General features: G+C 74.0%; 51 protein-coding genes, 1 tRNA gene, 2 rRNA genes, 2 pseudogenes and 1 other annotated feature (1 of these 57 running past the window's edge). Of the genes and pseudogenes, 43 read left to right on the plus strand and 13 right to left on the minus strand.

From position 1 onward, the window contains the following. The 4 genes from ACGBYP_RS10290 to ACGBYP_RS10305 form a co-directional block, all read left to right on the plus strand. Positions 1–107: ribosomal RNA gene (locus tag ACGBYP_RS10290) — 23S ribosomal RNA — on the plus strand; the annotation flags it as partial. Positions 108–238: 131 nt separating this feature from the next. Continuing rightward, positions 239–355: ribosomal RNA gene (gene rrf, locus ACGBYP_RS10295) — 5S ribosomal RNA — on the plus strand. A gap of 1,515 nt (positions 356–1,870) precedes the next feature. Beyond that, positions 1,871–2,806: a hypothetical protein gene (locus tag ACGBYP_RS10300; RefSeq protein ID WP_411583718.1), complete on the plus strand. Its 936-nt coding sequence runs from the start codon at positions 1,871–1,873 to the stop codon at positions 2,804–2,806. 85 nt (positions 2,807–2,891) lie between these two features. Continuing rightward, a complete protein-coding gene (locus ACGBYP_RS10305) occupies positions 2,892–3,251 on the plus strand; it encodes a single-stranded DNA-binding protein (protein ID WP_411583720.1) in 360 nt (119 codons plus the stop codon). A gap of 4 nt (positions 3,252–3,255) precedes the next feature. Here the strand turns inward: ACGBYP_RS10305 and ACGBYP_RS10310 are convergent, their stop codons facing one another. After that, on the minus strand, positions 3,256–4,566 hold the full coding sequence (locus tag ACGBYP_RS10310; RefSeq protein ID WP_411583722.1) for a DUF1015 domain-containing protein: 1,311 nt from the start codon (positions 4,564–4,566) through the stop codon (positions 3,256–3,258). A 90-nt stretch (positions 4,567–4,656) separates the two neighbouring features. On the opposite strand from ACGBYP_RS10310, the gene ACGBYP_RS10315 reads away from it, so the two are divergent. Both ACGBYP_RS10315 and ACGBYP_RS10320 read left to right on the plus strand, forming a co-directional pair. After that, on the plus strand, positions 4,657–5,058 hold the full coding sequence (locus tag ACGBYP_RS10315) for a tetratricopeptide repeat protein (protein WP_411583724.1): 402 nt from the start codon (positions 4,657–4,659) through the stop codon (positions 5,056–5,058). 40 nt (positions 5,059–5,098) lie between these two features. Next, complete coding sequence (locus tag ACGBYP_RS10320; RefSeq protein WP_411583726.1) at positions 5,099–6,172, plus strand: HAD-IIA family hydrolase; 1,074 nt, start codon at positions 5,099–5,101, stop codon at positions 6,170–6,172. Between the two features lie 59 nt (positions 6,173–6,231). On the opposite strand, the gene ACGBYP_RS10325 is transcribed toward ACGBYP_RS10320, so the two are convergent. Next, positions 6,232–6,549, minus strand: coding sequence for a sterol-binding protein (locus tag ACGBYP_RS10325; protein ID WP_411583728.1), 318 nt, complete (start codon positions 6,547–6,549; stop codon positions 6,232–6,234). 305 nt (positions 6,550–6,854) lie between these two features. Here ACGBYP_RS10325 and ACGBYP_RS10330 point away from each other — a divergent pair, with 305 nt between their 5' ends. The 4 genes from ACGBYP_RS10330 to recN are packed head-to-tail and all read left to right on the plus strand — an operon-like array spanning position 6,855 to position 10,891. After that, a complete protein-coding gene (locus ACGBYP_RS10330) occupies positions 6,855–7,253 on the plus strand; it encodes a hypothetical protein (protein ID WP_411583729.1) in 399 nt (132 codons plus the stop codon). Then, positions 7,253–8,050, plus strand: a complete 798-nt coding sequence (locus ACGBYP_RS10335; protein WP_411583731.1) for a TlyA family RNA methyltransferase — start codon at positions 7,253–7,255, stop codon at positions 8,048–8,050. Before ACGBYP_RS10330 ends, ACGBYP_RS10335 begins: the two co-directional genes overlap by 1 nt. Further along, entirely contained in the window at positions 8,047–9,102 is a 1,056-nt protein-coding gene (locus tag ACGBYP_RS10340) for an NAD kinase (protein WP_411583733.1), read from the plus strand. Before ACGBYP_RS10335 ends, ACGBYP_RS10340 begins: the two co-directional genes overlap by 4 nt. After that, on the plus strand, positions 9,077–10,891 hold the full coding sequence (gene recN, locus ACGBYP_RS10345) for a DNA repair protein RecN (RefSeq protein WP_411583735.1): 1,815 nt from the start codon (positions 9,077–9,079) through the stop codon (positions 10,889–10,891). Before ACGBYP_RS10340 ends, recN begins: the two co-directional genes overlap by 26 nt. A gap of 218 nt (positions 10,892–11,109) precedes the next feature. On the opposite strand, the gene ACGBYP_RS10350 is transcribed toward recN, so the two are convergent. Further along, positions 11,110–11,967, minus strand: a complete 858-nt coding sequence (locus ACGBYP_RS10350) for a helix-turn-helix domain-containing protein (RefSeq protein WP_411583737.1) — start codon at positions 11,965–11,967, stop codon at positions 11,110–11,112. Between the two features lie 288 nt (positions 11,968–12,255). Here ACGBYP_RS10350 and steA point away from each other — a divergent pair, with 288 nt between their 5' ends. From steA to ACGBYP_RS10385, 7 genes are read left to right on the plus strand one after another with little or no spacing between them, the layout of a single operon-like run. Beyond that, positions 12,256–13,440 (plus strand): putative cytokinetic ring protein SteA, encoded by a 1,185-nt coding sequence (gene steA, locus ACGBYP_RS10355; protein WP_411583739.1) that lies wholly within the window; start codon positions 12,256–12,258, stop codon positions 13,438–13,440. After that, a complete protein-coding gene (locus ACGBYP_RS10360; RefSeq protein ID WP_411583741.1) occupies positions 13,437–14,384 on the plus strand; it encodes a copper transporter in 948 nt (315 codons plus the stop codon). Before steA ends, ACGBYP_RS10360 begins: the two co-directional genes overlap by 4 nt. Then, positions 14,381–15,193 (plus strand): hypothetical protein, encoded by an 813-nt coding sequence (locus ACGBYP_RS10365; protein ID WP_411583743.1) that lies wholly within the window; start codon positions 14,381–14,383, stop codon positions 15,191–15,193. The genes ACGBYP_RS10360 and ACGBYP_RS10365 overlap by 4 nt, the downstream gene beginning before the upstream one ends. After that, positions 15,190–16,821: a murein biosynthesis integral membrane protein MurJ gene (gene murJ, locus ACGBYP_RS10370; protein ID WP_411583745.1), complete on the plus strand. Its 1,632-nt coding sequence runs from the start codon at positions 15,190–15,192 to the stop codon at positions 16,819–16,821. The genes ACGBYP_RS10365 and murJ overlap by 4 nt, the downstream gene beginning before the upstream one ends. Continuing rightward, positions 16,814–17,908: a glycosyltransferase family 4 protein gene (locus ACGBYP_RS10375; protein WP_411583747.1), complete on the plus strand. Its 1,095-nt coding sequence runs from the start codon at positions 16,814–16,816 to the stop codon at positions 17,906–17,908. The genes murJ and ACGBYP_RS10375 overlap by 8 nt, the downstream gene beginning before the upstream one ends. A gap of 35 nt (positions 17,909–17,943) precedes the next feature. Then, positions 17,944–19,659, plus strand: coding sequence for a CTP synthase (locus ACGBYP_RS10380; RefSeq protein WP_411583749.1), 1,716 nt, complete (start codon positions 17,944–17,946; stop codon positions 19,657–19,659). Continuing rightward, positions 19,659–20,243: an NUDIX domain-containing protein gene (locus ACGBYP_RS10385; RefSeq protein ID WP_411583750.1), complete on the plus strand. Its 585-nt coding sequence runs from the start codon at positions 19,659–19,661 to the stop codon at positions 20,241–20,243. Before ACGBYP_RS10380 ends, ACGBYP_RS10385 begins: the two co-directional genes overlap by 1 nt. A 166-nt stretch (positions 20,244–20,409) precedes the next feature. Here the strand turns inward: ACGBYP_RS10385 and ACGBYP_RS10390 are convergent, their stop codons facing one another. After that, positions 20,410–21,045: a hypothetical protein gene (locus tag ACGBYP_RS10390; protein WP_411583752.1), complete on the minus strand. Its 636-nt coding sequence runs from the start codon at positions 21,043–21,045 to the stop codon at positions 20,410–20,412. A gap of 124 nt (positions 21,046–21,169) precedes the next feature. On the opposite strand from ACGBYP_RS10390, the gene ACGBYP_RS10395 reads away from it, so the two are divergent. The 9 genes from ACGBYP_RS10395 to ACGBYP_RS10435 all read left to right on the plus strand — a co-directional run bounded on the left by ACGBYP_RS10395 (position 21,170) and on the right by ACGBYP_RS10435 (position 29,249). Further along, a complete protein-coding gene (locus ACGBYP_RS10395) occupies positions 21,170–22,102 on the plus strand; it encodes a helix-turn-helix domain-containing protein (RefSeq protein ID WP_411583754.1) in 933 nt (310 codons plus the stop codon). Continuing rightward, complete coding sequence (locus ACGBYP_RS10400; RefSeq protein ID WP_411583756.1) at positions 22,099–22,626, plus strand: dihydrofolate reductase family protein; 528 nt, start codon at positions 22,099–22,101, stop codon at positions 22,624–22,626. Before ACGBYP_RS10395 ends, ACGBYP_RS10400 begins: the two co-directional genes overlap by 4 nt. A 221-nt stretch (positions 22,627–22,847) precedes the next feature. Next, positions 22,848–23,963: an alanine dehydrogenase gene (ald, locus tag ACGBYP_RS10405; protein WP_411583758.1), complete on the plus strand. Its 1,116-nt coding sequence runs from the start codon at positions 22,848–22,850 to the stop codon at positions 23,961–23,963. Positions 23,964–23,974: 11 nt separating this feature from the next. Further along, entirely contained in the window at positions 23,975–24,940 is a 966-nt protein-coding gene (xerD, locus tag ACGBYP_RS10410) for a site-specific tyrosine recombinase XerD (RefSeq protein ID WP_411583760.1), read from the plus strand. A 258-nt stretch (positions 24,941–25,198) separates the two neighbouring features. After that, positions 25,199–26,044, plus strand: a complete 846-nt coding sequence (locus ACGBYP_RS10415; protein WP_411583762.1) for a ParA family protein — start codon at positions 25,199–25,201, stop codon at positions 26,042–26,044. Next, positions 26,041–26,544 carry a hypothetical protein gene (locus ACGBYP_RS10420; RefSeq protein ID WP_411583764.1) on the plus strand — a complete coding sequence of 168 codons (504 nt, stop codon included), beginning with the start codon at positions 26,041–26,043 and terminating at the stop codon, positions 26,542–26,544. Before ACGBYP_RS10415 ends, ACGBYP_RS10420 begins: the two co-directional genes overlap by 4 nt. Before the next feature lie 111 nt (positions 26,545–26,655). After that, positions 26,656–27,492, plus strand: coding sequence for a segregation and condensation protein A (locus tag ACGBYP_RS10425; RefSeq protein WP_411583765.1), 837 nt, complete (start codon positions 26,656–26,658; stop codon positions 27,490–27,492). Beyond that, a complete protein-coding gene (scpB, locus tag ACGBYP_RS10430; protein WP_411583767.1) occupies positions 27,489–28,355 on the plus strand; it encodes an SMC-Scp complex subunit ScpB in 867 nt (288 codons plus the stop codon). The genes ACGBYP_RS10425 and scpB overlap by 4 nt, the downstream gene beginning before the upstream one ends. 51 nt (positions 28,356–28,406) lie before the next feature. Further along, positions 28,407–29,249, plus strand: coding sequence for a pseudouridine synthase (locus ACGBYP_RS10435; protein WP_411583769.1), 843 nt, complete (start codon positions 28,407–28,409; stop codon positions 29,247–29,249). Between the two features lie 122 nt (positions 29,250–29,371). On the opposite strand, the gene ACGBYP_RS10440 is transcribed toward ACGBYP_RS10435, so the two are convergent. Beyond that, positions 29,372–31,753: a glycoside hydrolase family 3 N-terminal domain-containing protein gene (locus ACGBYP_RS10440; protein ID WP_411583771.1), complete on the minus strand. Its 2,382-nt coding sequence runs from the start codon at positions 31,751–31,753 to the stop codon at positions 29,372–29,374. Positions 31,754–31,859: 106 nt separating this feature from the next. Next, the gene (locus ACGBYP_RS10445; protein ID WP_411583773.1) at positions 31,860–32,858 is read right to left on the minus strand and encodes a LacI family DNA-binding transcriptional regulator; all 999 of its coding nucleotides are present in this window, start codon (positions 32,856–32,858) and stop codon (positions 31,860–31,862) included. A 306-nt stretch (positions 32,859–33,164) separates the two neighbouring features. On the opposite strand from ACGBYP_RS10445, the gene ACGBYP_RS10450 reads away from it, so the two are divergent. From ACGBYP_RS10450 to ACGBYP_RS10500, 11 genes are all read left to right on the plus strand, one after another. After that, positions 33,165–34,490: an ABC transporter substrate-binding protein gene (locus ACGBYP_RS10450; protein WP_411583775.1), complete on the plus strand. Its 1,326-nt coding sequence runs from the start codon at positions 33,165–33,167 to the stop codon at positions 34,488–34,490. A gap of 84 nt (positions 34,491–34,574) precedes the next feature. Continuing rightward, positions 34,575–35,414 (plus strand): carbohydrate ABC transporter permease, encoded by an 840-nt coding sequence (locus tag ACGBYP_RS10455; protein ID WP_411583777.1) that lies wholly within the window; start codon positions 34,575–34,577, stop codon positions 35,412–35,414. Further along, on the plus strand, positions 35,411–36,322 hold the full coding sequence (locus ACGBYP_RS10460) for a carbohydrate ABC transporter permease (RefSeq protein ID WP_411583779.1): 912 nt from the start codon (positions 35,411–35,413) through the stop codon (positions 36,320–36,322). The genes ACGBYP_RS10455 and ACGBYP_RS10460 overlap by 4 nt, the downstream gene beginning before the upstream one ends. A 55-nt stretch (positions 36,323–36,377) precedes the next feature. Next, on the plus strand, positions 36,378–37,565 hold the full coding sequence (gene xylA / locus ACGBYP_RS10465) for a xylose isomerase (protein WP_411583781.1): 1,188 nt from the start codon (positions 36,378–36,380) through the stop codon (positions 37,563–37,565). A gap of 32 nt (positions 37,566–37,597) precedes the next feature. Further along, a complete protein-coding gene (gene xylB / locus ACGBYP_RS10470; RefSeq protein ID WP_411583783.1) occupies positions 37,598–39,028 on the plus strand; it encodes a xylulokinase in 1,431 nt (476 codons plus the stop codon). Between the two features lie 105 nt (positions 39,029–39,133). Then, the gene (locus ACGBYP_RS10475; protein ID WP_411583785.1) at positions 39,134–40,207 is read left to right on the plus strand and encodes an ABC transporter ATP-binding protein; all 1,074 of its coding nucleotides are present in this window, start codon (positions 39,134–39,136) and stop codon (positions 40,205–40,207) included. Continuing rightward, the gene (locus tag ACGBYP_RS10480; protein WP_411583787.1) at positions 40,204–41,121 is read left to right on the plus strand and encodes an aldose 1-epimerase family protein; all 918 of its coding nucleotides are present in this window, start codon (positions 40,204–40,206) and stop codon (positions 41,119–41,121) included. The genes ACGBYP_RS10475 and ACGBYP_RS10480 overlap by 4 nt, the downstream gene beginning before the upstream one ends. Positions 41,122–41,337: 216 nt before the next feature. After that, positions 41,338–41,700 carry a chorismate mutase gene (gene aroH / locus ACGBYP_RS10485; RefSeq protein ID WP_411583789.1) on the plus strand — a complete coding sequence of 121 codons (363 nt, stop codon included), beginning with the start codon at positions 41,338–41,340 and terminating at the stop codon, positions 41,698–41,700. A gap of 86 nt (positions 41,701–41,786) precedes the next feature. Then, the gene (cmk, locus tag ACGBYP_RS10490; RefSeq protein ID WP_411583791.1) at positions 41,787–42,476 is read left to right on the plus strand and encodes a (d)CMP kinase; all 690 of its coding nucleotides are present in this window, start codon (positions 41,787–41,789) and stop codon (positions 42,474–42,476) included. Further along, a complete protein-coding gene (der, locus tag ACGBYP_RS10495; protein WP_411583793.1) occupies positions 42,473–43,837 on the plus strand; it encodes a ribosome biogenesis GTPase Der in 1,365 nt (454 codons plus the stop codon). The genes cmk and der overlap by 4 nt, the downstream gene beginning before the upstream one ends. 90 nt (positions 43,838–43,927) lie before the next feature. Next, positions 43,928–44,001, plus strand: a tRNA-Pro gene (locus tag ACGBYP_RS10500). Between the two features lie 145 nt (positions 44,002–44,146). Here ACGBYP_RS10500 and ACGBYP_RS10505 read toward each other — a convergent pair. The 4 genes from ACGBYP_RS10505 to ACGBYP_RS10520 all read right to left on the minus strand — a co-directional run bounded on the left by ACGBYP_RS10505 (position 44,147) and on the right by ACGBYP_RS10520 (position 47,664). Beyond that, positions 44,147–44,749 carry an NYN domain-containing protein gene (locus ACGBYP_RS10505; protein ID WP_411583795.1) on the minus strand — a complete coding sequence of 201 codons (603 nt, stop codon included), beginning with the start codon at positions 44,747–44,749 and terminating at the stop codon, positions 44,147–44,149. A gap of 163 nt (positions 44,750–44,912) precedes the next feature. Beyond that, positions 44,913–46,046: a tyrosine-type recombinase/integrase gene (locus ACGBYP_RS10510; protein WP_411583797.1), complete on the minus strand. Its 1,134-nt coding sequence runs from the start codon at positions 46,044–46,046 to the stop codon at positions 44,913–44,915. A 174-nt stretch (positions 46,047–46,220) separates the two neighbouring features. Continuing rightward, a complete protein-coding gene (locus tag ACGBYP_RS10515) occupies positions 46,221–46,511 on the minus strand; it encodes a helix-turn-helix domain-containing protein (RefSeq protein WP_411583799.1) in 291 nt (96 codons plus the stop codon). A 943-nt stretch (positions 46,512–47,454) separates the two neighbouring features. Continuing rightward, positions 47,455–47,664 (minus strand): hypothetical protein, encoded by a 210-nt coding sequence (locus ACGBYP_RS10520; protein ID WP_411583801.1) that lies wholly within the window; start codon positions 47,662–47,664, stop codon positions 47,455–47,457. A gap of 501 nt (positions 47,665–48,165) precedes the next feature. Between ACGBYP_RS10520 and ACGBYP_RS10525 the strand changes: the two are divergent. Both ACGBYP_RS10525 and ACGBYP_RS10530 read left to right on the plus strand, forming a co-directional pair. Beyond that, positions 48,166–49,115 (plus strand): annotated as a pseudogene (locus tag ACGBYP_RS10525) (IS3 family transposase); the annotation flags it as partial. After that, positions 48,447–48,578 (plus strand) — a sequence feature (AL1L pseudoknot). Its footprint overlaps the pseudogene before it by 132 nt. A gap of 244 nt (positions 49,116–49,359) precedes the next feature. After that, positions 49,360–49,857 (plus strand): annotated as a pseudogene (locus ACGBYP_RS10530) (transposase); the annotation flags it as partial. Positions 49,858–50,540: 683 nt separating this feature from the next. Here the strand turns inward: ACGBYP_RS10530 and ACGBYP_RS10535 are convergent. Both ACGBYP_RS10535 and ACGBYP_RS10540 read right to left on the minus strand, forming a co-directional pair. After that, the gene (locus tag ACGBYP_RS10535) at positions 50,541–50,951 is read right to left on the minus strand and encodes a nuclear transport factor 2 family protein (RefSeq protein WP_411583803.1); all 411 of its coding nucleotides are present in this window, start codon (positions 50,949–50,951) and stop codon (positions 50,541–50,543) included. Between the two features lie 240 nt (positions 50,952–51,191). Then, positions 51,192–51,869 carry a DsbA family protein gene (locus tag ACGBYP_RS10540; protein WP_411583804.1) on the minus strand — a complete coding sequence of 226 codons (678 nt, stop codon included), beginning with the start codon at positions 51,867–51,869 and terminating at the stop codon, positions 51,192–51,194. Between the two features lie 195 nt (positions 51,870–52,064). On the opposite strand from ACGBYP_RS10540, the gene ACGBYP_RS10545 reads away from it, so the two are divergent. Then, positions 52,065–53,063: an FUSC family protein gene (locus ACGBYP_RS10545; RefSeq protein WP_411583806.1), complete on the plus strand. Its 999-nt coding sequence runs from the start codon at positions 52,065–52,067 to the stop codon at positions 53,061–53,063. 159 nt (positions 53,064–53,222) lie between these two features. Here the strand turns inward: ACGBYP_RS10545 and ACGBYP_RS10550 are convergent, their stop codons facing one another. Then, entirely contained in the window at positions 53,223–54,194 is a 972-nt protein-coding gene (locus ACGBYP_RS10550; protein ID WP_411585210.1) for a TIGR03557 family F420-dependent LLM class oxidoreductase, read from the minus strand. A 247-nt stretch (positions 54,195–54,441) separates the two neighbouring features. Here ACGBYP_RS10550 and ACGBYP_RS10555 point away from each other — a divergent pair, with 247 nt between their 5' ends. The 3 genes from ACGBYP_RS10555 to ACGBYP_RS10565 form a co-directional block, all read left to right on the plus strand. Next, complete coding sequence (locus ACGBYP_RS10555) at positions 54,442–55,284, plus strand: SDR family oxidoreductase (RefSeq protein WP_411583808.1); 843 nt, start codon at positions 54,442–54,444, stop codon at positions 55,282–55,284. Further along, on the plus strand, positions 55,281–56,339 hold the full coding sequence (locus ACGBYP_RS10560; RefSeq protein WP_411583810.1) for a class I mannose-6-phosphate isomerase: 1,059 nt from the start codon (positions 55,281–55,283) through the stop codon (positions 56,337–56,339). The genes ACGBYP_RS10555 and ACGBYP_RS10560 overlap by 4 nt, the downstream gene beginning before the upstream one ends. Before the next feature lie 170 nt (positions 56,340–56,509). Further along, positions 56,510–57,299 carry the 5' portion of an SDR family oxidoreductase gene (locus ACGBYP_RS10565; RefSeq protein ID WP_411583812.1) on the plus strand. 110 nt of this gene lie beyond the right edge of the window, so only the first 790 of its 900 coding nucleotides appear in the window; the start codon lies at positions 56,510–56,512; its stop codon lies beyond the right edge, outside the window.

The following is a 57,299-nucleotide window of genomic DNA, read 5'->3' on the forward strand; positions in this document are numbered from 1 at the left end:
GTCAACCGGGTAAGGCCCCCGCCCAGACCAGCGGGTTGATAGGCCGGAGGTGGAAGCGGCGCAAGTCGTGGAGCTGACCGGTACTAATAGGCCGAGGGCTTGACCATCACAACACCCAGCCTTTTGAGATGTCTCGCGTCCACTGTGTGGTTCTGAACGTACGGAACCCACCCCACGTCCACCCCCACGCTTGCGTGGGTGGTGAGTGCGCGGGGTGGGCCCGACAAGTTCACAGCGTTACGGCGGTCATGGCGAAAGGGAAACGCCCGGTCTCATTCCGAACCCGGAAGCTAAGCCTTTCAGCGCCGATGGTACTGCCCCGGGGACGGGGTGGGAGAGTAGGACGCCGCCGGACACAACTCAACGAAACGGGGGTCGGAGCTCATTGCTCCGGCTCCCGTTTCGTGCGTTTGTCCGCTCTCGTCGACAGGCCAGGCTCCCCGCAGCGCGGTGAGGAGCTGGTTGCGATGCCGTTCAGGTGCCCCCGCTGGGCGTGCGCCGTTCATCAGTGAGGTACGCAGACACCATGACTTCTCCGCGACGGGGGCCGGCAGGCTCCGATCGAGGCCGAGGCGACAACGGCGGCGGCGGTGGCGCACCGCGTCAAGGCGGCGCCGGCCGGCCCGCACGTCCGGCCGGTCACCGAGGCAGCCGACCGACCGGGTACGGCGCAGGCGCTGGTGGCTCCTCGGGATCGTCACGTGACGATGCCTATCGCGCTCGGGGCGGTGCAGCCGGCGGTGAGTGGGGTGCCCGTCCTTCCGGTGGACGGCCGCAGCGGGGTCGTCCCCAGGCTGACGGCGCCCCCCGCGGTGATGCGCAGGCGCGCGGTCCCCGGGCCGACGGGCCGGCTCGCGGTGGCCGCCCCTCCGGTGACCGCCCCTCGTGGCAGGACCGGCGCCCCGGTGGGGACCGTCCCAGCGGTGGCGGCCGGCCCTCGGGTGGCGGGCGTCCGTCCGGCGACCGTGGCGGCGCCGGGCGGCCGAACGGTGACCGCACTGGTGGCGGCCGCCCCTCCGGTGACCGCCCGTCGTGGCAGGACCGTCGTCCCGGTGGCGACCGCCCCACGAGCGGTGGCCGCCCCTCCGGTGACCGCCCGTCGTGGCAGGACCGTCGTCCCGGTGGCGACCGCCCCACGAGCGGTGGCCGCCCCTCCGGTGACCGCCCCTCGTGGCAGGACCGCGCGCCCCGTGGCGACCGACCGCAGGGCGGTGGCCGGCCTGCTGCTGGTGGCCGTCCGCAGGGTGACCGCCCGTCGTGGCAGGACCGCCGCCCGGGTGGAGACCGTCCGACCGGTGGTGGCCGTCCGCAGGGTGACCGCCCGTCGTGGCAAGACCGCGCACCGCGAGGTGGCCGTCCGCAGGGTGACCGCCCGTCGTGGCAGGACCGTCGTCCGGGGCAGGACAGCCGCCCCGGTCAGGACCGTTCCGGCGGAGGGCGCCCCTCGGGGGACCGTCCCGCGTGGCAGGACCGTCGTCCTGGTGGGGACCGGCCTGCCGGTGGCCGCCCGTCAGGTGACCGGCCGGCGTGGCAGGACCGCCGTCCCGGTGGGGACCGTCCGTCCTCGGGTGGGCGTCCCTCGGGTGAAGGGCCGGCGTGGCAGGACCGTCGCCCCGGTGGCGACCGACCGGCCGGTGGGGACCGACCGGCCTGGCAGGACCGTCGTCCGGGTGGGGACCGGCCCGCAGCGCAGGAGCGCCGTCCGGGTGGGGACCGCCCGTCCTCGGGTGGGCGTTCCTCGGGTGACCTGCCGGCGTGGCAGGACCGCCGTCCCGAGCGCCGCTCGGACGCCGGGGACGAGCAGGGTGGCAGCCGCCCCTCCGGTCCGCCGATCCCGGAGTGGGCCGACCCCCGTGAGCTGGACCCTGCGGTGCGCTCGGCGCTGCGTGGGCTGGACGCCCGCAACGCCGAGGTGGTGGCCAAGCACCTCGCCGCAGCGGGCGGCCTGGTCGACGACGAGCCCGAGCTCGCCCTGCAGCACGCCCGGGCTGCGCGCGATCGTGCCTCCCGCATCGGCCCGGTCCGCGAGGCCGTGGGCGTCGCCGCCTACCTCGCCGGTGACTTCGCCGAGGCGGCCCGCGAGCTGCGCGCCTACGCGCGGATGAGCGGCGACCAGAGCTACCGGGCGGTCCTCGCCGACTGCGAGCGCGCGCTCGGCCGCCCGGAGAACGCGCTGCGGCTCGTGGCGGAGGCCTTCGACGGGCAGCCGGACGACGAGGAGCTCGTCGAGCTGCAGCTGGTCGAGGCCGGTGCGCGGCAGGACCTGGGTGAGCTGCCCGCCGCCGCGCTCATCCTCGAGGCTGCGCTCGGTGGCCGGCCCACCCCGGCCGGTCTCGGCCGCCCCGGCCTGGGCCAGCTCCGGCTCGCCACCGCCTACGCCGACCTGCTCGCCGCGCGCGGTGAGGAGGAGCTGGCCATGGAGTGGTACGGCGCCATCGCTGCCGCCGACCCCGATGACCTCACCGGCGTCTCCGAGTACTTCATCGAGGACGACGACGAGCTGGAGGACGACGCGCTCGCCTCCGACGACGAGTTCGACGACGAGGACGACACCGAGGGCGAGGCACTGGTGGGGGCCGACGCCGACGGGTCCTCGGTCGAGGAGCCCACCGGTGCCCCGGCCACGGTCTTCGACGAGGACGAGGACGAGGACGACGTCGACGAGGACGCGCTCGACGACGTCGCCGATGACGACATCGAGGCCGAGGTCGCCGAGCTGCTGGGCGAGGTGCCCCCGCCGCCCGTGGAGCGGGACCACAGCCGGCTCTTCCAGCAGGCGACGGAGCAGCACCCCCCGACGGACTGACCCGCTCCGTCCACACCGGCCGGCGCCGTCCACAGACCGCGGACGGCGCTGGCCGGTGGGGGTGGCCGGCGGCGAGGCTCGTCCCATGAGCCTGACCGTCATCGACCGCAACGACGTCGTCCTCCGCGGACGGCTGAGCGCGCCCCCGGAGCTCCGCCCGATGCCCAGCGGGGACACCCTGCTGCTCTTCAAGCTCGTGGTGCGCCGGGACAGCCCGCGCCCGCGCGGGCCCAAGACCGATGTCATCACCTGCGTCAGCTACCTGCCGGCGCTCCAGCGGTACGCCGCGGCCTGGACCGCCGAGGACGTCGTCGAGGTCGAGGGCTCGCTGCAACGCCGGTTCTGGCGCACCCCCACCGGCACCGCCGTGGCCTACGAGGTCAACTGCCGCCGCGGCCGCAAGGTCAGCCGCGCCGGTCAGCGGACGTCGTCGCAGCCCGCCTGACCGGTCAGTCCTCGTGCGGTCGCAGCACCAGGCCCGTGCGGGGCTTGGGCACGAACAGCGTCGACTTGCGGGGCATGCGGGCACCGGCCCGGGCGACCGCCGCGACGTCCGACGGCGACGGCGAGCGCAGCAGCAGCGCCACACCGGCGCGCTCCTGGGCCGACCGCAGCGCCTCGGCGACGTCGTGAGCGATGAGCACCGAGGCCGGGTCGTCGGGCAGGCGCCACAGCCGGGACAGCACCGCGGCGTGGGCCAGGACGACGTCGAGGCCGCGCCAGGCCGCCGGCGCCTCCGCGGGCACGGCGGCGAGCATCTCCGGCGACGGGGACGACAGTTCGGCGACGCGCACCCCGTCGGTGACCAGGAACGCGGGCCCGCCGGGCTGCGCGGCCCAGCCGTCGACCCCCCGCCGGAGGTCGCCGTCGGCGGGGGAGAGGTCCCGCACCTGGAAGCCCGCCGCAGCCGCGGCCAGGGCGGCGTCGAGGCCCAGGTCGGGCACGACCCGGTGGATCGCCTGCAGCCGCAGACCGCCGGCGCCCATCGGGGTGAGCAGCGCCAGCACGCTGCCGTGCCCCCCGACGGCCTGCTGGTGGTCGCGGGCTGCGGCGAAACGGTGGTGCCCGTCGGCGATCACGGCCCGGGTGGCGGCCAGCGCCCTCGGCAGCCGGTCGAGCACCGCGGGGTCGGTCACCCGCCACAGCCGGTGCACGACGCCGTCGAGATCGGCGACCTCGAGGGTCGGCGGGGTCCCGGCCGCGACCTCGCGGGTCAGCGCGGCGACCTCGGCATCCGGGTCGTGCGCCAGCACGATGGGCTCCAGGTCGGTGTGCGTGGCGGCCAGCAGGGCCGTGCGCCCGGCGACGGCGGGGGCGAACGTGTCCTCGTGCGGGAGCACCGCCGTCGAGCCCGCCGGCGGCACGGTGACCGCCCCCAGCCACCCCGTCGTCGGCGCGCTGCCCGGTGCGCTCATCTCGTACCGCCAGAGCGCCGGGGCCTCGTCGCGCACGAGCACCCCCGCGTCCAGCCACGCGCCCAGGGTCCGGGCCGCGACCGTGGCCGAGGCGCGGTCCCGGCCGGCGCGGGTGCCCTCGGGGGCTCCGGCCGGGTCGACGTGCGGCAGGATCAGGCGGACGATGTTGTGCGGATCGGCCGCGGCCAGACGCTCGCGGCCCGCCGCGGTCACCAGGTCGTAGGCCGGCGAGCTCACCCGCGCCAGGTGTCCGGCAGCGTGGTCGCGGTACAGCAGGGCACGGAACGGCCGGACGTCGAGGCCCGCTTCGTCAGGAGGCGGGGCATCCGCCGACGTCGAGGGCACGTACTCGATCGTAGGAGCGCGTCGGCACCCGCCCCGCGGCGGCGTCGGCCGCGGCGGCACCCGCCGCCGGCGCGCCAGGGAGGAGCGGCGTTGGTCGACCCAGGACAGCCCGACGGCGGGGTCTACGAGTGGTACCAGCGGGGTCTGCAGCTGCTGGGCGACCGCAATCCGGCCGCGGCCGCCACCCTGCTCGAGCGGGCCGTCACCGCCGAGCCCACCTCCCGGAGTGCGCGCGAGGCGCTGGCCCGGGCACAGTACGACGCCGGCCGCTACCGCGACGCCATCGACAGCTTCACCCACCTCATCGCCGCCAACCCCACCGACGACTACGCCCAGTTCGGGCTCGGCCTGGCCGCCAGCCGGGCCGGCGAGCTGGAACTGGCCGCCGAGCACCTCGCCCTGGCCGTGGCCATGCGCCCCGACCTCGACCACTACGCCCGCGCGCTGCGCGGGGTCCGGGCCCGCCGCGGCCTGGCGGAGGAGCTCCCATGACCTGCACCCACCCGTCCACCGTCACCCCGGGGGTCCGGCGGTGACCGGCGACCGGCCGCCGCTCGCGGCCGGCAGCGCCGCGCCGCCCGCCACCACCCACGACGTGGCGTTGCTCGACCTCGACGGCGTCGTCTACGTCGGCCCGGCCGCCGTGCCCGGTGTGCCCGCGGCGCTCGCCGACGCCCGCACCACCGGCATGCGGCTGGGGTTCGTCACCAACAACGCCGCGCGCACGCCCGAGCAGGTCGCCACCCACCTCACCGAGCTCGGTGTCCCGGCGCAGCCCGCCGACGTCATCACCAGCTCCCAGGCGGCGGCGTCCGTGGTGGCCGACCTCGTCGGCCCGGGCGGGCGGGTGCTGGCGGTCGGGGGGCCCGGGGTCACTGCGGCACTGACCGCCGCCGGGCTGACCGTCGTCGAGCGCGCCGAGGAGTCCCCGGCCGCCGTCGTCCAGGGGTACGGGCCGGCGGTGAGCTGGGCGCAGCTGGCCGAGGCGGTCGTTGCCGTCCGGGGCGGGGCACGACACGTGGCGACCAACACCGACGCGACCATCCCGTCGCCGCGCGGGGTGCTGCCGGGCAACGGTGCGCTGGTCGGTGTGGTCAGCGCGGTCACCGGTCAGCAGCCGCTGGTCACCGGCAAACCCGACCCGGCGATGCACGCCGAGTGCGTCCGGCGCACCCGTGCCGCCCGGCCGCTGGTCGTCGGCGACCGGCTCGACACCGACATCGAGGGGGCGCGGCGCGCCGGCGCCGACAGCCTGCTGGTGCTCACCGGTGTCGCCACGCCCGCCGACCTGCTGGCCGCCGGACCCGTCCACCGGCCCGACCTGCTCGCCCCCGACGCCGCCGGGCTGCTCACCGATCACCCCGCGGTCACCCCGGTCGAGGGCGGCTGGAGCTGCCGCGGATGGCTGGCCACCGAGGCCGACGGGGTCCTGACCCTGCGCGGCAGCGGGGCGGACGGCGGACCGGCCGACGGTCTGGACGGTCTGCGGGCCCTGGCCGTCGCGCACTGGGCGCTGCATCCAGACGCGGGGGAGCCGGCCACGGTGCGCAGCGGGGACGCCGCGGCCGCCGAGGCGCTGCGCGGCTGGCGGCTGGGCGCCGACTGACCGGCCGGGCGGGTCCGGCCCTCGGCCGGGCTCGTCGGGTCGGCCGGCGGCCGGGCGGGTCAGAGCAGCGAGCGCAGCCGCAGCATGTCGCGCAGACCGGCCTCGAGCTTCACCCGGCCGGTGGCCCAGGCGGGGGCGAAGGCCAGCTCACCGGAGGTCAGCGCGAGCAGGTCGTCGCTGCTCATGGTCAGCCGGATGTCGGCCTTGGGCACCGCGGGGGAGTCCGGCACCGCGGTCATGTCGTGCACCGACCCCAGGGCGAGCCGGCCGGCCACCACCTGGCCGAGGTCGGTCAGCCGGCAGGACACCGTGCGGTCGAGGTCGCGGGCGCCCTCGGCTGCGGCCAGCTTCCCGACGAAGCCGTCCAGGGCGGTCATGCACTGCTCCAGCGTGGCCACGTGCGGTGTTCCTCCTCGAGCAGGGGACCGGGTCGGCCCGGCCGGAGGGTCCGGCGGTGCCGCCACGGCCGGGAGTCCGGCCGCATGGTCCGGGGCGGGACGCTACCGGCGCCGCCTGCACACCGCGGAGGTCGGGAGGTCGGCGGGGAGTTGTGTCCACCGTCCCGGTCGCCCACCGCCGCCCGTCGGTCCCGGCCGGTAACCTCGGGGCGCGCCGCCCCCGGCGGCCGTGCCCGCCCGACCGCGGTGGGCCGTCTGCGCAACGACGAGCAGAGGAGGACCGCGTGAGCCAGCCCGACCAGCGCCGCCCGGTCCCCGGCCCGGTCGCCGCAGTGCCCCAAGCCTCGGTGCCCCAGGCCTCGGTGCCCCAGGCCTCGGTGCCCCAGGCCTCGGTGCCCCAGGCCTCGGTGCCCCAGGCCTCGGTGCCCCAGGCCTCGGTGCCCCAGGCCTCGGTGCCCCAGGCCCCGGTGCCCCAGACCCCGGTGCCCACAGCCCCGGTGCCCACCGCCGCGCGCCCGGCCGCGGTCCCGGGTGCTCCCGCCGTCCCGGGTGCTCCCGCCGTGTCGGCCGGCGCCTCGGCGTTCGCCGGGCTGGCGCAGCGGCCGGTGTCCGAGCACGTCGCGGTGTTCGAGGCCGAGCACGACCGGCTGCAGCGCGAGCTGGCCACCATCGACCAGCTCTGATGGCCCGCCGCAGTCGGCTCGACGCCGAACTCGTCCGCCGCGGACTGGCCCGCTCCCGCGAGCACGCCGTCACCCTGATCGCCGAGGGCCGGGTCACCGTGGGCGGGCAGGCCGCGACCAAGCCCGCCACCGGCGTGGAGGCCGGCGCCCCCGTCGTCGTCCGGACCGACCCCGACCAGCCCAGCTGGGTGTCCCGGGGTGCGCACAAGCTGCTCGGCGCCCTGGAGGCCTTCCCGGTCGCGGTCGAGGGCCGGCGGGCGCTGGACGCCGGCGCGTCCACCGGCGGGTTCACCGAGGTGCTGCTCAGCCGCGGCGCCGGTGAGGTCGTCGCCGTCGACGTCGGCTACGGCGAGCTCGCCTGGTCGCTGCGCACCGACGAGCGGGTCGCGGTGCACGAGCGCACCAACGTCCGCGAGCTGACCCCCGACGCCATCGGCGGGCCGGTCGACCTGGTGGTCGCCGACCTGTCCTTCATCTCGCTGCGGTTGGTGCTGCCCGCCCTCACCGGCTGCGCGCGCCCGGACGCCGACCTCCTGCCCATGGTCAAGCCCCAGTTCGAGGTGGGGCGCGAGCGGATCGGCGCCGGCGGCGTCGTCCGCGACCTCGGGCACCGGGCCGACGCGGTGCTGACCGTGGCGCGCGCCGCCGCCGACCTCGGCTGGGGCACCGCCGGTGTCGTGGCCAGCCCGCTGCCGGGCCCCGCCGGCAACGTGGAGTTCTTCCTCTGGCTGCGCCGCGACGCACCGCCACCGGAGCAGGCCGACATCGACCGAGCAGTTCAGGAAGGACCACCGTGACCCAGAGCACCGTCGCTCCGGCCGGTCAGACCACCCGCCGCGTCCTGCTGGCCGTGCACACCGGACGGGCCGACATCGTCGACCTCGCCCGGTCCGCCGCGGCCCGGCTGACCCGGGCGGGCATCGTCGTCCGGCTGCTGGAGGACGAGGCCGAGGACCTGGACGTCGCCGGTGCGGAGGTCTGCCCGTTCGGGCCCGGCGCGGCCCAGGACGTCGAGCTGGTGCTGGTCCTCGGCGGTGACGGCACCTTCCTGCGCGCCGCGGAGATGGCCCACGGCAGCGATGCCGCCATCACCGGGGTCAACCTGGGCCGGGTCGGCTTCCTCGCCGAGACCGAGCCCGACGGCGTCGACGAGATGATCGGCGCCGTCGAGCGCCGCGAGTACCAGGTGGAGGAGCGACTCACCCTCGACGCCGCCGTGTTCGACGCCGACGGCCGGCAGGTCGGCGACACCTGGGCGATGAACGAGGTCTCGATCGAGAAGGTCGAGCGCACCCGGGTGCTCGACGTCGTCCTGGAGGTCGACGGCCGCCCGCTGACCAGCTTCGGCTGCGACGGCATCCTCTGCGCCACCCCCACCGGCTCCACCGCCTACGCGTTCTCCGCCGGCGGTCCGGTCGTGTGGCCCGACGTCGACGCCCTGCTCGTGGTGCCCACCAACGCCCACGCCCTCTTCGCCCGGCCGCTGGTCGCCTCGCCGTCCTCGGTGCTCACCGTCGCCGTCCCGGCCGACGGCAACCGGGCCCGGGTGTCGGCCGACAGCCGCCGCGTCGTCGACGTGCCCGACGGCGGCCGGGTCGAGGTCCGCCGGTCCGCCCGTCCCGTGCGCATCGCCCGGGTCAACCCGACCACCTTCAGCGACAAGCTGGTGGCCAAGTTCGGGCTGCCGGTGCGCGGCTTCCGCGACGCCCGCTCGCACGGCCCCGGCCACGAGGCCCCGGTCTTCACCCACAACGTGCTCACCCGCGGCATCGCCACCGCCGGCACCCCTGCCGACGGCGATGCCCCGACCCAGGAGGCAGACGGTGGCCACCCGCACCGCACGGCCTGAGCGGACCCCGGCCCGGACGGCGCCGGCCCCGGCCGCCCCACTCACCGACCGTGCGCCCCGCAACGGGGCCCTGTCCGAGCTGCACCTGCACGGGCTCGGCTCGATCGACGACGTCACCCTGGAGCTGGGCCCGGGCCTGACCGTGGTCACCGGGGAGACCGGCGCCGGCAAGACCATGGTGGTCACCGGCCTGACCCTGCTCTTCGGTGGACGCGCCGACCAGGGCCGGGTCCGCGCCGGGGTGCGGGCCGGGGTCGAGGGGCGGTTGGTGCTGCCCAGCGACTCGCCGGTGTGGGCGCGCGCGGCCGAGGCCGGTGCCGAGCCCGACGAGGACGGCAGCCTCATCCTGGCCCGCACGTTCAGCGCCGAGGGCAGGTCGCGCGCCCACCTGGGCGGGCGCAGCGTCCCGGTCGGCGTGGTGTCCGAGCTGGCCGAGCAGCTGGTGGCCGTGCACGGGCAGACCGACCAGCTACGGCTGACCCGGCCGGCCGAGCAGCGCCGCGCACTCGACCGCTACGCCGGAGCCGCCCACCTGGCCCTGCTCGAGCAGCACCGCACCGCGTACGCCGCGTGGCGGGCGCTGGCCGAGGACCTCGACCACCGCCGCAGCCAGGCCCGGGAGCTGGCCCAGACCGCCGACGTCCTGCGGCACGGCCTGGAGGAGATCGCCGCGGTGGCGCCCGAGGAGGGCGAGGACGACGCGCTGGACGCCCAGGCCCGCCGGCTCGGCGACGCCGACGCGCTGCGGTCGGCCGCCGACGCGGCCCGCTTCGCGCTGGTCGGCGACGTCACCGGTGACCTGGGTGGCGGGGACGCCGAGGCCGACGCGTCCACCGCGCTCGCCGTCGCCGAGCGGGCGCTGGCCGGCTCCGACGACCCGGCGCTGGTCCTGCTGGCCCGCGACCTCGCCGACGCCGTCGCCGTGGTCAGCGACGTCGCCGTCCAGCTCGCCGGGTACGTGGCCGACCTGGACGCCGACCCCGCGCGGCTGGCCGAGGTGCTCGACCGCCGGGCGGCGATCACCGCGCTGGTGCGCAAGTACGCCGACCCCGGCGAGGGGCTGGCCGGGGTGCTGGCGTGGGCGGCGGACGCGGAGTCCCGGCTCTCGCAGCTCGACGTCTCCGACGAGGCGCTCGAGGCCCTGCAGGTCCAGCGGGACGCCGCCCGGGCCGAGCTCGACGCCCTGTCGGTACAGGTCACCGCCGGCCGGCAGGCCGCGGCCGCCGGGTTCGCCGCCGAGGTAGGCGCCGAGCTCGCCGGGCTCGCGATGAAGAACGCGCAGGTGTCCTTCCAGATCGACAGCGACCCCGAGCACCCCGGCCCCGAGGGGGTCGACGAGGTGGTGCTGCTGATGTCGCCGCACCCCGGCGCGCCGACCCGCCCGGTGCACAAGGGCGCCTCCGGCGGTGAGCTCTCCCGGGTGATGCTGGCCATCGAGGTGGTCTTCGCCGGCGCCGACCCGGTGCCGGTCATGGTCTTCGACGAGGTGGACGCCGGGGTCGGTGGCTCCGCGGCCGGGGAGATCGGCCGGCGGCTGGCCCGGCTGGCCGCCGAGCACCAGGTCGTGGTGGTCACCCACCTGGCGCAGGTCGCCGCCTTCGCCGACACCCACCTGGTGGTCGACAAGTCCCCGGACACCGCGCAGGGCGTGACCGCCACCGACATCCGGGCCGTGCGCGGGGAGGACCGGGTGCGCGAGCTGGCCCGGATGCTCTCCGGCCTGGCCGACAGCGACACCGGGCAGGCGCACGCCCGCGAGCTGCTCGCCGTCGCCGCCGAGCGCCCGTAGCCCGCCCCCCGGGGACCCGGTGCCGGCCGGGTCGAGCCGGGGTCGAGCCGGGGACGGCCGGGCCGAACCTCATAGGCACGCGGTTCGACCCAGCGGAGCGGCTTGGCCGCAGGTCCGGCGAGCCCGCCGGTCGTGGTGCTGCGGGGGGGGGGGCGTCGGCCGACCCCTCGCCCGGCCCACACGCCGAGTTCGCGAGGCGAGCGGCGAGGGGTCTCCCGCTAGCGGCGCTTGGCGTAGCCGGCGAGGCCGAACTGCAGCAGCGCGAGCCCGCGCTGGCCACGGGTGCGCAGCTCGGACACCAGCGCCGGCCCGGACGCCCCGGCGAGCACCCGGTCGCGGGCCAGCTCCAGCAGCGAGGAGTACAGCCCCAGTACCGCGTTGGCCGCCAGCCACGGCTCGAGCTCGCCCGGGGCCGCCCTCGTCTCCAGGGTGATCTGCTCGGCCAGCGCGTCGGTCAGCGCGCCGATGATCTCCCGCTCCCGCCCCTGCAGGGTGCGGCTGCCGCGGATGACCCGGGTCATCTCGGCCATGCCCTCGGCAGCGGCGGGGGAGCCCAGCTGGCTCACCGCGGCGACGACGAAGCCACCGGCGGCCGCGGCGACGGACTCCCCGGCCGGGCGGCGGCGGACGGCGTCGAGCAGCGCGGCGCGCATCGGCGGGTCGGTCTCGAAGACCAGCCCCTCCTTGACCGGGAAGTGGTTGAAGACCGTCTTCTCCACAACCCCGGCGCGCTGGGCGATCTCGCTGACGCTGACCGCGTCGAAGCCGCGCTCGACGAACAGCTCGGCCGCCGCGTCGACGATGGCCTCGCGGGTGCGCTGACGGCGCTGCTCGCGCAGGTTCGGGCCGCGCCGCTCCCGGCGTCGGGCCCGGCGTCCGGGTCCTGGGGCGTCGGCGGGCGCGGCGTCCGAGGGCAGGGCGTCGGCGGACGCGGGGTCGACGTCCACGCCCACGTCGGCCGGGTCGGTCGGGGCAGCGACGTCGTCCGGCTGCGGGGCCGTGGTGTTCGGCTCGACGGCCTGCTCTGCGACGCCCGCGGGGTCGGGGACCGGCGGGCGGGAGCGCAGCTCGACCACCGCCGCGGCGGTCCCGGTGGCCTCCGTGGGCGCCGGGGCGGGCGGCGCCGCGCCGTCCGGTGCCTCGGCAGGGCCCTCGAACTCGACAGTCGCTGTACTCCGGCGCGCGGAAGCCCCTGCAGTCACACGAGTCACGCTAGTGACGGGACGGTCCGGTCCCGCGGACGCCGCGCGGACCCAGATCACGGGCGTGTCGCGGTCCTGCCGGTGTCGTCACCGTGTGTGGTCGATCCGTTGCTGGATGCGCGCCGGAATCATGCTCCGCGGCGCCCGTGGGAGCATCCCGACATGCGCATCGGCACCCTGCGGCGCGGACGAGTGCCCGACCCGGCGCCGGGCGTGACCGGTCCGGCGCGCCTGGACCGACGGACGAAGAACCTCACCAAGCGCCTGCGCCCCGGCGACATCGCGGTCATCGACCACGTCGACGTCGACCGGGTGGCCGCCGACGCCCTGGTCACCTGCCAGGTCGCCGCCGTCGTCAACGCCGCGCCCAGCACCTCCGGTCGCTACCCGAACCTGGGCCCCGGCGTCCTGGTCGACGCGGGCATCCCGCTGATCGACGGCGTGGGCAAGGAGGTCTTCACCCGCGTCAAGGAGGGGACCCGGCTGCGGGTCGAGGGCGACCAGGTGTTCGCCGGCGACGCGCTGGTGGCCCAGGGCGTCGAGCAGACCCCCGAGCGGGTCGCCGAGGCGATGGTCGAGGCGCGCGCCGGGCTATCGGCGCAGCTGGAGGCCTTCGCGGCCAACACCATGGAGTACATGAAGCGCGAGCGCGCGCTGCTCCTGGACGGCGTGGGGGTGCCCGACGTCACCACCCGGATCGACGGCCGGCACGTGCTGGTGGTCGTGCGCGGCTACGACTACCGCGAGGACCTGCAGGCGCTGCGGCCCTACATCCGTGACTACCGGCCGGTGCTCATCGGTGTCGACGGCGGGGCCGACGCGCTCAAGGAGGCCGGCTACCAGCCGGACATGATCATCGGCGACATGGACTCGGTGAGCGACGCGGTGCTGCGCTGCGGGGCCGAGGTGGTCGTGCACGCCTACCCCGACGGGCGGGCGCCGGGGCTGCAGCGGGTCACCGACCTCGGCGTCCCGGCCATCACCTTCCCGGCCGCGGCCACCAGCGAGGACATCGCCATGCTGCTGGCCGACGACAAGGGCGCCTCGCTCATCGTCGCGGTCGGCACGCACGCCACGCTGGTGGAGTTCCTGGACAAGGGCCGCGGCGGGATGGCCTCGACGTTCCTCACCCGGCTGCGGCTGGGCGGCAAGCTCGTCGACGCCAAGGGCGTGAGCCGGCTCTACCGCAGCCGTATCTCCACCCTCGCGCTGGTGTTCCTGGTGGTGGCCGCGCTGCTGTCGATCACCGCCGCCCTCGCCGTGTCCACCGCCGGCCGGGTCTACTTCGACCTGCTGATCGACCAATGGGACAGCTTCGTGTTCTGGCTGGAGAACCTCTTCACGTGATCGACTTCCGCTACCACCTGGTCTCGCTGATCGCGGTCTTCCTGGCCGTGGCGCTCGGGATCGTCATCGGCACCACCCAGCTCAACGGGCCGGTGCTGACGAACCTGCAGGGCCAGGTCAGCGCGCTCCAGACGGACAAGCGGGCGCTGGAGGACCAGAACCGGGAGCTGCAGGCCGAGCTGGACGACGTCGGCAGCTTCGACGAGGCGGTCGGCCCGGCGCTGGTCGAGGGCACCCTGGCCGAGCGCAGCGTCGTGCTGGTGGTCGGCTCCGACGACGTCGCCCCCGACGTGCTGGAGGGGCTGACCGCCCTGCTGGGCAGCGCGGGCGCCACCGTCACCGGCACCATCCGGCTCACCCCGGGCTACGGCGACCCGGCCAACGACGCCGCCGTGGAGGCCTACGTCACCGGCCCCGCCCGGCCGGCCGGCCTGGCCCCGGCCGCGGGCACCGACCCGGCGGTCCTCACCGCCGCCCTGCTGGCCGAGGTGCTGATGGTGCCCCCGGCCGACGCCGGCACCGCCGGTCCGGTCCCGCCGGCGGCCACCTCCTCGGTGCTGGCCGGGCTCGAGGAGCTCGGCGTGCTCAGCCGGGACACCTCCTCGGTCAGCCCGGCCGACTACGCCGTGCTGCTCACCGCCGGGGTGCTCACCGACGAGACCGCGCTGCCCCGCACCACCGCCCTCACCGAGCTGGTCACCGCCCTGGACCGGCGCGGCTCCGGCGCCGTCGCCGCCGGTGACCAGACCGCCACCGAGGACGGCGGCCTGATCGCGGCGCTGCGCGCGGACAGCTCCGTCACCGCGGTGGTCTCCACCGTCGACAACGTGGGCGTGCCGGCGGGGCGGATCAGCACCGTGCTGGCGCTGGCCGCCGAGAGCCGGGGCACCACGGGTGCCTACGGGACCGGCGAGGACACCCAGCCCGTCCCGCCGGCGTCGTGACCGGCTCCCGTCGCCTGCGCGCTGCCGCGGCCGGGCTGCTGGCCGCCCGGGCCGGGCTGGCGGTGGCCGGCCGGGTCCCGGCCGCGCGCTGGCAGCGCACCAACTTCGCGGGCCGGCCGGTGACCCTGCTCGGGGGCCCGGTGCTGGCCGCCGCGGCCACCGGCAGCGCGGTGCTCGGCGGCCCACCCGGGCAGCGGGCGGCCGCCGCCGTGGTCGGCACGGTCGCCGGGCTCGTGGGCGGCTACGACGACCTGGCCGGCGCCCGCCCGGAGCAGGTCCGGGACAAGGGGCTGGCCGGCCACCTGGCCGCGCTGCGCGCCGGCCGGGTCTCCGCGGGCGTGGTCAAGGTCGTCGGGATCGGTGCGGCGGCCTCGGTGGCCGCGGTCCTCACCCGGCGCGGCAGCGCTGCCGACGCCGTCCTCACCGTCGGGCTGGTCGCCGGGACGGCGAACCTGGTCAACCTGCTGGACCTGCGCCCGGGCCGGGCCGGCAAGGCCGCCGTCCTGCTGGCCGGCGCCACCCTCGGCGGGCCCGCCGGCGGGCTGGCCGCGGGACCGCTGGGCGCCACCGCCGGGGTGCTGCCGGCCGACCTCGGCGAGCGGGTCATGCTCGGCGACTGCGGGGCCAACGCGCTGGGCGCACTGCTCGGGCTGCGGCTGGCGGCCCTGCCCGGGCGGGCGAGCCGGGCCGGCCTGCTCACGGTCGTCACCGCGCTCACCCTGGCCAGCGAGCGGGTCAGCTTCACCCGGGTCATCGAGGCGACCCCCGTCCTGCGCGAGCTCGACCAGCTCGGCCGCCGCCCCGCGTGACCACCTCTCCCCGGCGGGCCCTGCTGCAGGGGGCGGCCGGCGCGGCACTGCTGATCTCGGTGCTCACCGTGCTGGCCCGGCTGGCCGGCTTCGGCCGCACCGTGGTGTTCACCAACACCGTCGGCGCCGGCAGCACCGGCGACACCTACCTGGCCGCCAACACCGTCCCCAACGTCGTCTTCGAGGTCGTCGCCGGCGGTGCGCTGGCCGGCCTGGTGGTGCCGATGCTGGCCGGCGGGATCGCCGCCGGCGACCGGGAGCAGGTGCGGCGCACCGCCTCGGCGCTGCTGGGCTGGACGCTGCTGCTGCTCGTCCCGCTCGCGGCCGCCGTGGCGTTGCTGGCCCGGCCGATCGCGAGCGGGCTGCTGGGCACCGGCGACGCCGCGCAGGTCGACCTGGCGGCCCGGCTGCTGCTGGTCTTCGCCCCGCAGGTCGTGCTCTACGGCATCGGGATCGTGCTCACCGGCGTCCTGCAGGCCCACCGCCGCTTCGCCGGACCGGCGCTGGCCCCGCTGCTGTCCTCGGTCGTCGTCGCCGGCGCCTACCTGCTGTTCGCCGCGATCGGCGGCGGCCGGGACGTCGCCGGGCTCGGCACCGCCGCCGAGCTGGTGCTGGGCGTCGGGACGACGCTGGGCGTGGTCGCGCTGAGCCTGTCGCTGCTCGGCCCGCTGCGCGGACTGCGGCTGGGCCTGCGCCCGGCGCTGCGGTTCCCGGTGGGCGTGGCGCCCAGGGTGCGCCGGCTGGCGCTGGCCGGGGTGGTCACCCTGGCCGGGCAGCAGCTGGTCACCGTGGTGATGATCCGGCTGGCCAACGCCGGTGCCCCCGACGGCACGCAGGTGGTCGTGGTGGCCGCGATGACGCTGTTCCTGCTGCCGTGGGCGGCGCTGGCGGTCCCGCTGGCCACCTCGGTCTACCCGGCGCTCAGCGAGCGGGCCGCGGCCGGCGACGAGGCCGGGTACCGGCGGGCGCTGGCCCCGGCCACGGTGCTCACCGTGGTCAGCGCCGCGGTCGCCGCGGCCGGGCTGGTCGCGGTCGCCGGGCCGGTCGCCCGGGTGTTCCTCGCCTCGGCCGCCGACGCGGCCGCCGCGCCGGCGCTGCGGGACGCCGTCGTCGCCTTCGCCCCCGGGCTGGTGGGCTACGCGCTGGTGGCGCTGCTGTCCCGGGCGCTCTACGCCCGCGGGCTGTGGCGGGCCCCGGCGGTCTGCGTCACGGCCGGCTGGCTGGTCGCCGCGGTCGCCCAGCTCGTGCTCGCCGGCCTGCTGCCGGCCGCGGACCGCGCACTGGCCCTGGGCGCCGGGCACAGCATCGGGGTGACCGTGGCCGGGGCCGCGCTGCTGGCCGTCGTCGTCCGGGTCGCCGGGCCGGGCGCGCTCACCGGCGTGCTGCGCACCGGGCTGCCCGCCGTGGGAGCCGCGGTGCTCGCCGCCGCCGCCGGCCTGCTGACCGCCGCCGCCCTGGGGGCCGATCCGGTGCCCGGGGGCGGGGTCGGAGCCGCGGTCGGCACCGGGGTCGTCAGTGGGGGAGTCGTCCTGGCCGTCGCGGGCGCGGTGCTGCTGGCCACCGCCCGCCGGCCGCTGGCCGCAGCACTGCGCGGCCTGCGCGCACCGGAGGGGGAGACCCGTGGCTGAGCTGACCGGCGCGACGGTGACCGAGGTGCTGGCCACCAGCACCGGCGGCGTCGGCACCCACCTGCGGTCGGTGCTGCCCACGCTGGCCGCCGCGGGTGCGGACGTGCGGGTGTGCGGCCCGCGCGCCACCGAGGAGCTGTTCGGCTTCACCGCCACCGGCGCGGGGTTCGCCGAGGTCGGGATCTCCGCCGGGCTGGCGCCGGCCGCCGACCTGCGCGCGGTGCGGGCGCTGCGGCGGGCCACCGCGGGCAGCGACCTGGTGCACGCCCACGGGCTGCGCGCCGGGGGAGTCGCCGCGCTCGCCGGTCGCCGTCCGCTCGTGCTGACGCTGCACAACGCCGCGCCACCCGGGGGCGGGCTGCGGCGCCGGGTCCTCGACGCCGCCGAGCGGGCCACGGTCCGCGCGGCCGACGTCGTCCTGGCCGCCTCGGCCGACCTCGCCGCCAACGCCCGCCGGCTGGGCGCCCGCGACGTCCGGGTGGCCCCGGTGTCGGCGCCGCCGCTGCCGCCGCCGGGCCGCTCGCGGGGCGAGGTGCGGGCGGAGCTCGGCCTGGCCGGCGACCGGCCGCTGGTGCTCGCCGTGGGCCGGCTGCACCCGCAGAAGGGCTACGACGTGCTGCTGGACGCCCTGGTCCGCGGCGTGGACGGCGACCCGCTGGTGGCCGTCGCCGGCGACGGGCCGCTGCACGACGCGCTCGCCGCCCGGGTCACCGCCGGAGCGCTGCCGGTGACCCTGCTGGGACGCCGCACCGACGTCGCCGACCTGCTCGCCGCCGCCGACGTCGTCGTCCTGCCCTCGGTGTGGGAGGCCCGGTCGCTCACCGCCCAGGAGGCGCTGCGGGCCGGCGTCCCGCTCGTGGCGACCGCCGTGGGCGGCATCCCCGAGCTGGTCGGGGACGCCGCGGTGCTGGTGCCGGCCGGCGACGCGACGGCGCTGGCCGGTGCGCTGGGCGGGCTGCTCGCCGACCCCGGACGGCGGGCCGCGCTGGCCGCCGCCGGACAGCGCCAGGCCGCGGGCTGGCCCGACGAGACGGCCACCGCGGCGGGGCTGGTCGCCGTCTACCGGGAGCTGCTCGCCCGGCGCTGAGGACGACGGCGCCGGCCGTGTTAGCGTGGGCGTCCGTGGGTCGACTGGAAGAACACAGCAACCGCGCTCTCCCCAACTCGCAGCCGACGAAGTTCGTCTTCGTCACCGGCGGCGTCGTGTCGTCCCTGGGCAAGGGGCTGACCGCGAGCTCGCTGGGGGCGCTGCTCTCCAGCAGGGGACTGCGGGTCACCATGCAGAAGCTGGACCCGTACCTGAACGTGGACCCGGGCACGATGAACCCGTTCCAGCACGGCGAGGTCTTCGTGACCGAGGACGGCGCCGAGACCGACCTGGACATCGGCCACTACGAGCGGTTCCTCGACACCGACCTCACCGGCCGGGCCAACGTGACCACCGGCCAGGTCTACTCCGACGTGATCGCCCGCGAGCGGCGCGGTGAGTACCTCGGCGACACCGTGCAGGTCATCCCGCACATCACCAACGAGATCAAGGCCCGCATCCTGGCCGGCGCCGACTCCGCCGAGCGCGTCGACGTGGTCATCACCGAGATCGGCGGCACGGTCGGCGACATCGAGTCGCTGCCGTTCCTGGAGGCCGCCCGCCAGGTGCGCCACGAGATCGGCCGGGACAACTGCTTCTTCCTGCACATCTCGCTGATCCCCTACATCGCGCCCTCCGGTGAGCTCAAGACCAAGCCCACCCAGCACTCGGTGGCCGCGCTGCGCAGCATCGGCATCCAGCCCGACGCGATCGTCTGCCGCTCCGACCGGCCGATCAGCGAGGGCCTCAAGCGCAAGATCAGCCTGATGTGCGACACCGACGCCGAGGGCGTGGTGTCCTGCCCCGACGCCCCCTCGATCTACGACATCCCCAAGGTGCTGCACCGCGAGGGCCTGGACGCCTACGTCGTCCGCCGGCTGGGGCTGCCCTTCCGGGACGTCGACTGGACGGTGTGGGGCGACCTGCTCGACCGGGTGCACGACCCGAAGCAGACCGTGACCGTCGCGCTGGTCGGCAAGTACATCGACCTGCCCGACGCCTACCTGTCGGTGACCGAGGCGCTGCGGGCCGGCGGGTTCGCCCACCGCTCGCGGGTGCAGATCCGCTGGGTCCCCTCCGACGACTGCCAGACCCCCGAGGGCGCGGCCGCGGCGCTGGCCGGCGTCGACGGCGTGTGCATCCCCGGCGGGTTCGGCGTCCGCGGCATCGAGGGCAAGCTCGGCGCCATCCAGCACGCCCGGGTCAACGGCATCCCGACCCTGGGCCTGTGCCTGGGCCTGCAGTGCATGGTCATCGAGACCGCGCGCAACCTGGCCGGCATCCCCGGGGCCAACTCCACCGAGTTCGACCCGGAGACCCCCGACCCGGTCATCTCCACCATGGCCACCCAGCTCGACGTCGTCGCCGGGCGCGGCGACATGGGCGGCACGATGCGCCTGGGCAGCTACCCCGCGGCCCTGGCCAAGGGCTCGGTCGTGGCCGCGGCCTACGGGGCCACCGAGATCACCGAGCGGCACCGGCACCGCTACGAGGTCGCCAACGCCTACCGCGACCGGCTCACCGAGGCCGGCCTGGTCTTCTCCGGCACCTCGCCCGACGGCACGCTGGTCGAGTTCGCCGAGTTGCCCGCCGACGTCCACCCGTTCTTCGTCGGCACCCAGGCGCACCCGGAGCTCAAGAGCCGCCCGACCCGGCCGCACCCGCTGTTCGCCGCCTTCGTCGCCGCGGCGGCGAGCTACCAGGACGCCGCCCGGCTGCCGGTGCCCGCCGAGGAGCCGGTCGGCATCTGATGGCCCACGACTACGAGGTGCTCGGCACCGAGCAGGTCTACGACGGGCACGTCGTCTCGCTGCGGCTGGACACCGTGGCCATGCCCGGTGGGGGGACGAGCGTGCGTGAGGTCGTCCACCACGGCGGGGCCGTCGGCATCGTGGCGGTGGACGACGAGGACCGGGTGGTGATGCTGCGCCAGTACCGGCACCCGATCGGCGAGCACCTGTGGGAGGTGCCGGCCGGCCTGCTCGACGTCGACGGCGAGGCTCCCGTGGACGCCGCCCGCCGGGAGCTCGCCGAGGAGGTGCAGTTGTCGGCGGAGCGCTGGTCGCTGCTGACCACCCACCACCCCTCGCCGGGCTTCTGCGACGAGAAGGTGCTGCTGTACCTGGCCGAGGGGCTGTCGCCGGTCGACCGGCCCGCGGGCTTCGTCGTCGAGCACGAGGAGCTGGACATGACCGTCCGGCGGGTGCCGCTGACCGAGGCCGTGCAGTGGGTGTTCGACGGCACGATCCGCAACTCCCTCGCCGCGATCGGGGTGCTGGCCGCCGCCCAGGTGCGCGCCGGCGCCCCGATGCTGCGCCCGCTCGACGCGGTCTGAGTCCGTTCGGGCCGCTCGCCGACGGAGGCTGAGCCGCCTGACCTGACGTGTAGCCGCGCCACGGCACGGCTCCACGTCAGGTGGACCGGCTCGACCCGCGTCTCGGCCGACGGGTCGGGCGTGGCCCCACCCGCTGGGGGCAGGTCCCGTCGCGTGCGCGCGCGGTTCAACGCGCGCGGGTGGCCCCGCTGCCGGCGTCCGGCAGGTGCAGGCCGAGGCGCTGCAGTTCCAGGCCGGCCAGGGCGCGGACGGCGGCCGGGTCGCCGGCCCGCCAGCCGGCGCCGGTACCGGCGGGGAGGGCGGCCAGCCGGGGCAGCGGCGCGGTGGCCAGGGCCCGGGCGGCGAGCAGCTCCAGGTCGGGCACCCCCTGCGCGAGCAGCGTGTCGGTGGCCCGGGCCTCGCGCAGCCAGCCCAGCCGCCAGGGCAGCCAGCGCAGCAGCAGCCAGCCCACCGGCAGCACCACCAGGACGACGGCGAGCACCGTGGCCAGCGTGGAGACGGCGTCCTGCGCCCCCTGCCCGGCACCGGTCACCGACTGCCCGGCCTGCCCCAGTGCGTCGAAGGGCGTGGCCAGCTCGTCACCGACCACCGGGACGCCGTCGGCGGCACCGGCCGCGCTGCCCATGGTGTCCGAGATCGACCGGCCCAGGTCGGACAGCGCCCGGCCCGGTTCGGCCAGCACCAGCACGGCGCCGTGCACCACGCGCGCGACCACCACCCACAGCACCAGCCAGGCCACCAGCCCCAGGTCGGCGGCCAGCTGTCGGGCGCGGCGGTCGGGTCGGTCGGCGTACAGGCGCATCTGGCGGGCTCCCAGGGGTGAGCGGGTGGGTCCCCGGCATGGTGCGTCACGACGGGCGGGACGGCGATCCGGGTGCGCAAGAACGGTCGGGCGCTGCGGCGGCCGCGCGCGACAGACTGCTGGCGTGCCCGAGGACACCCCGACCGCCGGACGTGACCGGCTCCGCGAGCTGCTGGACGCCGTCCTGGACGAGGACAACGCCACCCTGACCGAGATGGCCGGCGACGCGTTCGCCTCCCCGTGGCACTTCGCCCGGCAGGTGAGCCGGGGTGCGGGGGAGGCGCCGGTCGCGCTGCGCCGCCGGGTGGTGCTCGAGCGCGCGGCCTGGCAGCTGGGTCAGGGCCGCAGCGTCACCGACGTTGCGTTCGCCGCCGGTTACGAGTCGGTCGAGGGGTTCAGCCGCGCGTTCACCCGGGCGTACGGCCGCACGCCGGGGCAGGCCGGGACGGCGCCGGCGCGCGACGCGCACTGGCTGCCGGCGCCCAACGGCATCCACTTCCACCCGCCGACCTCGCTGTGGGTCGCCGGCCGGCCGGGGCAGGGCGGAGGTGACGAGGTGACCGCGCTCCTGGTCCACCACGACCTCGAGGACACCCGCGCCCTGCTGGACACCGCGACGGGGCTGCCCGACGAGGAGTACCGGCGGGTGCGCGCCCCCGCCCTGCAGGTGCTGGCGTGGGACGGTCCCGAGGAGTCGCTGGCCGGGGTGCTGGAGCACCACGTGTGGTCCACCGAGGTGTGGCTGGCGGCCGTCGAGGGCGCCGACCACCCGGCCCGCGGCCGCGACGACCCGGCGTCCCTGCTGGCCCGGCACCAGGAGGCCGCACCCCGCTGGCTGGCGTTCGTCCGGGACGTCTCCCGCCGCGGCGCCTGGGGCGACCGGCTGGTCGACGCCCTCTGCGACCCGCCGGAGTCGTTCGTGCTCGGCAGCGTCGTCGCCCACGTGCTCACCTACGGCGCCCACCGCCGGCAGCTGGCCCGGCACTGGCTCCGTGCCGCCGGCGTCCCCGTGGACGCCGGCGACCCGATCGACTGGCTGAGGAGGAGGACCTCGTGACCCGCACCGTCTACTACACCGCCACGTCCCTGGACGGCTTCATCGCCACCGCCGACCACTCGCTGGACTGGCTGCTCAGCCGGGAGAACGACCCGGCCGGGCCGCTGGGCTACGACGGCTTCATCGCCGGCGTGGGCGCGGTGGCCATGGGGGCCACGACCTACCGGTGGGTGCGGGAGAACGACCCGGGCTGGGTGCCCGAGCGGCCCACCTGGGTGTTCACCCACCGCGAGCTCGACCTCCTCCCGGGCGCGGACCTGCGGGCCACCGCCGAGGACGTCGCGGTCGTGCACGCCGCGATGGTCGAGGCGGCCGGCGACCGGGACGTCTACGTCGTCGGCGGCGGCGACCTGGCCGGGCAGTTCGCCGACCGTGGCCTGCTCGACGAGGTCGTGGTCGCGATCGCCCCGGTCACCCTCGGCGCCGGCGCCCCGCTGCTGCCGCGCCGGGTCGAGCTGGCGGTGCAGGAGGTCGGCCGCAACGGCGAGTTCGTCGCCGTCCGGTACGCCGTCGTGCGGGGCTGAGCCGGCTCGGTCGACGGTGTCCACGGCCGGGGTGATCGGACGACGTCCTGGCCACCTGCCGCGAGCACGACGCCCGCGACCGGCCGGGGAGTGCTCCCTGACACACCCGGGACACCCAGCGTGCCTACACTCCGGCCGAGGCGGGCCCCGACCGGGCCGCCCGGACACGGTGGCGCCCCCGACACCCCGGTGGGCGCGGACCGGGACAGTGGAGAGCTGGCATGCGCGTCGGGGTCGCCCGAGAGGTCAAGAACCGTGAGTACCGGGTCGCGTTGACCCCCTCCGGGGTCACCGAGCTGGTCGCCGCGGGCCACGAGGTGCTGGTCGAGGCCGACGCCGGCGCCGGGTCGTCCATCCCGGACGCCGACTACACCGCCGCCGGGGCGGAGATCGCGCCGACCGCCGACGACGTGTGGGGCGCCGCCGACCTGCTGCTCAAGGTCAAGGAGCCGATCGCCGAGGAGTTCGGCCGGCTGCGCCCCGGGCAGACGCTCTTCACCTACCTGCACCTGGCCGCCTCCCGGGAGTGCACCGACGCGCTGCTGGCCTCGGGCACCACCGCGATCGCCTACGAGACCGTGCAGACCGACGGCGGCGCGCTGCCGCTGCTGGCCCCGATGTCCGAGGTCGCCGGCCGGATGGCCCCGCAGGTCGGCGCGCACACCCTCGAGCGTGCCTCCGGCGGCCGCGGCGTCCTGCTCGGCGGGGTGTCCGGGGTGCACGCGGCGAAGGTCGTCGTCCTGGGGGCGGGGGTGTCGGGGATGAACGCCGCCACCATCGCCCTGGGCATGCAGGCCCAGGTGACCGTGCTCGACCGCGACCTGGAGAAGCTGCGCGCCGCCGACCGGCTCTACCGCGGGCACCTGCAGACCGTGGCGTCCAACGCGCTGGAGGTCGAGCGGGCCGTGCTGGAGGCCGACCTGGTCATCGGCGCCGTGCTCGTGGCCGGGGCCAAGGCGCCGGTGCTGGTCACCGACGACCTGGTCGCCCGGATGAAGCCCGGCTCGGTGCTGGTCGACATCGCCGTGGACCAGGGCGGCTGCTTCGAGTCGACCCGGCCCACCACCCACGACGACCCGACGTTCGGCGTGCACGACTCGGTCTTCTACTGCGTGGCCAACATGCCCGGCGCGGTGCCGCACACCTCGACCTACGCGCTGACCAACGTGACGCTGCCCTACGTGTTGGCACTGGCGAACCAGGGGACGGCGGCCGCGCTGGCCGCCGACCCGGCGCTGGCCCGCGGCATCAACGTGGCCGCCGGCCGGCTGGTGCACGCCGGCGTGGCCGACGCGCACGCGCTGCCGTCGGTCCCGTGGCAGGAGGTGCTGTCCTGACAGGCGCCACCATGACCAGCACCACCGCGGCCGGGCCCGACGTCGCCCGCACCGTCACCCGCTACCTCGACCACCTCACCGTCGAGCGGGGGCTGGCGGCCAACACGATCAGCTCCTACCGCCGCGACCTGCGCCGGTACGCCGAGTTCCTCACCGCCGCCGGGGTGCGCGGGCTCGGCGAGGTGGGCGAGTCCGACGTCGCCGCGTTCCTGGTCGCGCTGCGCACCGGGGACGACGACCACCCGCCGCTGTCGGCCACCTCGGCCGCGCGCGCGGTGGTCGCCGTCCGCGGGCTGCACCGGTTCGCCCTGCTCGACGGGCTGATCGCCGACGACGTCGCCGCCGAGGTGAAGCCCCCGGCGCCGGCCCGGCGGCTGCCCAAGGCGATCCCGGTGGAGCAAGTCGAGGCGCTGCTGGAGGCCGCGGCCTCGGTCGAGGGCCCCCGCGGGCTGCGCGACCGGGCGCTGCTGGAGCTGCTGTACGGCACCGGCGCCCGCATCTCCGAGGCCGTGGGGCTCGCCGTCGACGACCTGTCGCTGACCGCGGACCCCAGCACCGCGGCGGTGCGGCTGGCCGGCAAGGGCGGCAAGGAGCGCGTCGTCCCGGTGGGCAGCTACGCCGTCCGGGCCGTGCAGGACTACCTGGTGCGCGCTCGCCCGGCGCTGGCGGAGAAGGCCCGCACGGGGGTGCGCGGGGGAGCGCTGTTCCTCAACGCCCGCGGCGGCGCGCTGTCCCGGCAGAGCGCCTGGACGATCCTGCGCGAGGCCGCCGAGCGGGCCGGGATCGACGCCGAGCTGTCGCCGCACACGCTGCGGCACTCCTTCGCCACCCACCTGCTCGACGGCGGGGCCGACGTCCGCGTCGTCCAGGAGCTGCTCGGCCACGCCTCGGTGACCACGACGCAGGTCTACACGCTGGTCACCGTCGAGCGGCTGCGCGAGGTCTACGCCACCAGCCACCCCCGCGCGCTGCGCTGAGCCGCCCCCTCCGGGGCAACTTGTCGACAAGTTGCCCGATTCGGGTCACGACCGCACCCGGCCCTGCCGATGAGGGGTGCAGGAGATCGGACCGGCGGCTTCCCCCCGCCGGGGACCGCGTCCTCCTCCCGTGACCGCCGGCCGGCGGCGCGGGCCGCACGGTCGAGGGAAGAGGCACACGCGATGTCGACACGAGCCGAGGCGGCGGCGTCCGCTGTCGGGCTCCCGTACGACGGGGGCCTGTCCGGCGGTGCCGAGATGGGAGCCCCGGCGAGCCGGGTCGACCCCGCCCGGGCCCGGCAGCGGAAGTTGCCCGAGCCCAAGCGCCTGACCTCGCACGGGCCCGCGCAGATCATCGCGATGTGCAACCAGAAGGGCGGGGTCGGCAAGACGACCTCGACGATCAACCTCGGTGCCGCGCTGGCCGAGCACGGCCGCAAGGTCCTGCTGGTCGACCTGGACCCGCAGGGTGCGCTGTCGGTCGGGCTCGGCATCCCCTCGCAGGGGCTGGACCGCACCATCTACAACGCGCTCATGGAGCCGGCCACCACCCTGGCCGACGTCCGGGTCGCCACCGGCATCCCCGGCCTGGACCTGGTGCCCAGCAACATCGACCTGTCCGCCGCCGAGGTGCAGCTGGTCAGCGAGGTCGCCCGTGAGCAGACCCTGCTGCGGGTGCTCGCGCCGATCCGAGCCGAGTACGACTACGTGCTCATCGACTGCCAGCCCTCCCTCGGGCTGCTGACGGTCAACGCGCTCACCGCCGCCCAGGGCGTGATCATCCCGCTGGAGTGCGAGTTCTTCTCCCTGCGCGGCGTCGCCCTGCTCGTCGACACGATCGACAAGGTCAAGGAGCGGCTCAACCCGGCGCTGGAGATCTCCGGGATCCTCGCCACCATGTACGACACGCGGACCGTGCACTGCCGCGAGGTGTTCAGCCGGGTCGTCGAGGCCTTCGGCGACACCGTGTTCCAGACCGTCATCTCCCGCACCGTGCGCTTCCCGGAGACCACCGTCGCCGGGCAGCCGATCACGCAGTGGGCCCCCACGTCCGGTGGCGCCGCCGCCTACCGCGACCTCGCCAAGGAGGTACTGGCCCTGTGACCCGCCGTCCCGTGCTCCCGGGTGCGTCCGAGCTGTTCCGCCGGACCGACACCCCGGCGACACCCCCGCCGGCCCCGGTCACCGAGCTGCCGACCCTGGCCGCCGCGGCGTCCTCCCCGGCGCTGCGCGGGTCGTCCTCGACCCCCCGCGAGGCCGACCCGGCCACCCCGCCGCTGACCCTCGTGCCCGACGTCGCCGGTGGTGCCCCGCGCATCGTCGTCGACGAGCTGGCCGCCCACCGCGCCGCGCTGCCGGCCGCCCCGGCCAAGCGGACCCGCGGTGCCGCGGACAAGAACCGCACCCGGCACGAGGAGAAGATCACCGTCTACTGCTCGGCCGACGAGCTGCTGGCCCTGGAGACCGCGCGGCTGACCCTGCGCGGGCAGCACGGCGTGGCCGCCGACCGCGGCCGGATCGTCCGCGAGGCGATCAACGTGCTGCTGGCCGACCTCGAGGTGCACGGCGAGGACTCCGTCCTCGTCCGCCGCCTGCGCAAATAGGGGACCCCGCTTCCCCCCATGCCACGCTCCGCGCGGCGCGGGGCCCTGAAGCGGGGCCGGACACCGCCGTACGTGCGCTGGACTGTCTGGGGGCCGCCCTAGGCTGAGGTGGTGACGACAGTGGCGGCCCCGGAGGTGGGCAACGGGCGGTTCACCGTCCGGCTGACCAACTTCGAGGGGCCGTTCGACCTGCTGCTGCAGCTGATCGGCAAGCACAAGCTCGACGTCACCGAGATCGCGCTGTCGGTGGTCACCGACGAGTTCATCGCCCACCTGCACGACCTGTCCGACGAGCTGCACCTGGACCAGGCCAGCGAGTTCCTCGTCGTGGCCGCCACCCTGCTCGACCTCAAGGCCGCCCGGCTGCTGCCCGCCGCCGACGTCGAGGACCCCGACGACCTCGAGGTGCTCGAGGCCCGCGACCTGCTGTTCGCCCGGCTGCTGCAGTACCGCGCCTACAAGCAGGCGGCGGCCTTCCTGCGCACCCGCGAGGCCGAGGCCGCCCGCCGGTACGCCCGCGACGCCGGCCTCGAGGCCCGGTTCGCCGAGCTGCTGCCCGAGGTGCTGCTGGGCGTCACCCCCGAGCAGTTCGCCGCGATGGCCCACGAGGCGCTCACCCCCAAGCCGCCGCCCACGGTCAGCGTCACCCACCTGCACGCCCCTGCGGTGAGCGTCACCGAACAGCTGGTCCTCGTCCGCAGCCGGGTCGCCGAGGCCGGGACGGCGACGTTCCGCTCGCTGAGCCGCGACTGCGCGCACACCCTGGAGGTGGTCGCCCGGTTCCTCGCGCTGCTGGAGCTGTACCGGCAGCAGCTGGTGACCTTCGACCAGGTGACGCCGCTGGGCGAGCTGCACGTGCGCTGGACCGGCCCGGCCCTCGTCGACGGCCGGTTGCCGGCGGAGCTGGACGCGCTGCTGGACGGCGCCCTGGAGGAGGACGGGCAGTGAGCGACGAGCCGACCGCACCGCGGCCGTTCTCCTGGGACGCCGTCGTCGCCGAGGTGGCCGCCGGGCTCGCCGAGGCCGAGGACGGCGGCACCGACGGCGCGCAGGACTGGGACGCCGTCGCCGCGCGGCTGGCCGCCGAGTTCGGCCGCCCCGCGGCGGACGCCGACGCCACCGCACCGGCGTCCCGCGTGCTGGGCCGGGCGCCGGCGGACCCACCGGTCGAGCTGGTCGTCGTCCCCGAGCCCGAGGCCCCGGTCGAGGAGCTCGTCGACGCCGTCGACGGGCAGCAGGAGCTGCTGCTGGACACCCCGGTCGACGACGCCGCGCTGCGCGGGGGGCTGGAGGCGCTGCTGTTCGTCACCGACTCCCCGCTCGACGAGGTCTCGCTCGCCGCCGCGCTGCAGACACCGGTGTCCCGGGTGCGTGCCGGGCTCGCCGCGCTGGCCACCGACTACGACCAGCGCCGCGCCGGAATCACGCTGCGCCGGGTGGGGGAGGGGTGGCGGCTCTACACCCGCGAGGAGCACGCCCCGGTCGTGGAGCGGCACCTGCTGGAGGGGCAGCGCAGCCGGCTGACCCAGGCCGCGCTCGAGACGCTCGCGGTGATCGCCTACCGGCAGCCGGTGACCCGCGCCCGGGTCTCGGCGATCCGCGGCGTGGGCGTCGACGCCGTCGTCCGCACGCTCACCGCGCGCGGGCTGATCCGCGAGGCCGGCTCGGACCCCGACACCGGCGGCGGGCTGTACGTGACCACGCCGCTGTTCCTGGAGCGGCTGGGCCTCACCGACCTCGGCGAGCTGCCCGAGCTCGCCCCGCTGCTGCCCGACACCCGCTCCGTCCTCGACGAGCACCCGGACAGCTGAGCCCGCGGCGGCCGGTAGGAGCAGGGCCGCGCAGGTGGGAGACTGGAGGGGATGGACACGACTGCAGACGACACTCCCACCACCTCCGGCGGTGAGGGCTGGTCCGAGGACATGGAGCTCGCACCGATCCGCCCCGGTGACGACGCGGAGCCCCGGCACGACGACGACAGCCCCGGCGAGCGGCTGCAGAAGGTGTTGGCCCGCGCCGGTGTCGGCTCCCGGCGCGTCTCCGAGGACATGATCGACGCCGGTCGGATCAGCGTGAACGGCAAGGTCGTGCGGGTGCAGGGCATGCGCGTGGACCCCGACACCGCGGTCATCGCGGTCGACGGCCGGCGGATCGACATCCGCAACGACAAGGTCACCTACGCGATGAACAAGCCCGTCGGGATCATCACCTCGATGAGCGACGACCGGAACCGCCCCACCGTGGGCGACATGATCGGTGACCTCGCTGCCGGCCTGACCCACGTCGGCCGGCTGGACCAGGACACCGAGGGCCTGCTGCTGCTCACCACCGACGGCGAGCTCGCCCACCGGCTGACCCACCCGTCCTACCTGGTGAAGAAGACCTACCTGGCCCAGGTCACCGGCTCGGTGCCGCGTGACCTGCACCGCACGCTGCGCAAGGGCATCGAGCTGGAGGACGGCCCGGTCGCGGTCGACTCCTTCCACGTCGTCGACGCCCACGCCGGCCAGTCGGTGGTCGAGGTCGTCCTGCACGAGGGGCGCAAGCACATCGTCCGCCGGCTGCTGGCCGAGGTCGGCCTGCCGGTCACCCGGCTCACCCGCACCGCCATCGGGCCGATCGAGCTGGCCCGCATGCGCACCGGCACCATCCGCAAGCTCACCCGTACCGAGGTCGGCGCCCTCCACGAGCTCGTCGGCATGTGAAAGGACCCTCCTGCCCCCCACCACGAGCAAGCTCGCGGCGGGGCCCTGCAGGAGGGCCGAGAACGCACACCGGCCGGCGTCCCCCTCGGGGGACGCCGGCCGGTGTGCGTTGCGAGGACCGACTAGAGCGCGGTGACCTCGACCGGGGTGGTGAGGACGCGGTCGACGCCCAGGACCCGGTCGGGGCCGGTGACGCGGACGGTGGTCTCCAGCGGCAGGTCGGTGCTCGACGTGCCGACCTTGAGCACCAGGTCACCGGACTCGACGATGCGGGTCAGCTCCCGGCCGGTGAACGACGTCCGGTCCGCGTGCAGGGTGAACGACACGCGCGCGCTCGCACCGGCGGCCAGCTCGACCCGGGCGAAGCCGGCGAGCTGGGTGACCGGGCGGACCACGCTGGCGACCGGGTCGTGCAGGTAGAGCTGCACGACCTGCGCGCCGTCCCGCTCGCCGGTGTTGCTGACCGTGGCCGAGACCGTCACCGAGCCGTCGGTGGCCAGCTCCTCGGTCGCCGCGCCGCCGGCGCCGGCCACCTGCAGGTCGGCCAGCTCGAAGGTCGTGTACGACAGGCCGTGCCCGAACGGGAAGGCCGGCGTCGGGTCGGCGGAGCTGATGCCGCTCTGCGCGCCCAGGATCGGGTGCAGGTAGGTGGCCGGCGACCCGCCCGGGGTGGCCGGCACCGAGACCGGCAGCCGCCCGGAGGGGTTGACCCGTCCGCTGAGCACGCCGGCGACCGCGCCGGCGCCCTCCTCGCCCGGGAAGAACGCCTGGACGATGGCCGCAGCCCGGTCGACGACCGCGCCGAGGGCGTAGGGGCGCCCGGTGAGCAGCACGACCACGACCGGCTTGCCGGTGGCCAGCAGGGCGTCGAGCAGCTCGCCCTGCAGGCCGGGCAGGCGCAGGTCGTCGGCGTCGCAGCCCTCACCGGAGGTGCCGCGGCCGAACAGCCCGGCGACGTCCCCGAGGACGGCGAGGACGACGTCGGACTCCCCGGCCACGCGCACGGCCTCGTCGATGCCGCTGCGGTCGAGCTCCTGCACCGGGACGCCCTGGGCGGTGGTGACCTCCGCGTCGGGGAACTCGGTGCGCACCGCGTCGAGCAGCGTGGGCAGCTCGATGCCCAGCGGCATGTCCGGGTGCTGCACGCCCACGTGGTTGGGGAAGGCGTAGCAGCCCATCAGCGACAGCACCTCGTCGGCGGCGGGGCCGACGACGGCCAGCTTGGCCGGGGACTGCAGCGGCAGCACCGACGCGCGGTTGTCGAGCAGGACGACCGAGCGCTCGGCGAGGGTGCGGGCCAGCGCGCGCATGTGCGGCGGGTCGAAGTCCAGGCTCTCGGCGCCCTCGCGCAGCACGGCGGGTTCGGGGTCCCAGCCGGCGTCGAGCAGGCCGAGCTCGCCCTTCTGCAGCAGCACCCGCTCCAGCGCGCGGTCGATGACGTCCATGCCGACCTCGCCGGAGCGGATGCGCTCCAGCAGCGGCTCGCCGTAGCAGCGGACCGTGGGCAGCTCGACGTCGATGCCGGCCCGCAGCGCCTGGGCGGCGGCGTCGCCGGGGGAGGCGGCCACGCCCTGGGTGGTCTCCAGCATGGAGACGGCGAAGTAGTCGGCGACCACGACGCCGTCGAAGCCGAGGGTCTCCCGCAGCAGGCCGGTCATCAGCGCCGGATCCGCGGCCGGGGGCAGGCCGTCGACGGCGGCGTAGGAGTTCATCACCGAGCGGGCGCCGCCCTCGCGCAGCGCCGTCTCGAACGGCGGCAGCACGATGTCGGCGAAGTCGCGGGGGCCCAGCCGCACCGGGGCGTGGTTGCGGCCCGAGCCCGAGCCCGAGTAGCCGGCGAAGTGCTTGAGGGTGGCGACGATGCCGGAGCTCTCGAGCCCGCGGGTGTAGGCCGAGCCCAGGACGGCGACGAGGTAGGGGTCCTCGCTGATCGTCTCCTCGGTGCGGCCCCAGCGGTGGTCGAAACTGACGTCGAGGACCGGGGACAGGCCCTGGTGCACGCCGACCGAGCGCATGAGCGCACCGATGCCGGCGGCCATGGTCTCGACCGAGGCGGTGTCGAAGGAGGCCCCCCAGGCCAGCGGGGTCGGGAAGACCGTGGCCTGCCAGGCGGTGAAGCCGGTCAGGCACTCCTCGTGGGCCACGGCCGGGATGCCCAGCCGCGAGTTGGCGATCAGGTCGCGCTGGGTCTGGGCGAGCACCCGGGCGCCGGTGAGCGGCTCGACCGGGCCGGTGCCGAACACGCGGGTCAGCTGGCCGAGGCCCGGCTTGGTCAGCTCCTCCCACGGCGGGAGCGGCTCGGAGAACTCGTGCTGGTTGGGGGCCACCTCCTCGCCGTCGGAGATGGTCGTCCAGATGCCGTAGAGCTGGGCGACCTTCTCCTCCAGGGTCATCACGTCCATCAGGGCGCGGACGCGCTCGGGCAGCGGGCGTGCCGGGTCGGCCCACACGTCGGCGGCGGGGGCACCCGGGTCGAGGTCGGACGGGGACGGTGACGAGGTCACGGGACGGGCTCCTGGGGTCGGTTCGGGCGCCGGAGGAGGCGCGGGCTGGTCGCCGGTGTCGGCGCCGGAGGGCGGTGGAGGGGACGGAGGTGGTGGGCGCCGCGGGTCAGCGGCGCGGGGGAGCGGTGGAGGCGCGGGCGACCAGGTGGGTGGCCAGCTCCATGCGCTGGCTGCCGAGCACCTCGCCGTTGATCAGGTCGTGCAGCATCCGGCCGGCCATCCGCCCCATGTCGGCCAGCGGCTGGCACACGGTGGTCAGCGGCGGGGAGGACCAGCGGGCCATCGGCAGGTCGTCGAAGCCGACCACGCTGAGGTCGCCGGGGACGGACAGCCCCGCCTGGCGGGCGGCCTCCATGACGCCGAAGGCCTGCTCGTCGCTGCCGGCGAAGATCGCCGTGGGCGGGTCGGGGAGGGCCAGCAGTGCCTGCGCCTGGTCGTAGCCGCCCTGGTGCCGGAAGTTGCCGTGCACGACCAGCGCCGGGTCGACGGCGATGCCGGCGCGCTCCAGCGCCGCCCGGTAGCCGTCGATGCGGGCCCGGCTGCACAGGTAGGCCTGCGGCCCGCCGACCACGGCGATCCGCCGGTGGCCCAGCTCGACCAGGTGCTCGGTCGCCGACAGCCCGCCGGCCCAGTTGGTCGCCCCGACGCTGGGGACGTCCTGGCCGGGCATGTCGACCGGGTCGATGACCACGACCGGCAGCCTCGAGCGCCCCAGTCGGCGCTGGTCGGCGGCGGTGAGCCGGGAGGTGACCACGAGCGCGCCCCGGCGTCCCCCGGCGACCAGGGCCTGCACCCAGTCGACGTCGGAGGTCCGGCTCTGCGACGAGACGACCACCTCGAGCCCGCTCTCGGTGACCCCGCGGAGGATCTCGACGGCCCACGGGCTGTCCAGCGCCGTGAAGACGACGTCGACCAGGACGTCGTCGGTGGGCCGGCGGGTGACCGGCACGTAGTTGTGCTGCTCGAGCAGCTGCTGGACGTGGGCGCGGGTGGCGGGAGCGACGTCGGACTTGCCGTTGACGACCTTCGACACGGTCGGCAACGAGACGCCGGCCGCCGCGGCGATGGACGCCAGCGTGGGTCGGCCCAGCTGATGCGGTGGCACTGGACGGCCTCCCGGTCCGTTGGCGGTGGCGGCTCGGCACGAGCCTGCCCCCGGCAGGACCGGTGCGGTCAGGCCGGCGTCGCTGTCGGCGTGACGCGGACGTTATCGAAAGTTTCGGTGCTTGGATAGTCACCGCACCTCAAAAGTGCCTGATCTGCGGGCCCGGAAGTGGGTCGACAGGTCACGGTTCGGACACGACGGCGTCTGCCTGACGGGACCGTTGACAGGTGCCGGTGACGTGGCTTACGTTCTCGCAACTGCTCGAAACTTTCGGTTTCAACGACGAAACAGGAAGGTGGCGGTGGGATGTCCCCCCGGCGTCTGACCAAGGTGGCCGTGTCGGCCACCACCCTCGCTCTGCTCGGCTCGATGGCTGCTTGCGGCTCCGACAACACCGCCGGTGGTTCCGGTGGCGGTGAAGGTGGCGGCACGGCCGACATCTGGGCCCTGCAGGACACGACCCTCAACCCGATCGAGGAAGCCTCGATCCAGCGCTACAACGACGGCGACGGTCCGGGCTCGGTGAAGCTGTCGACCTTCGGCAACGACCCGTACAAGCAGCGGCTGCGCACGGCGATCAACTCGCCCCAGGCCCCCGACGTCTTCTTCAACTGGGGCGGTGGCTCCCTCAAGGAGTACGTCGACGCCGGGAAGATCGAGGACCTCACCCCGATGCTGGACGAGAACCCGGAGCTCCGCGACGCGTTCCTGCCCAGCGTGCTCGCCGGCGCCGAGATCGACGGCAAGCAGTACGGCCTGCCGATGCGCGGTGTCCAGCCGGTGCTGATGTACGGCAACAAGGAGGTCCTCCAGGCCAACGGCATCGACGGGATGCCGACCACCTGGGACGAGCTGCTCGCCGACGTCGCGACCCTCAAGGCCGCCGGCCTCACGACGCCGATCGCGCTGGCCGGTTCGCAGCCGTGGACCGAGCTCATGTGGGCCGAGTACCTGCTCGACCGCGTCGCCGGCCCGGAGGTCTTCCAGGCCATCCGCGACGGCGAGGGCCAGGGCTGGAACGACCCCGCCGTGCTCGAGGCCATGACCATGCTCAAGCAGCTGATCGACGCCGGTGCCTTCGGTACCGCCAACGACTTCTCCGCGACCGAGTACGACGCGGGTGGCACGACGCAGCTGCTGGCCAACGGCGACGCGGCCTTCCACCTCATGGGCTCCTGGGAGTTCACGAACCAGAAGGGCACCAACCCGGACTTCGTGTCCGCGGGCAACCTGCTCTACGCGCCCTTCCCGGCCGTCGAGGGTGGCGCGGGCGACCCGAGCAACCTGGTCGGGAACGTGTCGAACTTCTACTCGGTGACCAGCGCGTCCCCGAACAAGGAGGCGGCGCTCGAGTACGTCAAGACCCAGCTCAACAACCCCGACTACGTGTCGGAGCTGGTCGCGGCCGGCGACGTCATGCCGATCGCGGGTGCCCGCGAGCAGCTGGCGGCCTCGGACGACGGTGAGTACCTCACCACGGTCTACGACCTCACCGAGCAGGCGGACAACTTCCAGCTCTCGTGGGACCAGGACCTGGGTGCCGAGGAGTCGACCAAGATGCTGACGGAGCTGAGCAACCTCTTCCTGGGTCAGCAGACCCCGGAGGGCTTCGTCGCCGCCATGGCGGGCTGACGCACTCTCTCCCGACTGCACCGCTGACTACACAGAGGACCTGACTTGGCTGCCACAGGACGAGAGCGTCCTTCCGGCTGGTACATGGCGCCGGTGTTGACCTTCTTCGGGGTCTTCGCCGTCCTGCCCATGGTGCTGGTCGTCTACCTCAGCTTCACCGACTGGGACGGCTTCGGCTTCCCCTCGCTCTCGGGCGGGGGGAACTGGAGCCGGGCCCTGCAGGACCCCGAGGTGGGGCGCTCGCTGGTGCTGACGCTGGTGTTCATGGTCCTCGGCTGGGTCGTCCAGACCCCGATCGCGATGCTGATCGGGGTCTGGGCGGCCGGGCGGCAGCGCAACCGCGCTGTCCTGAGCTCGATCTTCTTCCTGCCCGTGCTGCTGTCCACCGCGGCCATCGCGCTGCTGTGGAGCGCGGTGCTCGACGGCAACTTCGGGCTCACCCGGGAGCTGCCCTTCCTCGACCAGTTCAGCTTCCTGGGTGACCGGTCCCTGGTCATCTACACGGTGGCCTGGGTGCTGACCTGGCAGTACGTGCCCTTCCACACGCTGCTGTACCAAAGTGCGGCGCGGGGGATCCCGGTCTCCATCTACGAGGCCGCGACCATCGACGGCGCCGGCCGGTACAAGCAGTTCTTCCGGATCACGCTGCCGCTGCTGCGGTACACCCTGATCACCTCGACCGTGCTCATGCTGGTCGGGTCGGTGACGACGTTCGACACGATCCTGCTGCTCACCAACGGTGGGCCCGGTACGTCGACCCGGATCGCACCGCTGTACATGTACATCACCGGCTTCGGCGCCTTCGAGTTCGGCTACGCCAGCGCGATCGCGGTCATCCTGCTGGTGCTCGGCGCCGGCCTGTCCCTCGCGGTCACCCGGCTCACCGGCTTCCGCAAGATGTCCAGCCAGCAGGAGGGTCTGTGACCATCACCCAGTCCGGCACGCCGATGGCGAGGCCGCCGGCCTCGGCCGGCCCGGCCGGCCCCGTCACCGGCAAGCGTCGCCGCAAGGTGGGCCGCGAGAAGCCGAACTACCTGGCCGGCGTGCTGTCGGTGTTCTGGCTCGTCCTGGTCGTGGTGCCGCTGTACTACATGGTCAGCAGCAGCTTCCGCACCCGGCAGGACTACCTGCGCGACAACCCGCTCAAGCTGCCCTCGAGCCCGACGTTCGAGAACTACGAGTCGGTCTTCACCGGCGGGTTCGGCCGGTACTTCCTCAACAACGTCATCGTCACCGTGGGCACGGTGGCCATCGTGGTCGCCCTGGTGGTGCCGGCGGCCTACGCGGTGGCCCGCAACCCCTCGCCGATGGTGCAGCGCGGCTTCTCGCTGATGCTGGTCGGCCTGGCGGTGCCCGCCCAGGCCGTGATCATCCCGGTGTACCTGCTGATCAACCAGATGCAGCTGTACGACACCCTGCTGGCGATCATCCTGCCGACCGCGGCGTTCGCGCTGCCGGTGGCGATGCTGGTGATGACCAACAGCCTGCGCGACATCCCCAACGAGCTCTACGAGGCGCAGACCCTCGACGGTGCGGGTGCGCTGCAGACGCTGCGCAACCTGGTCCTGCCGCTGGCCAAGCCGGCCATCACGACGGTCACCGTCTTCACCGCGATGAGCGCCTGGAACGGCTTCCTGTTCCCCCTGGTGCTGACCCAGTCCGCCGAGCAGCGCACGCTCACCCTGGGACTGCAGACGTTCTCGAGCCAGTTCGGCACCAACGTGCCGGGACTGCTCGCAGCCATCACGCTGTCCCTGCTGCCCATCTTCTTCGTCTACCTCTTCGGACGGCGATACCTGCTGGGCGGCCTGACGGCCGGCTTCGGCAAGTGACCGTCCGACCCTGACCGAGCTCCCGAACCACACGCGACGTGAGAGGAACCACCTGATGACGACCCCCAAGGCCACCCCCGAGGACAAGTTCACCTTCGGCCTCTGGACGATCGGCTGGACGGCCCGCGACCCGTTCGGTGACGCCACCCGCGACGCCGTCGACGTGGTCGAGTCGGTGCACAAGCTCGCCGAGATGGGTGCCTACGGCGTCACCTTCCACGACGACGACGTCATCCCCTTCGGCAGCGAGGCCGCTGCCCGTGACGCGGTCATCAAGCGCTTCAAGGGCGCCCTGGAGGAGACCGGCCTCAAGGTCCCCATGGTCACCACCAACCTGTTCACCCACCCGGTGTTCAAGGAGGGCGGGCTCACCGCCAACGACCGCGAGGTCCGCCGCTACGCGATGCGCAAGGTCATGCGCAACATGGACCTGGCCGCCGAGCTGGGCGCGCAGACCTATGTCCTGTGGGGTGGCCGCGAGGGCACCGAGGTCGACACCGCCAAGGACCTCATCGCCGCCCTGGACCGCTACGCCGAGTCGATCGACACCCTGGCCCAGTACTCCGAGGACAAGGGCTACGGCCTGAAGTTCGCCCTGGAGCCCAAGCCGAACGAGCCCCGCGGCGACATCTTCCTGCCCACCGTCGGGCACGCCATCGCCTTCATCTCCAAGCTGCAGCACGCCGACCTGGTCGGGATCAACCCCGAGGTCGGCCACGAGCAGATGGCGAACCTGAACTTCACCCACGGCATCGCCGAGGCGATCTGGCTGGGCAAGCTCTTCCACATCGACCTCAACGGCCAGCACGGGCCCAAGTTCGACCAGGACCTGGTCTTCGGCCACGGCGACCTGCTGCAGGCCTTCAGCACCGTCGACCTGCTCGAGAACGGCGGCCTCAACGGCGGCCCGTCCTACGACGGCCCCCGCCACTTCGACTACAAGCCGCTGCGCACCGAGGACATGGACGGCGTGTGGCGTTCGGCCCAGGCCAACATCACCACCTACCTCCTGCTCAAGGAGCGGGCCGCCGCGTTCCGCGCCGACCCCGAGGTCCAGGAGGCCATGGCCGCGGCCAAGGTCGAGGAGCTGCGCACGCCCACCGTCGGTGAGGGCGGCTACCAGGAGCTGCTCGACGACCGCTCGGCGTTCGAGGACTTCGACGCCGACGCCGTCGCCAAGCGCGGCGCGGGTGTCGTCCGCCTCGACCAGCTGATGATCGAGCACCTGCTCGGCGCTCGCTGATCGCACAGGGCCGGGCGAGGAGAAGAGCTGTCGTGACGCTGGTGGCCGGGGTCGACTCGTCGACCCAGTCGTGCAAGGTCGTCGTCCGTGACGCCGAGAGCGGCGCCCTGGTCCGGGAGGGCCGGGCGTCGCACCCCGACGGCACCGAGGTCGACCCCGCCGCCTGGGCGGTCGCGCTGGAGACGGCGATCGCGGCGGCGGGCGGCCTGTCCGACGTCGCCGCGGTCGCCGTCGGCGGCCAGCAGCACGGCATGGTCGCCCTGGACGCCGAGGGCGAGGTGGTCCGGGACGCGTTGCTGTGGAACGACACCCGCTCGGCCCAGGCGGCGACCGACCTCATCGCCGAGCTCGGCCCGGGCGAGGCCGGCCGCCGCGCCTGGGCGGAGGCGGTCGGCCTGGTGCCGGTCGCGTCGTTCACGGTGACCAAGCTGCGGTGGCTGGCCGAGCACGAGGCGGCCAACGCGGCGCGCACCGCGGCGGTCTGCCTGCCGCACGACTGGCTCACCTGGAAGCTGGCCGGGGCGTCGGGCCTCGACGCCCTGGTCACCGACCGCGGTGACGCCAGCGGCACCGGGTACTGGTCCACGCACACGAACGAGTACCGGCCCGACCTGCTCGAGCGGGCCTTCGGCCGCACCCCGGTGCTGCCGCGGGTCCTCGGCCCGGCCGAGCAGGCCGGCACGGTCGCCGGCGGCGCCCTCGGCGCCGCCGGTGGCGCGCTGCTCGGCCCGGGCACCGGTGACAACGCCGCCGCCGCGCTCGGCATCAACGCCGAGCCCGGCGACGTCGTGCTGTCCATCGGCACCTCGGGTGTGGTCTCCACGGTGTCGACCACGCCCAGCGCCGACCCCTCGGGGACCGTCGCCGGCTTCGCCGACGCCACGGGCAACTACCTGCCGCTGGTGGTGACGCTGAACGCCGCCCGCGTCCTCGACGCCACCGCCCGGCTGCTCGGCGTCGACCACGAGGAGCTGTCCCGGCTGGCGCTCACCGCGCCCGCGGGCTCCGGCGGGCTCGTCGTCGTGCCCTACCTCGAGGGCGAGCGCACCCCGGACCGCCCGCAGTCCACCGGTGCGGTGCACGGGCTCACCCTCGCCACCTCCGACCCGGCGCACCTGGCGCGCGCCGCGGTCGAGGGGCTGCTCTGCGGCCTGGCCGACGGACTCGAGGCCATCGCCGCGCAGGGCAACCCGGTCCGCCGGGTGTTCCTCGTCGGCGGCGGGGCCCGCTCGGAGGCGGTGCGCCGCCTGGCGCCGGCCGTCCTGGGGGTCCCCGTGCTCGTCCCGCCGCCGGGGGAGTACGTCGCCGACGGCGCCGCCCGGCAGGCGGCGTGGGTCCTGGCCGGTGGCAGCACGCCGCCGGTCTGGCCGGCCACCAGCACCGAGGTCTACGAGGCAGATCCGGTCCCCTTCGTCCGGGAGCGCTACGCCGAGGTACGGGACATGACCGCCGCGCGGTTGTGACCTGCACTACCTCTCGCGCTCGCGAGCGTGCATGATCAGCACGGCACCACCCTTTCCACCCACTCGGATCGTCCGGCACGTTCCTGCCGGTAGGAGGACCGCACAATGGCGTCTGTCACCTACGACTCCGCAACTCGTCGCTACCCCGGTTCCGACCGGGCCGCGGTCGACGCGCTCAACCTGACCATCGAGGACGGCGAGTTCCTCGTCCTCGTCGGCCCGTCCGGCTGCGGCAAGTCCACGTCGCTGCGCATGCTGGCCGGCCTGGAGGACATCGACGAGGGCGCGATCCTCATCGGTGGTCGCGACGTCACCGACGTCGCCGCCAAGGACCGCGACATCGCGATGGTGTTCCAGAACTACGCGCTGTACCCGCACATGACCGTGGCCGACAACATGGGCTTCGGCCTGCGGATGGCCGGGGTCAACAAGAGCGAGATCAGCACCCGGGTGCGCGACGCGGCCAAGCTGCTCGACCTCGAGCCCTACCTGGACCGCAAGCCCAAGGCGCTCTCCGGTGGTCAGCGCCAGCGCGTGGCCATGGGCCGGGCGATCGTGCGCAGCCCGCAGGTCTTCCTCATGGACGAGCCGCTGTCGAACCTCGACGCCAAGCTGCGCGTGCAGACCCGCACCCAGATCGCCCAGCTGCAGCGCCGTCTGCAGGTCACCACGGTGTACGTCACCCACGACCAGGTCGAGGCCATGACCATGGGCGACCGGGTCGCGGTGCTCAAGGACGGGCTGCTCATGCAGGTCGGCAAGCCGCGCGAGCTCTACGACAACCCGAAGAACGTCTTCGTGGCCGGCTTCATCGGCTCGCCGGCGATGAACCTGTTCAACCTCGACCAGACCGACGGCGGCGTCTCCTTCGGCAACACCGTCCACCCGGTGGGCCGGGACGTGCTGGGCCAGGCCGCCGGGAAGAGCGTCGTGGTCGGCGTCCGTCCCGAGGACCTGGACATCGCCGACAACGGTCTGCCGATCGAGGTCGACGTCGTCGAGGAGCTGGGCGCGGATGCCTACATCTACGGCCGCACCCTGGTCGGCAACGGCGAGCAGCAGATCATCGCCCGCGTCGACGGCCGCCGTCCTCCGCTGAAGGGCGACCGGCTCTCCGTCCTGCCCCGTCAGGGCCACGTGCACCTGTTCGACCAGGCCAGCGGCGAGCGCCTCGGGTGACGCTCCTGCCCACCGGCGAGCAGTACACGCTGCGTGCCGCCGGCGCCGAGGCCGTGATCACCGAGGTCGGCGGCGGTCTGCGCAGCTACCGCGCCGGTGGGCGGGACCTGGTCGACGGCTTCGGTGAGCACGAGATGGCACCGAACGCCCGCGGGCACGTGCTCGCGCCCTGGCCGAACCGGCTGCGTGACGGCCGGTTCGTCTGGGACGGCGAGGAGCACGAGACGCCGATCTCGGAGTCCGAGACCGGCAACGCCATCCACGGGCTGGTGCGGTTCGTGGCCTGGGAGGTCGTGGACCGCACCAGCGACCGGGTGGAGCTCGAGCACCTGCTCCACCCCCAGCCGGGCTACCCCTGGAGCCTGCGGCTGCGGATCGCCTACGAGCTGTCCGCGGCCGGGTTGCGGGTGCAGACGACGGCCACCAACGAGGGTGACCGCGCGCTGCCGTACGGGGAGGGGCACCACCCCTACCTGGCCGCCGGCGCCGGGCTGCACGTCGACGACTGCACGCTGGTCGCCCCCGGCCGCACCCGGCTGGAGACCGACGAGCGGGCCATCCCGACCGGGGCGGTCGACGTCGCCGGCACCCGTTACGACCTGCGGGCGGGGGAGAAGGTCGGTGACCTGCTCATCGACCACGCCTTCACCGACCTCGAGCGGGACGGCGACGGCCTGGCCTGGGTGCGGCTGACCGCTCCCGACGGCCGGGGCGTGGCGGTGTGGATGGACAGCGCCTACGGCTACCTGCAGCTGTTCACCGGCGACGTGGTGCCCGAGCCGCGGCGTCGCGAGGGGCTGGCCGTCGAGCCGATGACCTGCCCGCCGAACGCCCTGGCCACCGGCGAGGCCGTGCTGCGGCTCGAGCCGGGGGAGTCCACGACGGCCGCGTGGGGGATCGCCCCGCTGGGCTGACGGCCCGCCGTCCCGGTGCCCGGGTCCGGTCCTCCGCGAGGGGGTCGGACCCGGGCACCTGCATGCTGGCGGCCCGGGGTCGCGGGCCTGTCTGGACTCGACCGAGGTGCCCGGCGGTCGGGGCGCCGGCTGCTGGCGCGGTGGGGTGGCGCGGCCTCCTTAGACTCGACCGAGGTGCCCGGCGATCCGGGTGCTGCATCGATCGAGGAGAGTGCTGTGGCCGTCCGAGCCATCCGGGGTGCCACGCAGGTGGCCGCCGACGACCGCGACGAGGTGCTGGGCGCCACCCGCGAACTGGTGAGCGCGGTGCTCGAGCGGAACAGGGTGGACCCGGCCGACCTGATCAGCATCCTGTTCACCGCCACCCCCGACCTGGTGTCGGAGTTCCCGGCGCTGGCCGCGCGGGAGCTCGGCCTGGGCGACGTGCCGCTGATGTGCGCCACCGAGATCGCCGTCGCGCACGCCCTGCCGCGGGTGCTGCGGTTGATGGCGCACGTGGAGACCCCCATGCCCCGCGCCGACGTCCAGCACGTCTACCTGCGCGGGGCCGTCGCCCTGCGGCGGGACATCGCGCAGTGAACGAAGGACCCCGTCCCCCTTACGACTCGCAGGCTCGCCGCGGGCCCCTGGACGGCGCCGTGAGAGAAGCGAACGGAGAGAGTGCAGTGAGCGAGCAGTTCCGTGGGCAGGTGACCCTCGACGGTCCCTCCGGCACGGGCAAGTCCAGCGTCGCCCGCGACGTGGCCACCCGGCTGGGCGCGGCCTACCTGGACACCGGCGCGATGTACCGCGCCGCGACCGTCGCGGTGCTGGACGCCGGCGTCGACCTGGACGACCCCGAGGGCATCGCCCGCGCCGTCCGCGCCGCCGACATCCAGGTCGGGACGACGGCCGACGCCGAGACGGTCACCGTGGACGGCGTGGACGTCGCCCAGCGCATCCGCGGCGCCGAGGTCACCCGCACCGTGTCCCCGGTGTCCGCCGTCCCGGCCGTGCGCCGGCTGCTGGTGGACCGGCAGCGCTCGCTGGTCGCCGCGTCCGACGCGGTGGTCGTGGAGGGCCGGGACATCGGCACCGTGGTGCTGCCCGACGCGACCGTGAAGATCTACCTGACCGCCGCCCCCGAGGCGCGCGCACAGCGCCGGGCCGGCCAGCTCGGCGTGACCGACCCGGGCCGGATCGCCGAGATCGCCGCGGACCTGCGCCGCCGGGACGAGTACGACAGCAGCCGGGCCGACAGCCCGCTGCGCCCAGCTGCCGACGCCGTGGTCGTCGACAGCACCGGGCTGGACCGCGACGCCGTCGTCGAGCGTGTACTCGACCTGGCGCGCACTGCAGTGGGAGAACTGGCATGAGCACCGACAACGACGCGTTCCCGAGCGACGAGCCCACCGGCCCGCTGCCGGTGGTGGCCATCGTGGGGCGGCCCAACGTGGGCAAGTCCACCCTGGTCAACCGCTTCCTGGGCCGCCGCGCCGCCGTCGTGCAGGACGTCCCGGGCGTGACCCGCGACCGGATCCCGTACCAGGCGCTGTGGAACGGCCGGAACTTCACCGTCGTCGACACCGGCGGCTGGGAGCCCAAGGCGACCGGCATGGCGGCGTCCATCGCCCGGCAGGCCGAGTACGCCATGAAGACCGCCGACGTGATCGTGCTGGTCGTCGACGCCTCGGTGGGCGTCACCGAGACCGACCTGGCGGCCGCGCGCGTGCTGCGCCGCAGCACCACCCCGGTGATCGTGGTCGCCAACAAGGTCGACGACGAGCGCGGCGAGGCCAACGCCGCCGAGCTGTGGTCGCTGGGCCTGGGCGAGCCGTTCTCGGTCAGCGCGCTGCACGGCCGGGGGAGCGGTGACCTGCTCGACCTGGTCCTCGAGGCGATGCCCGACGCGCCGCGGGAGACCGAGGAGCAGGGTGGTCCGCGCCGCGTCGCGCTGGTCGGGCGGCCCAACGTGGGCAAGTCCAGCCTGATCAACCGGCTGTCGAAGGAGGAGCGCTCGGTCGTCGACTCGGTGGCCGGCACCACGGTCGACCCGGTCGACTCCATCGTGCGGCTCAACGGCGAGGACTGGCGCTTCGTCGACACCGCGGGCCTGCGCCGGCGGGTCAACACCGCCAGCGGCACCGAGTACTACGCCAGCCTGCGCACCGAGGCCGCGATCGAGGCCGCCGAGGTCGCCGTGGTGCTGCTGGCCGCCGACGAGGTGATCAGCGAGCAGGACCAGCGGGTGATCACCCAGGTGATCGAGGCCGGCCGCGCGCTGGTCATCGCCTTCAACAAGTGGGACAACGTCGACGAGGACCGGCACGCCCAGCTGGAGAAGGAGATCGACCGCGACCTCGCCCGGATCAAGTGGGCGAGCCGGATCAACATCTCCGCGACCACCGGCCGCGGCGTCAACAAGCTCGCCGGGCACCTGAAGGCTGCGCTGGCCGGCTGGGAGACCCGGGTGCCCACCGCGGAGCTGAACACCTTCGTCCGCGCCCTGGTCCAGGAGACCCCGCCGCCGGCCCGCGGTGGCCGCGCGCCGAAGATCAAGTACGTCACCCAGGCCGACATCCGGCCGCCGCGGTTCGTGGTGTTCTCCACCGGCTTCCTGGAGGCCGGGTACCGGCGGTTCCTGGAGCGCAGGCTGCGCGAGCAGTTCGGCTTCCACGGCACCCCGATCGACGTCTCGGTCAAGGTCCGCGACGCCCGGGAGGACCGGAAGAAGTAGACCCCTCAGCAGGGCCACCGGGAGGGGTGCGGTAATCTCTCCCGGCAGCAATCGAGCGCGCCGGCGGTTCCCGCCGGGGGGTTCGGAGCTCGGGCTGTAGCGCAGCTTGGTAGCGCACTTGACTGGGGGTCAAGGGGTCGCAGGTTCAAATCCTGTCAGCCCGACAGTGAAACCGCAGGTCAGAGGCGGGTCAGCCGTGAGGGCCGGCCCGCCTCTCGCGTGAGTACAGCAACCGGTACAGCAACGCGGTCGCGTACAGCAACCGTCACCCTGGCGGCGCTCGGTCGAGCCGACCGGGGACCGACTCCCTCACTCGCTGCCGGGGACCTGCGTGTAGTCGGTGAGGTCCTGCAGCGTGTGGTGCTCGGGTTCGCTGATGAAGTGGCACCACGGCAGCTGGGTGCGGGGGACGCGCAGGCGGCGGGCTCCGGCCCAGGTGGCCAGCTCGACATGGCCGAGCCGGCCGGTGTAGACGGTCTCGATGGCCGGCATGAGGTCGGTGTCGGAGGAGACGACGATCGCCGCGTCGTACTCCTTCCGCAGCGCCATGGCCACCACGTCGATGGCCAGTGCGACGTCGATGCCCTTCTCCTGGGCCGGAGCGGTCGGCCAGTCGGCCGGATAGCGCAGCGGCCGGCGGATGACGGTGAGCGCGCTACTGCGCTGCCAGGCGGCGGTCTGGCGGTCGTTCGCGGTCGCGGCGTGCGGCTGGTGATCCGGTGACGGACGCCCGCGGTACACGCGCACACCCTTTACCGCTGAGGGGCGGTGGCGACGACGGACGAGGCGTTGTGCCAGGCGCAGCGGGTCGACGTGCCCGTCGGCGGGGTGGGCGTTGACCGGGAGGAAGAGGCGGCGGGCCCAGCCGTGCACGTTCTGGTAGTCGATGAAGACGACGACGCGGTCGCTCATCGCCAGTCCTCTCGGGCTACGGCAAGAAAAATCCCCGCCAGTCCCGGAGGACGACGGGGAGGAATGACACAACCGTAACACTCCCGACACCCCTGACAGGGCCGACGTTGGGCACTCCGCGGAGGCTGCCGTGGCCGTGGCTGTCCGGTCGTTGCAGCAAGGGTCACCACCGGAGCGCCTGGTCGAGCCGATCCGCGGCCTCGCGCTGCTGGGCCGGACCGACGTGGCTGTAGATGTCGGCGGTGATCGCGTAGGACGAGTGACCGAGGTGCTCCTGGACGACCTTGGTGTGTGTCCCGGCCGCCAGTAGGAAGCTCGCCGCGGAGTGCCGCAGCGTATGCAGGTGGACGCCGGCCAGACCGGCGCGCTGAGCGAGCAGCTCGAAGCGCCGCAGGACGTTGCGGGGCTCGAGCGGTGTCCCGATCTCGGTGGTGAAGACCAGGTCGGCGTCCCGCCACGCGCCGGCGGCCGCGCGCCGCTCGTCCTCCTGTCGGCCGCGGTGCGCCTGGAGCGTCTCGACGGCCGAGCGGGGGAGAGGCACCGTCCTGCGGGACTTGTCCGTCTTGGGCTCCTCGAGCTGCAGTCCCTTGGACGTCCGGGAGAGTGTCCAGCGGACTCTCAGCTGCCCGGCGTCCAGGTCGACGTCCGACCAGTGCAGGGCCAGCGCCTCGCCGCGGCGCAGCCCCGTGGCGAGCATGAGCCGGAACAGGCTCTCCAGGCGGTCGCCCCGGACCGCATCGAGGAGCGCGTGAGCCTGGTCCACGGTCAGGTGGGGTGCGTCCCTGCGGTCGACGCCAGGCCGCCGCACCACGGCGGCGGGGTTGCTGCGCAGCATCCCGTCGCGGGCCGCGATGTCCAGGGCCGCCCGCAGGACGGTGTAGATCGTCCGGATCGTCGACGCCGCCAGGCCGGCGTCCCGCTTGGCGATGATGAGCGCCTCGACATCGGACGGGCGCAGCCGACCCAGGGGGATCGTCCCGACGGTGGGGACGAGGTGGGTTCGGGCGATGGTGGCGTAGAGGTCCTTGGTGGCCTGCTTGCGGTCGCTGGCAGCGAGTGACTTGGTGATCCAGCCCTCCAGCCAGGCGGCGACCGTCACGGAGGCGTCCTTGACCGGTGCGCCGGACTCGATCCGCTCGCGGGCATCTCGGAACTTGGTCCGGACCTCAGCCTGCGTCTTCCCGTAGACCGTCCGCCGCTTCAGGACGCCGTGCTCGTCCCGGTAGCTGAGTTCGGCCGACCAGGAGCCGTCCTTGCGCTTGAAGACCGACCCCTCACCGTTCGCGCGCTTCGCCATGCCGTCCTCCGGTCGAATTGGGGTCTTCGGTGGGCGTCCGCCACCACGGACGGGCCGCTACTCCGACGGGCGTCGACGGCACCACAGGCGCACGGGGTGCTGGCTCCGATCGGAGAATCTGTGGACGGGTCACGGGTTGTCCCCAGGCCGTGAAGCGGCGCGTCCCGGGACTGGTCAGCCGGGGTCGGCGCTCGGGTGGCCGCGGACCTCGGATGTGGTGCGTCGACGCCGGTCCAGTCGGCTCATCGGTGCCGGCGCGGGGGCACCCAGCCGGTCGACGTAGCGCTCAAGCTCGGCCCGGGAGACCCGGCAGCTGCGCCCGATGTGCACCGGGCGCAGGTTGCCGTCCTTGATCAGGGCGTAGAGCGTGGTTCGGCCGATGCGGAGCACCTGCGCGGCCTCCTCCGGTGTCAGCAGCAACGGCTCGCTGGTCGGGCCGTCCTGCGAGCGCTGTGGGTCTGCCATGTCGTCCTCCTGGTGCGGCGTCTGTCCGGACACGCCGTCGTTCGGCGCGGCACGCCTACCGGAGAAGGCGCCGTTTTCGCCCGATTGGTGACACTGCCGCGGCAATCTCCTGTATTTCTCCGGTTCTCCTCCTGCGCCAGGGGGCTGTGAGCTCCGTGCGGCCGCCGACGTCGGCGACGACAGCGGGACGGCCCGGGGTGACGTGGCGTGACAGGTGACCGAGCGGTGTCACCCCGGAGGACGGTGGGTCGTCACCCCGGTCGATGGCAGAGGGTCGGCGCCTGCTCGGGCGCGGTCGTGGCGCCATCGGCTGCTGATCTGCAGCACGGTGTCGTGCCTGCCGGCGGGACCGCGGTGGCCTGGGCAGCGGACACACCCGTCGCCAAGCGTCCCTACGAGCCCGTGGAGCAGGTCCGCCTACTTCGCCTGGGCCGGTTGCGGCAAGCGCGGAGCTGCATCGACGCCCCAGACCACGTGCAGGTCGTGACCGCTCACCCGCGATGACGGGGCACTTCGCCTCGGTCGCTCGGCTCCTCGCCTGTGACCGGCTCCGACGGGCGCGGCCGTGCGGACGTCTGGATGGGACCGCAGCGCCGCAGGCTGGCTCGCTGTCCGGGCCGCGCCGCTCACCACGGTCGCCGGCCGAGCAGGGCTTCTGCTGAGCTCGTGCTGCTGCCTCCCGATACCGTCCGCCGAACCGCGCTACAAGATCACGAGTCGACACACCTGGTGCATCCAGGCCGAGCGAATCCGTTGTGACGAGAAGTGTGCCAGGTCCGGGCGGCTCGTTGAGCGAGAAGGCGCTGGGGTGACGTCGGTGTGCGTCGACGATCCCGGACGACGCCGGTGCGATCGGTCGGCGGCTCGGTGCACCGGCTCTCCGGGGGCACGTGCTCCGGCGCAGTCGTCTCCTTCTACTGGAGAAGGACTGGAGGTTCGCGGCTCAGCGCACGTCGGGGGCGCCGGTCCGGCAGGCCCGCCAGCGGTAGGCCTCCAGCACGGGCTGCAGTGCCCGACTGAGGCCGGGCAGGTCGCGGTCGTAGATGCGGCCGTCGTCCAGCTGCCGGGTCAGCTCGCCGAGCAGCGTCGGCCAGTCCCGCCGGGTCGGCTCCAGGGGGACGCGGATCTCGATCCGCCGTTCGACCACCTGCACCGCGGTTCGGCCGGAGGCCGCGGCGCGGGTCTGCTCCCAGGCTCGGTGCCGGCAGGTGGCCGAGCACCACTTGGGGATCGGTCCCCGGCCGCGCGGCGTGATCGGCCTGGCACACCATCCGCAGGTCGTCGCGGCGGCGCGCCGTTCGCGCCCTTCTGCCGAAGCGCCGGCCTGGTCTGCATCGGCGGGCCCGGCCGGTGTCTGGGCGGCGTGCTGTCACCGTTGCTGCTCACGAGCTCGGCGGCGGGCCCGGTACTCGGGGGTTCCGCTGGTTCCCATGGCACAGAGTCTGCAGGCGAGCCGGCAGTAACTCGTCACCACGAGTTCTGAGACCCGGAGTGCATGAGGTGTGTCGGCTCGTGATCTTGGTTGCGGAGGGGATGTCTCCAGTGGCTGGCTGGTTGGTTGTGCGCGGTCGCGTAGGCGGGCGCTCGATCGTGCTGATGGCTGAACTGTCCTGGATCTGGCAGAGGCTTTGATCCTCGCGAGGAGACTGAGACCGTGCCAGCACCCCGCAAGTACGACGAGAAGACCCGCGCGCGTGCCGTGCGGATGTACAGCGAGCGCATCCGCGACCTCGGGGAGTCGAAGCTGACGGCGCGTAAGGCGGTGGGGGCGGTGCTGGACATCAACCCGGCCACGCTGCGCAACTGGGTGGAGCGCGAGGAGATCGACTCCGGTGCCCGGCCCGGGGTGACCACCGAGGCGTCTGAGGAGCTCAAGGCGCTGCGCCGGGAGGTCGCCGAGCTGCGCCGGGCGAACGAGATCCTCAAGACCGCCTCGGCGTTTTTCGCGTCGGCGGAGCTCGACCGCCGACTCAGGTAGTCATCGACTACATCGACGCGCACAAGGAGCGCTTCGGGGTCGAGCCGATCTGCCGCGTGCTGACCGAGCACGGCATCCAGATCGCCCCGAGCACCTATTACGCGCGTCTGGCCTGCCCGGTTTTGGCCGCGGAGCTGGCCGACGCCTGGGCCGCGAACACCCTGGTCGACCTCTATAGGCGCAACCGGCGGGTGTACGGGGTGCGCAAGCTGTGGCACACCGCCCGCCGCGCCGGGCATCCGTGGGGCCGGGACCAGGTCGCCCGGCTGATGGCCATCGCCGGCATCGACGGCGTCCGCCGCGGTCGCCATCGCACGGTGACCACCCAACGGGATCAGACCGCGCCGCGGCACCCGGACCTGTGCGACCGGGCCTGGGCGTCGCCGACCCGACCGGACCAGTGGTGGGTCGCGGACTTCACCTACGTCTGGACCCTGGCAGAGTTCGTCTACGTCTCCTTCGTCACCGACGTCTACTCCCGCCGCATCCTGGGCTGGCGAGTCAGCAGGTCGAAGACGACTCCGCTGGTCAGCTCCGCGCTGGAGCAGGCGCTGTGCTCCCGCCGCCGCGGCAACGCCGCCTTCGCCGCCACCGGGCTGCTGCATCACTCGGATGCCGGGTCGCAAGGCGGACTCAATCGGTCGTCGCAACACCCCGTGATCACGGAGGTGTTCGATGGGGCGACGTCAGCAGCAGGCGGATCGGGCTCTGCGGCCGGCCATGAGATCGCCGGGGCGGCCGATGCCGGCCCGGCATGTCGAGCGCAACTTCTGGCGGCTGATCGCGCGGGGCAAGCGCACGGAGGACGCCGCGCTCGAGATAGGCGTGTCCACGCCAGTCGCGTCGCGCTGGTTTCGCCACGCTGGCGGCATGCCGCCGCTGAGCCTGGCCGAGCCCACCGGCCGCTACCTGTCGTTCCAGCAGCGCGAGGACCTCGCGCTGCTGAAGGCGAAGGGTCTCGGAGTCCGGGCGATCGCTCGTGAGCTCAAGCGCGATCCCGGCACGATCTCGCGCGAGCTGCGACGCAACGCCGCGACCCGCAGTGGCAAGTGCGAGTACCGAACGACGGTCGCGCAGTGGAAGGCGCAGACCGCGGCCCGGCGCCCCAAGCCGGCGAAGCTGGTGAGCAATCCGCGGCTGCAGGAGTACGTCCAGACGCGGCTGAGTGGCCAGTTGCAGCGGCCCGACGGGACGGTCGCGGCGGGCCCGCCGACGACCTGGAAGGGCTTGAACAAGCCCCATCGTGCCGACCGTCGCTGGGCGACGGCCTGCAGCCCGGAGCAGATCAGCCGACGACTCGTCATCGACTTCCCCGACGATGCGGACATGCGCATCAGCCACGAGGCGATCTACCAGGCGCTCTACATCACATGCGCCTGCACTCGGCGATCGACTACCGCCCGCCGGTCGAGTTCGAAGACCACCACTACCGTGGCACCACGACCCCCGCGGCCCTCGCGGTGGCCTGAACCCAGCGTCCGTCAGATCCAGGACGGTTCAGGCTGAAGCTCACGACTTCCCTGAGGGCTCGACGCAATTTCCGATGTGGCTGGTGGCAGCGTTGGTCGCTGGCCAAATTTGGGGCTCGCCGGGCACTCGTGGCGGACTGCCACCGGTCGCGAGCGGCGCCAGCGCGTCGCTCTTGATCGCGGTGCGGTGCATACGCCATCGCGGACCGGTCAGCCGAAGGGCCGGTCGAGGCTGGTCGCAGCAGTTGCTCGCGAGGTAGCTTGTTCCACCAATATTGCCCCCTATGTGTACTGCCCGGAGGCGTCGGTGCAGCGGGTGATGGGTGGGAGGTTCCCCAGGGCGGTGTGGGGTCGGTGGTTGTAGTGGTGCAGCCGGTGCGGGCGCCGGCCCGGCGACATTGCGACGCTGAGGCAAGTCGAGGCTCGCGGAGTTGAGCAGGGGAACGCCCCGTCGAGCGTCAGCTGCGGGGTCGAGGCGGGTGTATATCACGCCCCCTATGCACGAGGAGAGGCCGCCCGAGGCATAGGCAGGCCCCGCCCGGTGGACGTCCCGCATGTCAGACGAGCGATCGGTGCCGTGTGTCAGCTCGTGATCGGAGGCGCGGCGGCCTCGGCGACACCGTTGGCGGCGAGCTGGTCCAGCAATTCCACGACGGCCTGAGAATCCTCGTTGGCGTCGATGGCGGTGACCCTGCCCCAGCGCATGCGGATCAGGTGCACGCCGCGGTTGTGGTACGGACTGCCGTCGGGGCGGGTCGCTTCGTTGGTCCACCGCAGGATGATCGTGGTCCGATGGGGCAGGCCCTTGACCCATACCTCCTCCACGGTGAGCCGCATGTCCGGGCACAGCCGACCCAGGCGTCCGAACCAAAGACGCAGAGCCTTCCGGTCGTGCCGTTCCCCGCCTAGGGCATGGTCACCACCGAACCGGTGGTGGACATCGGGGGAGCAGCTGGCAAGTACTGCGTCGTAGTCGTGTCGTTGACGCGACAAAAGTTGGCCGTGGCCAGTCGCTTGACGAGTGCGTGGTACATGACGGCATCCTCGGTCACGGTCCAGCCGGGCGCGCCAACGGTACGTCAGCGGCGGCCCGGCGGTCCCGACACCTGCAATGTGCGGTCCGCGCCCTCTCGGGCAGAGCGCCAGCCGCTGAGGACGAACAGCCGCTTTCCGTCCACCGCGCCAAGGCGACCAGCTCCTTGATGAAGGCGGCCAGGCTGCGGGGTGGGCGGCTCAGCACGGCCTCAGGGACAAGGAATTTCTGCCGCTCCTCTGCTCCGGAGGCGCGGGACGGTGCGCCTCGCCGTGATCGGGTAGGCCTTGGCGGGCGAGGCGCACCGTGAAGTCGCGGTCGAGCACTGTGCGCAGCTGGTTGCCGGTCAGCCGCAGTACCTCGCCGGACCGCACGACCGCGGCGCTCCGTTGCACCGGCTGGTCGTCGAACGAGTCGGGCGCGCCCAGGAACGGCCGCGCCGCGTGGACGCGCACGACCGGTGCACCGTCGTAAGCTGGACTGACGACCGCGACGGGCGCCCGAGAGCACGACGTGGAAGTCGTAGCGAGGATCGCCCGGGCGATAGGCACCTCGCCGTGGGCGACGGGATGGCGGGTCCCCAGGCGCTCGAAGCGGGTCAGCTGGGCGTCGGCAAGCCACGTGTTGTCCCCGCCTCGGTCCGGCGTCTCTGGGAGGTCTTCGGCCCAGGGCGGCAGGTCCGCCGGCGCAGGCGGGGCGTTGGCGCGCAAAGCGGCCGGTGCTGGCTCCGCGTAATCCCGGTCGACGCCAGCCAGCGTGTCGGCGTCGAAGGGGCCGCTGAGCCGGCAGCCGTTGACGAAGGATGTCGGGGTGCCGGGGACTCCGCTGCGCTCGGCGGACGCGCTGTCCTCTTGGACGCGGGGCGAGTAACGGCCCAACCCCTCTCGTGGGCGAACGGCGCCACGTCTCGCTGCTCACCGGGCCGGTTGGGAGCAGATCGCTCGGCGGATCGAGCAATCGGCGTCCAGAGGCAGCCCTACGTACCGGCCTCGCTGTGCGGGTGTCGCCAACGGCTGCTTCCTGGAGCGCGTCCGCCGTGCGAGAGGCCTCTCTGTCGCGCAGAGTGCCGGGACATGGGACACGACCGCGGCGGTCCTACGGCATCACGTCGCCACTTCTCTGCACCGCCCCTGGTCCGCGCGACGGCGCGCGCCGGCCGGCCTCGCACCGTCGCCCATCGGTTGCGCGGTAGCTTGCCGACCGTCCTCCAGTGCGCAGTCGCGGCAGCTGCGGCATGGTGGATCTCCGAGACCGCTCTCGGCCATCAGCAGCCGGTGTTCGCCGCCACGGCTGCGGTGGTGTGTCTGGCGGCCGGTGCCGGCCAGCGGGCCCGGCAAACCGTCGATCTGCTCGTCGGCGTCCTGATCGGCGTATTCGTCGGCACCCTGATCCGCGCGGTCACGGACCAGGCGAACGTCTGGACGACGCTTCTCGCGGTGTGTGCAGCCCTCGGTGCCATTGGACTGTTCGACGTCCGTCCGCTCGCGTTCATCCAGGCCGGTGCCTCAGCCCTGTTCGTCCTCACCCTGCCGCCGGTGGAGGCCCCGGCGGACCGAGTGCTCGACGCGGCGGTCGGCGGCGCGCTCGGCCTCCTCGCAAGCCAGGTGCTGGTCACGCCCGATCCGGTACACATGGTCGTCGGACCGGCCCGGGTGGTCCTGTCAGACGCAGCGGCGGCCCTGCGCGCCCGCGACAGGACGGAGGCAGCTGGACATGCCCGGGCGGCGACCGCTGGACTCGGCGACCTCGCCGCCGCTCGGATCGCTGCCCGGGACGTAGCGGCGCGGACCGTCCGCGGCCGCCTGCGACAGGCGCAGCTAAACACGGTCGATCGGAGGCTCGCCTCTGTCGACCACCTCGTCGCCGCCACGCTGCTTGCCGTCGACCCGCCCCGCGGTGCAGCCAGTGACGAGCCAGGTTTCCGCACTGAGGCGGCGGACGTCATCGAACGGGCCCAAGCCGCGCTCGAGGCGGCAGCGCCGGACCCTGACGCCGACCTGGGCACCGCCCTGCTGTTGCTTGGAAGCCGGCCGAACTCGGGTAAGGGGTCCGCGGAAGCGGACGGCTCATGACTCCGCAGTCTGCTTGAGGTAGACCTCGCTCCTCCCGGCGGCACGCTCGATCCCGGGTCTTCGCAGCGGTGGACTTGCCGGACAAGCCCAAGGCTCTCGACTCGCCCAGGAGGTGCCGTGGAGCTCATGGGGTGCAGGTCGAGCCTGCGAGCCCGGCGGTCACGAGGGGCTTGGTGTCAGCCCATGAACCCGCGGCTGCAGCTCGTCGGTCCAGAACCGCCAGAAGCCGTCAGGATCTGGGCCGCCGTTTTGCAGCACCAGGTGGTCGAAGCCGGCATCCATAAATTTCTGGATTTGTGCGACGTGCACGTCGACGTCCGGACCGCACGCGAACACCTGCTTGACATCATCGGTGGTGACCGTCGACGTCGCCGCCTCGAAATTGACCGGGTTCGGTAGCTCGGAGAGCACCTTCCAGCCGGTCAGGGCGAATCGGCCTTTGTCCACCACTGCCTGTGCGGCGGCTTCCACGTCTGGCGCCCAGGCCAGCTGGACCTCGACGTACTTGGGCCCGGTGCCGCCGCCGTCGGTGTAGCCGGAGACGAGTTCGCTCCTGGGTTCGGTGGCGAACAACCCGTCGCCGAGCTCCACCGCGATCTGGATGGATTTGGGCCCGCTGACCGCCACACAGATCTCCGGTAGACGGTCGGGCAGGTCGAAGATGCGTGCGTCGTCGAGTTGCAGGTGCTTGCCTTCGTAGTGCCGGTAGCCGCCCTGCCACAGGAGCCGGATGATCTCCAGTGCCTCGCGGAAGTACTCGTGGCGGACCCGCACACTGGGCCAGTCGCGGCCGATCACGTGTTCGTTGAGTCGTTCCCCGGAGCCGACGCCGAGGGTGAAGCGGCCGTCGCTGATAATCTGCAAGGTGGCGGCCTGCTGGGCCACCAGCGCGGGATGGTAGCGGAACGACGGGCAGGTCACGCCGGTGACGATGCCGATCCGTTCGGTGCGGGCGGCGATGTTGGCGAACAGCAGCCAGGTGTTCGCCGAGTGCCCCTGGTTGTCCAGCCAGGGATGAAAGTGATCGCTGGCCTCCACGAAGTCGAAGCCCAACTGCTCGGCCCGTACGGCCTGCTCGATGATCTCCTTGGGGCCGAAAGCCTCGGTGGTCAGCTTGAACCCAAATTCCATCGCGTCCACTCAATCCTGGCAGGGGGAGCTGTCGGGGAAACGCTAGTGCCATCACGCGCTTACCGGCTTGTCGAGCGGCTACATCAATGCTGGGTATGGCGCCATAACCCATCGAAATGGCGTATTTGCTTGGTTGCTCACGAGGACGACGCGCGCGCCGGGTCAACTCTGCTTCCGAGCGAGGTTCCCTCCGGGCGGTGAGGTGGGCAGGTCCGTGCACACCCCTCCGATCGAGAGAGCCCCCACCATGAGCCAGCCCGTCCAGCAGCAGGACCCGCCCGGCAGCACCGCAGAGATGGATCCCAGGCCCGACCATGGTGAGCAGAGCTATCGCGGTTGCGGCCGGCTCGAGGGCAAGAAAGCGATCATCACCGGCGCCGACTCGGGGATCGGCAAGGCGGTGGCCATCGCCTTCGCCCGGGAAGGCGCGGACGTGCTGATCTCTTACCAGAACGAGCACGAGGATGCCCATGACACCCAGCGCTGGGTGGAGGACGCCGGCCGTCGAGCGGTGCTCGTGGCCGGTGACCTGCAGGACCCGGCGCACTGCCGCGGAATCGTCGCCACGGCCGTCGAGGAGTTCGGCCGGGTGGACGTACTGGTCAACAACGCCGCCTTCCAGATGGTGCGGGAGGACTTCACCGAGACCCCAGACGAGGAGTGGGACCGCACCATCGCCACAAACCTCTCGGCGTTCTTCCACCTGGCCAAGGCCGCAGTACCGCACATGCAGCCGGGCGGGGCCATCATCGCGTCGTCGTCGGTCAACTCCGACCACCCGGTGCCGGACCTGCTGCCCTACAGCGCGACCAAGGCCGGCCTGGCAAACATGTGCGCCACCCTTGCCCAGCAGCTGGCGCCCCGGGGCATCCGGGCCAACAGCGTCGCCCCCGGGCCGATATGGACGCCGCTGATCCCCGCGACGATGCCACCAGACCAAGTGCAGAGCTTCGGCGGCGCCCAGGCGCCACTCGGCCGTCCCGGCCAGCCCAAGGAACTCGCCCCGGTCTACGTGCTGCTCGCCTCGGACGAGGCCAGCTACATCTCCGGCGCGCGCATCGCGGTCACCGGCGGGGATCCGATCCTGTGACCGGCCTGCTGCCGATGCGGCTCACCGGGCCGGCCAAGCCGCTGGTCTTCGGCGGCCATGCCATCGGCCACACCCTGGGTAAGAAAGGGATCCCCGACTGGGGCATCGGTGAGACGTGGGAGTGCAGCGACGTCGACGGCAACGTCTCTTCGGTGGCCGACGGGCCGTTGGCCGGCACGCCGCTGCGCGAGCTGGTCGGCCGGTACCCCGAGGACCTCGTGGGCCACGGCTGGTCGGGCGAGTGCTTTCCGGTGCTCACCAAGTTCATCGACGCCTCCGGCACGTTGCCGGTGCATCTGCACGCCGACGATGAGACCGCGCAGCGGCTGGAAGGGCAGGCCAACGGCAAGACCGAGGCCTGGCACGTCCTGGCCGCCGCACCCGGGGCCACCGCGCTGTGCGGCCTCAAGGACGGCGTGTGCACCGAGCAGGTACGTGCGGCCCTGCAGGCGCAGGACTTCGACGCGGTGATGCGTCGGCTGCCGGTGCGCGCGGGGGAGACGATTTACGTCCCCGGCGGCACGCTGCACAGCTTCGGCCCGGACACGCTGGTCTACGAGATCGAGCAGACCTCCGACGTCCAGCAGCACGCCATGCGCTGGCACATGCAGGACGGTTCACCGGTCGATGACGAGGAGTTCGCCGGCAACCTCGACATGCTGCTGCAGGAGCTGAAGACCGAACCGAAGCCCGAATTTGGGCCCGGGCTCGCGGTGCCGGTCGACGACGGCGTCGGGCAGACGTTCCTGTGCGCCGGCCCGTACTTCGCCCTCGAGCGTTGGCGGGCCGGCACAGCGGCGCCGATCCGGCGTCGCTTCGCCACCGCGCAGGTGCTCAGCAACGTCGGCGCTCCGGTCACGGTCACCGCGGGGCAGTGGTCGGAGCAGCTCGGCCGTGCGCAGACCCTGCTCCTGCCCGCCTGCCTCGAGACCGTCGAGATCAGCGGCCCCGCCGACGTCCTGTTCGGCTACCTGCCTGACCTCGACCACGACGTCCGCGCCCCGCTCATGGCGGCCGGATTTGCGCCACACGTCATCGCCGCCCTCGGCGAGTAGCACGCCCACCTGCCCGCACTGGAGAACGACCCGTCCCTTCCCTCACCGGGCGATGCTCCCTGCCATCTGCCCCCGCTCGGGGCGGGACCCAGGAGCGAGCCGGAGAGGGGAGAGGGCGGCGGCGAGGCCTCAGCAGGATCCGCGCACTCACCACAGAAGGGACACCCACCATGACCGACCAGTACACGATGCAGGACCCGGCAAAGCAGTACCCCGGCCCTGCCGAGGAGATGGCTCAGACCCAGGAAGGCCCAGGCCTCGAGCAGCGGATGCCGATCAAGCCCGACGCCGGGGAGCAGACCTACCGCGGCAGCGGCCGGCTGACCGGGCGCAGGGCGGTCGTCACCGGTGCCGACTCCGGCATCGGCCGCGCTGCGGCGATCGCATTCGCCCGCGAGGGCGCGGACGTCGTGCTCAACTACCTGCCCGAGGAGGAGGCCGACGCGCGAGAGGTCGTGAAACTGGTCGAGGACGCCGGACGCACCGCGGTGGCCGTTCCGGGTGACCTCACGGAGGAGGCCTTCTGCCAGCAGCTGGTGCAGACCGCGGTCGACCAGCTCGGCGGGGTCGACATCCTGGCCAACGTCGCCGGCCGGCAGCAGTACGTCGAGGACATCGCCGACCTGACCACCGAGCAGTTCGTCGACACCTACACGACCAACGTCTTCGCGATGTTCTGGTTGTGCAAGGCTGCCATCGCGCACATGCCGCCGGGCTCGACGATCATCAACACCGCCTCGCTCGAGGCCTACCAGCCCGCGCCGATCCTGCTCGACTACGCCTCGACCAAGTGGGCGATCAACGGCTTCTCCAAGGCCCTGGCCCAGCAGGTGGCGTCAAAGGGCATCCGGGTCAACGTGGTCGCGCCGGGGCCGGTGTGGACGCCCCTGCAGGTCGCCGGCGGGCAGCCGCCCGAGGCGCTGAAGTCCTTTGGTGCCGACCAGTCGCCGATGGGCCGGC

It is taken from the genome of Modestobacter sp. SSW1-42, from assembly GCF_046635825.1.
Taxonomy (GTDB): domain Bacteria; phylum Actinomycetota; class Actinomycetes; order Mycobacteriales; family Geodermatophilaceae; genus Modestobacter.

Coding starts and splice junctions, on each gene's coding strand:
- ACGBYP_RS10305 (WP_411583720.1), top strand. CDS start 2,892: ATGAGCCTGACCGTCATCGACCGCAACGACGTCGTCCTCCGCGGACGG.
- ACGBYP_RS10325 (WP_411583728.1), bottom strand. CDS start 6,549: ATGACCGCCCTGGACGGCTTCGTCGGGAAGCTGGCCGCAGCCGAGGGC.
- ACGBYP_RS10335 (WP_411583731.1), top strand. CDS start 7,253: ATGGCCCGCCGCAGTCGGCTCGACGCCGAACTCGTCCGCCGCGGACTG.
- steA (WP_411583739.1), top strand. CDS start 12,256: ATGCGCATCGGCACCCTGCGGCGCGGACGAGTGCCCGACCCGGCGCCG.
- ACGBYP_RS10385 (WP_411583750.1), top strand. CDS start 19,659: ATGGCCCACGACTACGAGGTGCTCGGCACCGAGCAGGTCTACGACGGG.
- ACGBYP_RS10390 (WP_411583752.1), bottom strand. CDS start 21,045: ATGCGCCTGTACGCCGACCGACCCGACCGCCGCGCCCGACAGCTGGCC.
- ald (WP_411583758.1), top strand. CDS start 22,848: ATGCGCGTCGGGGTCGCCCGAGAGGTCAAGAACCGTGAGTACCGGGTC.
- xerD (WP_411583760.1), top strand. CDS start 23,975: ATGACCAGCACCACCGCGGCCGGGCCCGACGTCGCCCGCACCGTCACC.
- ACGBYP_RS10415 (WP_411583762.1), top strand. CDS start 25,199: ATGGGAGCCCCGGCGAGCCGGGTCGACCCCGCCCGGGCCCGGCAGCGG.
- ACGBYP_RS10435 (WP_411583769.1), top strand. CDS start 28,407: ATGGACACGACTGCAGACGACACTCCCACCACCTCCGGCGGTGAGGGC.
- ACGBYP_RS10450 (WP_411583775.1), top strand. CDS start 33,165: ATGTCCCCCCGGCGTCTGACCAAGGTGGCCGTGTCGGCCACCACCCTC.
- ACGBYP_RS10455 (WP_411583777.1), top strand. CDS start 34,575: ATGGCGCCGGTGTTGACCTTCTTCGGGGTCTTCGCCGTCCTGCCCATG.
- xylA (WP_411583781.1), top strand. CDS start 36,378: ATGACGACCCCCAAGGCCACCCCCGAGGACAAGTTCACCTTCGGCCTC.
- ACGBYP_RS10475 (WP_411583785.1), top strand. CDS start 39,134: ATGGCGTCTGTCACCTACGACTCCGCAACTCGTCGCTACCCCGGTTCC.
- der (WP_411583793.1), top strand. CDS start 42,473: ATGAGCACCGACAACGACGCGTTCCCGAGCGACGAGCCCACCGGCCCG.
- ACGBYP_RS10505 (WP_411583795.1), bottom strand. CDS start 44,749: ATGAGCGACCGCGTCGTCGTCTTCATCGACTACCAGAACGTGCACGGC.
- ACGBYP_RS10510 (WP_411583797.1), bottom strand. CDS start 46,046: ATGGCGAAGCGCGCGAACGGTGAGGGGTCGGTCTTCAAGCGCAAGGAC.
- ACGBYP_RS10515 (WP_411583799.1), bottom strand. CDS start 46,511: ATGGCAGACCCACAGCGCTCGCAGGACGGCCCGACCAGCGAGCCGTTG.
- ACGBYP_RS10545 (WP_411583806.1), top strand. CDS start 52,065: ATGGGACACGACCGCGGCGGTCCTACGGCATCACGTCGCCACTTCTCT.
- ACGBYP_RS10550 (WP_411585210.1), bottom strand. CDS start 54,194: ATGGAATTTGGGTTCAAGCTGACCACCGAGGCTTTCGGCCCCAAGGAG.
- ACGBYP_RS10555 (WP_411583808.1), top strand. CDS start 54,442: ATGAGCCAGCCCGTCCAGCAGCAGGACCCGCCCGGCAGCACCGCAGAG.